Here is a 57,671-nt window from a genome sequence, read left to right as displayed (position 1 = left end):
TGGTCGTCCTTCTGCATCTCGCCGGCCACGTACTGCATTTCTTCGAGGCTGGGCGTGATCAGGCCGGACAGGCCGACGATGTCCGCACCCTCGACCTTGGCGCGCGCCAGGATCTCGTGGCAGGGCACCATCACGCCCATGTTGACCACGTCGAAGTTGTTGCACTGCAAAACCACGGTCACGATGTTTTTGCCGATGTCGTGCACGTCGCCCTTGACGGTGGCGATGATGATCTTGCCCTTGGTCTTGACGTCGCCGCCGGCGGCTTCCAGCAGCAGCTTCTCCGCCTCGATGTAAGGCAGCAGATGCGCGACGGCCTGTTTCATCACGCGTGCACTTTTCACCACCTGCGGCAGGAACATCTTGCCCTGGCCGAACAGGTCGCCGACCACGTTCATGCCGTCCATCAACGGACCTTCGATCACATGCAGCGGACGCCCGCCCTCGGCCTTGATCGCCTGCCAGACCTCCTCGGTATCGGTCACGATGTGTTCGTTCATGCCGTGCACCAGCGCATGCGACAGGCGCTGGCGCACTGGCAGCGCGCGCCATTCGTTTTTCTTGCTGTCGTCCTTGGCGCCGCTTTTCGCGCTTTCGGCCACTTCGATCAGGCGCTCGCTCGGCGACAGTTCGGGCTCGCCCGGCTTGTAGACGGGCATGCGATTGAGAACCACGTCTTCAACGCGTTCACGCAGCGTCGGCTCCAGATCGTCGTAGACACCGACCATGCCAGCGTTGACGATGCCCATGTCCATGCCGGCCTGGATCGCGTGGTACAGAAACACCGTGTGGATCGCCTCACGCACCGGGTCGTTGCCGCGGAAGGAAAAACTCACGTTGGAGACACCGCCGGAGACCTTGGCGCCGGGCAGGTTGGCCTTGATCCAGCGCGTGGCGTTGATGAAGTCCACCGCGTAATTGTTGTGCTCCTCGATGCCGGTGGCGATTGCAAAGATGTTGGGGTCGAAGATGATGTCTTCGGGCGGAAAGTCCAGCTCGTCGACCAGCACGCGGTAGGCGCGCTCGCAGATCTCGATCTTGCGCTCGTAGGTGTCGGCTTGGCCCTGCTCGTCGAAAGCCATGACCACGGCGGCCGCGCCGTAACGCTTGAGCAGCTTGGCCTGGTGCTTGAAGGGCTCCAGCCCTTCCTTCATGGAGATCGAGTTGACGATGCCCTTGCCCTGGATGCAGCGCAGCCCGGCTTCAATCACACTCCACTTGGAGCTGTCGATCATGATGGGCACACGCGCGATGTCAGGTTCGCTGGCGATCAGGTTCAGGAAACGCACCATGGCGGCCTGGCTGTCCAGCATGGCCTCGTCCATGTTGATGTCAATGATCTGCGCGCCGTTTTCGACCTGCTGGCGGGCCACGACCAGCGCCTGCTCGTACTCGCCATTGAGGATCATGCGCGCAAAGGCCTTGGAGCCCGTGACATTGGTGCGCTCGCCGATGTTGACGAACAGGCTGCCCGCGCCTATGGCGACCGGCTCCAGGCCGGACAGTTTCATGGGGGGAACTTGGATTTCGGACATTCACTCACCTTGGCTATCGAAGGTGAGCGCCGTTGCAAAGGCAGGCCGCGGGGGTCCTGCTGTCACCCAAGCCTGACGAAACGGGGTTTCGCTGCAACGCTCCTTGGGATGCAGCTATTTTAAACCAAGGGCCGGTCAGGCTGTCAGCCGGGTCAGCGCTTCCTGGTACTTGGCCGCGGTTTTTTCGACCACGTCCTGCGGCACGCGCGGCGCCGGCGGCGTCTTGTCCCAGGGCTTGCCGTTGACCAGGGCTTGCTCCAGCCAGTCGCGCACGAACTGCTTGTCGTAGCTGGGCGGGTTCGCGCCCGTGGCGAATGCCTGCTCGTAACCTTCGATCGGCCAGTAGCGCGAGGAGTCGGGCGTCAGCACCTCGTCCATCAGGGTCAGCGTGCCATTGTCGTCGAGGCCGAACTCGAACTTGGTGTCGGCAATGATGATGCCCTTGGTCAGCGCAAACGCTGCTGCCTCCTGGTAGATGCGGATGCTGAGGTCGCGGATCTGCGCGGCCAGTTCGGGGCCGACGACCTTGACCACCTGCTCGTAGCTGATGTTTTCGTCATGCTCGCCCACCGCCGCCTTGGCCGCCGGCGTGAAAATCGGTTCGGGCAGCTTGCTGGCGTTTTTCAGGCCGGCCGGCAGCGGCACACCGCACACCGACTGGCTCTCCTGGTATTCCTTCCAGCCGCTGCCGGCCAGGTAGCCGCGCACCACGGCCTCGACCGGAATCGGCTTCAGGCGCTTGACCAGCATGGAGCGGCCGGTGACCTGCGGCACTTCGGCGGGTGTCACCACGCTTTCGGGCGCCTCGCCGGTCAGGTGGTTCGGGCAGATATGGCCCAGCTTGTCGAACCAGAACAGGGCCATTTGCGTGAGCAACACGCCTTTGCCCGGAATCGGCTCGCCCATGATGACGTCGAAGGCGCTGAGCCGGTCGCTGGCGACCATCAGCAGCCGGTCTTTGCCGACAGCGTAGTTGTCGCGAACCTTGCCGCGCGCGAGCAGGGGCAGGGAGGTCAGGGCCGAGGTGTGGAGAGCGGAGGTCATGGATGCTTGCCAAAAGTAAAAAAAGCCCGCCGGTAGCGGCGAGCTTTGAATTATCGCCAGTTCGGCACGGCGAGGATTTTCCGGGTTAACGCACCACCTGGGCCAGCTCGCCCTTGGCGTATTTGGCCGCCACCACGCTCAGGGCTTCGCCCTTGATCTTGCTGGCCTGGCCTTCGCAGCCGAACTCGATGTAACGCTGCTTGCAGATGGCCCTGGCCGCCGCCGTGGCCGGTTTGAGCCACTCGCGCGGATCGAATTTGCTCGGGTTTTCGGCCATGAACTTGCGCACGGCAGCGGTCATGGCCAAGCGGATGTCGGTGTCGATGTTGATCTTGCGCACACCGAATTGGATGGCCTTCTGGATCTCCTCGACCGGCACACCGTAGGTTTCCTTCATGTCGCCGCCGTACTGGCGGATGATGGCCAGCAGGTCCTGCGGCACGCTGGACGAACCGTGCATGACGAGGTGGGTGTTGGGGATGCGGCGGTTGATTTCCTTGATGCGTTCGATCGCCAGGATGTCGCCGGTGGGCTTGCGCGTGAACTTGTAGGCGCCGTGGCTGGTGCCGATCGCAATGGCGAGGGCATCGAGCTGGGTGCGTTTGACAAAGTCGGCGGCCTGCTCCGGGTCGGTCAGCAACTGGTCGTGGGTCATCACCGCGTCGGTGCCATGGCCGTCTTCCTTGTCGCCCTGCATGGTTTCCAGGCTGCCCAGGCAGCCGAGTTCGCCCTCGACCGAGACGCCGGTGGCATGCGCCATCTCCACGACCTTGCGGGTCACGTCGATGTTGTAGTCATAGTCGGCAATGGTCTTGCCGTCGGCCATCAGCGAGCCATCCATCATCACCGAGCTGAACCCCAGGTTGATCGCACCGCGGCAGACATCCGGGCTTTGGCCGTGGTCCTGATGCATCACGACCGGGATGTGCGGGTAGCTCTCGACCGCCGCCTGGATCAGGTGTTTGAGGAAACCTTCGCCGGCATATTTGCGGGCGCCGGCACTGGCCTGCATGATCACCGGCGCATTGACCTCGTCGGCCGCCTGCATGATGGCCTGGACCTGTTCGAGGTTGTTGACGTTGAAAGCTGGAATGCCGTAGGTGTTGACTGCCGCATGGTCCAGCAGCTCGCGCATGGAAACGAGTGCCATAAGAGATATCCCCAGAAGGTTGAACGGATTCGGTAACTGACCGGTAACTATCTTCATTTTACCCGCCATGTCGTCCCGCGAAACCCTTGGGCGGCCTCTCGAAGGCCTTCCTGCGTCAGCCTGGAAGGGGCAAAGGCGTAGGACAAGCCCGACGCGGACCGTCGCGCGCCCTCGCCAGTCGCGCGGGGATTAAGCCTGATTTAAGGCGGACAGGGCTATCGTCGGTCCTTCTTGCACCACCCACCCCCAGATGAACGCCTCCCGCAGCCCAGCCGCTTCCAGCCCGTCGCGTCTTCTTTTCTGGTCCCTTGCCAGCTTTCTTGTCTTGCTGGCCTGGGATGCTTCGGGACTGGACCTGACCCTGGCGCGCTGGTTTGGGTCGGCCAGCGGCTTTGCCCTCGAAAACCACTGGTTCTGGCGCGGCGTGCTGCACGACGACATGCGCCCGCTGCCCTGGTTGTTCGAAGGGGCGCTGCTGGTTGGCATCGCCCGGCCTGCCGGCACGCTGCGGCGGCTGCCCGCCCCGCGCCGCGCCCAGTTGGCCCTGACCACGTTGTTGGCTTTGCTGGTGGTGTCCAACATCAAGCTGCACAGCCACAGCAGCTGCCCCTGGAGCCTGCAGGAATTCGGCGGCGTGGCCAGCTATGTCTCACACTGGGCCTGGGGCGTCAGGGACGGCGGGGACGGTGGCTGCTTTCCGGCCGGTCACGCCTCGGCGGGTTTTGCCTTTGTCGGCGGCTTTTTTGCGTTCCGGCATGCCCTGCCCGCAACGGCTCGCCGCTGGTTGCTGGGTTCCATGCTGGCCGGCCTGCTGCTGGGACTGGCGCAGCAGGTGCGCGGCGCCCACTACATGAGCCACACCTTCTGGACCGCCTGGTTCTGCTGGGCCAGCGCTGCCGGGCTGGACCTCGGATTCACCTGGCTTGCCCGACTGACTTCACAAAAGCCGAGACACGCTCAAGCACAGGCGCCCGGCCTCTGAGAACCGAGGCCAGGGAAGCCACCAGGGTGACGTGGCTGACGCTGTCAAACAGCGCAGACTCCACATACACACCACTGCTCTGGAGCCGCCGGGCCAGGGCCACGGTGCTGCGCCGGGAATTGACCACGCGGTCGGCGGCGGGCGCCAGCAGCAAGGCCGGCGGCGACGCCGGCGATGCATGGAACAGCGGCTGGCTGTCGACCGGCGTGCGCGGCCAGTCAAAGGCCACCTGGGTCTGGCGATCGCCAATCGGCAGGAAATCGTAGGGACCGGCCAGGCCTATCCATCCCGCCAGGCGCGAGGGCTTCAGCCCCTCGGCGGCCAGCCAGCGCGGATCCAGCGCCACCATGGCCGCGTTGTAGGCGCCGGCGCTGTGTCCCATCACAAAAATCCGGGCAAGATCGGCGCCATGTTCGGCCCCATGCGCCACCGCCCAGCCCACGGCACGCGCACTGTCCTGAACAAAAGCAGGGTAGGGGAAGGCGGGGCTCAGGCGGTAGTCCGCGATTACCGCCACGATGCCGCTTGCAGCCAGCGCCTCCCCGACAAAGCGGTAGTCAGCGCGTTCACCCGAGGACCAGCTGCCACCATAAAAAAACACCACCATCGGCGCCTGGCCGGTGCCGCCAACAGGCTGATAGACATCCAGCCGCTGGCGCGGGTGGTCGCCATAGGGCAGGCCCTGGGTGCGCCGGTAGGTGTCGGTGGAAACGGTGGCGTTGAGCAGGTCCACTGCCGAGCAGGCAGTGAGCAGCGCGGACAGCATGGCCAATAGCGAGCGTCTTGGCAAAGGGAAATCCGTGGTGTGCATTGAACCGGGGATACGCACGCCCGGCTGCCGTGGATTCAGCGGGCACCGGCTTGGGCGCCCGCACCCGTGCCGGCCCCGGGGGCCCGCCCGCTCAGAGGCTGAGAGTTTTTTGGTCGTGTCCGAGTAGCGCGTCAAAACGTACCCAATCGAGGCGCAAAGCACAGCCATAGCTCGGGCTATGGCGCGCATTTGCAACGACGAGTGGGTGCGTTTTGGCGTGATAAGCGGGTAGGAACAAAAGACTCTCAGCCTCTCAGGCCACCCGGCAGATCTTGAGCATGTTGGTGCCGCCAGGGGCACCCATGGGTTCGCCGCAGGTGATGGCATACACGTCGCCGCTTTGCACGATGTCGCGGCGCAGCAGGTGCCCTTCGGCCTGTTCCAGCGCGGTGTCGCGGTCGGCGCTGGTGTCCATCAGCAGCGGGCGCACATTGCGGTACAGCGCCATCTTGCGCTGCGTCGCCAGGCGCGGTGTGAGCGCGTAGATCGGGACGCGGATGTCGTGGCGGCTCATCCACAGCGGCGTGGAGCCGCTGTCGGTCAGCGCCACGATGGCCTTGGCGCCCAGGTGGTGGGCCGTGAACAGCGCCCCCATGGCGATCGACTGGTCAATGCGCGTGAAGGTCTTGCCGCTGAAGTCGGCGTCCAGCGCCGCGTATTCGGCTTTTTCCGCTTCCAGGCAGATGTTGGCCATTTCCTCGATGGTCTCGAGCGGGTAATTGCCCGCGGCTGTTTCTGCGCTCAGCATCACGGCGTCGGTCCCGTCGAGCACGGCATTGGCCACGTCGCTGACCTCGGCGCGCGTCGGCACCGGGTTGAAGATCATGCTTTCCATCATCTGCGTGGCGGTGATGACGAGTTTGTCCATGGCGCGCGCCATCTTGATCATGCGTTTTTGCAGCGCCGGCACGGCGGCGTTGCCGACTTCCACCGCAAGGTCGCCGCGCGCGACCATGATGCCGTCGCTGACCCGCAGGATATCTTCGAGGTTGGGAATGGCTTCGGCGCGTTCGATCTTGGCAATCAGGCCGGGCTTGTGTTTGTACGGCGCGGCGGCTACATTGCAGAGCTGGCGCGCCATTTCCATGTCGGTGGCGTTTTTCGGAAAACTCACCGCTACATAGTCCGCCTGGAAACTCATGGCGGTCCGGATGTCTTCCATGTCCTTGGCGGTCAGCGCGGGCGCGGTCAGGCCGCCGCCCTTTTTGTTGATGCCCTTGTTGTTGGAGAGTTCACCGCCAAGCTTGACGGTGGTGTGGACCTCCTCGCCGCGCACCGCGTCGATGGTCAACACAATCAGGCCGTCGTTGAGCAGCAGCAGGTCGCCGGCTTTCACGTCACGCGGCAACTCCTTGTAGTCCAGCCCCACACCCTTGATGTCGCCCGGCTCGGTCCGCGAGGCATCGAGCACGAACTTGGCGCCGGGCACCAGCAGAACCTTGCCCTCGGCAAATTTGCCGACGCGGATTTTCGGTCCCTGCAGGTCCGCCATGATGGCCACCTCGCGGCCGGCCCGCTGGGCCGCCTCGCGCACCAGCCCGGCCCGGTCGATGTGGTCCTGCGCCGTGCCATGGCTGAAATTGAGGCGCACCACGTTGACGCCCGCACGTATCATTTTTTCAAGCAGCGCCGGATCGCTCGAGGCGGGGCCCAAGGTGGCAACAATTTTGGTGGCGCGGCGTGGCATGGATGTCTCCTGTAATTTAGTGACGATTCTCACACGGAACCGGTTACAGGCCGGGTACACCGGGCGCGCCGAGCAGGCCCCGCCCGATGCGCAACAGGCTGGTTACAGCGCGCCCAGCTCGCACAGGACCCGGCGCACCGTTTCCACACCATCCGTCGACAACGGTGCCTGCGGCGCCAGGGGATGGCCGACCTCATACCCCTGCAGGGCAAGGCCGGCCTTGATGCAGGCCGCCAGGTTGAACGTGGCAAACACCTGGTTGATGCTCCAGAGCCTGCGCTGCAAGGCCATGGCCTCGCTCCATTGACCGGCCCGGCACAGGTCGTACAACGCGATGCTCTGCCGGGGAACCAGGCAGGCCGGCCCGGCCATCCAGCCCGCGCCCCCCATCAGCATCACGGTCGCAGGCACATGCGACGACGCGGCAAAAACCTCCATCCGGCCCTCAACGACATTCATGATCGACAGCAGGCGCCCGGTGTTGAAGGAGGCGTCCTTGATATAACGGATGTTGGGGATGTGGCTGAGCCGCCCGATGACCGGCAGCTTGAGATCGGAGCGCTGGAAATTCGGATTGGTGTAGATCACCACCGGCAACAACACGGCATCGGCAATCGCCTTGAAGTACTGGTAGACCCCTTCGTCGTCCACGGGAAAATACGCTTCCAGCACCGCCAGGATGCCGTCGCAGCCCATGCGCTCGTACTCCCGGGCCTGGCCGACGGCGTCGACGATGGTGGTGGCTGCCACACCGGCCACCACCGGCACCTGCCGGCCGGCCGCCTGCACCACCACCTCCACCACCCGGCGCCGTTGCGCCGGGTTGAGGTAGGCAAATTCGCCGGTCGATCCCAGCGGCGTCAGGCCATGCACGCCGGCAGCCATCAGGTCCTGGCAAAGGCGCGTCAGGACCTGCGCCTTGACCTCCCCGTCGGCGTCAATGGGCGACACCAGATAGGGAAAAACACCGTGAAAATCCGTCATCTGCAAACTCCCGGCAGGTATCCGTGGATCGGGGGGAATTCAGGAAAAACAGCCTCCATCGCCCGCCCTGATTGCGAGTATTGCTATATTTTTAATAGCTAACACCGCGCCGGCTCAGCCCGCCGCCCGCTTCTGCAGGATCTCGAAAGCCGGCAGGGTCTTGCCTTCCAGCACTTCGAGAAAGGCGCCGCCGCCGGTGGAGATGTAGCCCACGTCTTTCTCGATCCCGTATTTGGCAATGGCGGCCAGCGTGTCGCCGCCGCCGGCGATGCTGAAGGCGGGGCTGGCGGCAATCGCCCGGGCGATGGTTTGGGTGCCGCCTTCAAAGGCGGCAAACTCGAACACGCCCACCGGGCCGTTCCAGACAATGGTGCCGGCGGCCATCAGCTGATCGGCCAGCTTTTTCGCGGTTTGCGGGCCAATGTCCAGGATCAGGTCGTCGTCCGCCACATCGGCGGCCGCCTTGACGGTGGCGGGCGCGTCGGCACTGAAGGTCTTGGCGGTCACCACATCGGTCGGCACAGGCACCTCGGCGCCGCGCGCCTTCATGGCCGCCATCACCGCCCGGGCCTCGTCGAGCAGTTCGCGCTCCGCCAGGCTCTTGCCGATGGGCAGGCCGTTGGCCAGCATGAAGGTGTTGGCAATGCCGCCGCCCACAATCAGCTGGTCCACCTTGCCGGCCAGCGCCTGGAGAATGGTCAGCTTGGTCGACACCTTGCTGCCGGCCACGATGGCCACCAGCGGTCGCTTCGGGTTGGCGAGGGCCTTGGAGATTGCATCCATTTCGGCCGCCAGCAGCGGGCCGGCGCTGGCCACTTTGGCAAACTGCGCAATGCCGTAGGTCGAGGCCTCGGCGCGATGCGCCGTGCCGAAGGCGTCGTGCACAAAAATATCGCAGAGCGCGGCCATCTTGCGGGCCAGCGCCTCGTCGTTCTTTTTCTCGCCGGGGTTGACGCGGCAGTTCTCCAGCAGCACGAGCTGGCCGGGCGCCACGTCCACGCCGTCAACCCAGCCGGACTTCAGCGGCACCTCGCGCTGCATCAGTTCGCCCAGGCGCTTCGCTACCGGCGCGAGGGAGTCCTCGGGCTTGAACTGCCCTTCGGTCGGCCGGCCCAAGTGGGAGGTCACCATCACCGCGGCGCCGGCGCTAAGGGCCATCTGAATGCAGGGAATCGAGGCGCGGATGCGGGTGTCCTCGGTGATGTGGCCGCTGTCATCCTGCGGCACATTGAGATCGGCGCGAATGAAGACACGCTGGCCCTTGACAAGGCCCTGGGCGCACAGATCGGAGAAACGAATGAAGTTCATGAAAGCTCGCAGTGAAGGGTTGGGTCAACGCGCCCAAGACCCCAAATTGTAGGTGCGCCGTCCCGGTGCCTGGGCAGGGGTTGCCGCTTGGCCGCCCCAAGGGAAAAGGCCCCCGGGATAGCGAGCGACCGTGAGAATCTTTTCCCTTCAAGCCAGGGCTGCGGAACCGGCTTTGCCGGGCCGCAGGCGCAGCGGCCCCCTCGGGGGGCAGGGAGCTACACGCAGTGAGCGACCGTGGGGGCCAGTTTCACCAGCCCAGTCCGATGTGCAGGGGCAGGTAGACCGCCATGCCGGCGATGATGGTGCCCAGAACGCCACGGCGCCAGACAAACCAGGCCACGCCGGCCAGTGCGGCAAACAGGCGGGCGTCCCGCCAGGTGTCGATGAGTTGCCCCTGCGTCATCACGATCTCGGGAATGATGACGGCCGCCAGGGCCGCGATCGGCGCATAGTGCAGGCCGCGCTGCACCCAGGGCGGCAGGGTCCAGGGCTTGCTGGACATGAAGAAAAACGAGCGCGTGATCACCGTGACCAGCGCCAGCCCAACGATGGTGAGCACGGTCCAGGCATCGGTCATGCCGCCCCCTTCGTCGTGGGCAACGGCGCCGCTGGCGCTGCCGGTTTTTCCAGCATCAGGCAGACCGCCACCGCCGCGGCAATCGCGACCAGGATGTTGAGCTTGAGCGGCAGGGCAAAGGCCGCCACCGCCGCTGCGCCGGCCACCCCGGCGGACACCACACGCAGGCGGCTGCTCGCCAGCGAACACATGACCCCGAGCAGGGCCAGGATGCCGGCGAAACCCAGCCCCCAGGACAGCGGAATCGCATTGGCCAGCGCAATGCCCAGCAGGCTGGGCACCACCCAGCTGAGCCAGGTCAGGGCGCAGTTTCCGGCCAGGTAGGCCTCCTGGGCACGCAACGCCTCCTTGTCATCAGAGGGCACCGGATGCGGGTGGCGGTTGGTGAACATCACATAACTGAGATCGGCCGTGAAATAGCCGCTGGCCAGGCGCCGCCAGAGTGGCTGGTGCATGAGGTAAGGCCGCAGATGGGCGCTGAACACGACAAAACGCAAATTGACGCAGGCCGCGGTGGCCAGAATCACCCACAGGGGCGCGCCGGCAAGAATCAGCGGCACGGCGGCAAGCTGCGAGCTGCCGGCAAACACGATCACCCCCATCAGCACCGCCTCAAACAGGCTCATCCCCGACTTGACCATGGCCACACCGGTCATCAGGCCCCAAGCGGCTGTACCGGCGGCGGCGGACGCCATGTCGCGCATGCCCTGGCGAAACTCGGGATGCCGGAACAGCGGGGCCGTCAAGCGCGCTTCTCCGGACTGGCCTGAAAAACCATGCCGGGCTGCAACGCAAAACCACGGACGAACTCGGCGGCATCCAGCGGCTTGCCACCGGGCTTTTGCAGCCGGGTGGCGCGCACCACGCCGTCACCCGTCGCAACGTCCACGCCGTCCGGGCTGACGGCGAGAATCTGGCCCGGCGCGGCCGCTTCCGGCCGCTGGACACCGGGCACCACCACGGCCCGCCAGAACTTGACCGTGTCGCCGCCCAGGGCACTCGCCGCGCCCGGAAAGGGGTTGAAAGCGCGTATCCGCCGCTCGATCACGGTGGCGCTTTGCCGCCAGTCAATGGCGGCCTCGTGTTTTTCGATTTTGTGCGCGTAGGTGATGCCTTCCCCGGGCTGCGGCACGGGCCGGAGCCCGCCGCAGGCCGCGAGGTCCAGCCCCTCGACCACGAGCCGGCCTCCCAGGGCAGCCAGTTTGTCGTGCAGGGTGCCGGTGCTGTCCCCGGGTGCAATCGGAAGCTTTTCAACCAGCAGCATGTCACCGGTGTCCAGCCCGGCATCCATCTGCATCAGCGTGATGCCGGTCTCGCTGTCACCCGCCTCAATGGCACGGTGAATCGGCGCCGCGCCGCGCCAGCGCGGCAGCAGGGAGGCGTGAATATTCAGGCAGCCCCATTTATGCGCCCCCACGCTCCCCACTGCGTGTGGTTCGCTGCCCCCCGAGGGGGCTGAACTTGCTCGGGGCGGCCCTTCGCTGCATTCGTCGCGGCTCATCATGTCCAGCACCCACTGCGGCAGGATCAGGCCATAGGCGGCGACCACCATGACGTCGGCACGGGCCGCCTCCAGCGCATCGCGCACGGCCGCGGCGTCTTCGGGGTATTTGCCATTGAGCCGCAGGCTGCGTGGTTGCAGCACCGGAATCTGTTGTTCAAGCGCAAACTGCTTGACGCTGGAGGCCTGCAGCTTCATGCCGCGCCCGGCGGGCCGGTCCGGCTGGGTCAGGACAAGGGGAATTTCAAAACCCGCAGCATGCAGCTGCGAGAGGGCCACACGGGCGAATTCGGGGGTACCGGCAAATATGACGCGCATCCGCGCATTTTCGCCCATGCGCAAGGCGCGCCAGGGTCAGCGGACCAATTCGCGTTCTTCGTCTTTTTTCTGCTTGATCATCTTGGTCTTGATGCGGTTGCGCTTGAGCGGTGACAGGTACTCGACAAACACCTTGCCCATCAGGTGGTCCATCTCGTGCTGGACACACACCGCCAGCAGGCCCTCGGCGCTATGGGTCTGAGGCTCGCCTTCCAGGTTTAGCGCCCGCACCTTGATGGCCCTGGCGCGCTCCACCCCGTCATACACGCCGGGCACGGACAGGCAGCCTTCGTCATTGACCTGGGTTTCGGGGCTGGACCAGATGATTTCGGGGTTGATCAGCACCAGCGGCTGGTCCCTGCCCTCACTGACGTCGATCACAACGACTCGTTCGTGAACGTTGACCTGGCTGGCGGCCAGACCGATGCCCTCGGCGGCATACATGGTTTCCAGCATGTCGCCCACCAAAGTGCGAATGCGCGCATCCACCGCCGCCACAGGCTTGGCAACGGTGTGCAGACGCGGGTCAGGGAAACGAAGAATGGTCAGTTGGGTCATGGTGGCAGGCAATCAGATGTCGCTATTTTCGCTAATTTTCGCCATTTTTCAGCATCCGCGCTGTCACGAAATGGCATATTCGTTGCCTAATCAAGGGCTTAAGTACAGAATCGCTAGTGATTTATCAAGATAAAAACGTGGCGTCCGGCCTTGATGCCCAAGGCCGCGCCAGCCCCAAGGGCCTCAAGATGCAACATATTTTTGGTCGGTTCAGTAAGATTTCAATAGCCGCCGCTCTGCTGGCATCCAGCGCAGGCCTGCATGCGCAGAATTTCCCGATCACCGCCGGCCAGAAGGCCACGGCCAGCCAGGTGGCCCAAACCAGCGTACCACTGAGCGATCTGGCCCCCAACGCCCCCGACGAATACACCGTCAAGCGCGGTGACACCTTGTGGGCCATTTCGGGCATGTTCCTGAAAACCCCGTGGCGCTGGCCCGAGTTGTGGGGCATGAATCTGGACGACATCCGCAATCCGCACCGGATTTATCCCGGTCAGCAGCTCTACCTGGACAAATCCGGCGGACGCGCCACCTTGCGGGCCCGGCGTCCGGGCGACGGTGACGGCCAGCCCGGCACCGTGCGGGTATCGCCGCGCACGCGTTACGAATCGCTGGCTGATGCCGCCATCCCGACGCTGTCGCCACAGGCCATTGAACCCTTTCTGTCGGAAGCCCTGATCGTCGACGAAGCTGCGTTTTTGACTGCCCCACGCATCGTGGCCGCCCAGGAAGGCCGGGTTTTGCTCAGTCGCGGCGACCGCGCCTATGCCCGTGGCCTCTACAGCAGCAAGGACACGGGCAAGCCGCTGAGCACCGCCAAAGGCGAGCCGCTGGACTACCGGGTCTTCCGCAATGCCACACCGCTGAAAGACCCCACCACCGGCGAAATCCTCGGCTACGAGGCACAGTTTCTCGGCAAGGCCGAGCTGGTGCGCGGCGAATCCACCGCCAGCGTGAAGGGCAAGGACGGCAAGCTCGTCGATGAGGTCATCCCTGCCACCATCGACATCCTCGTCGCGAAGGAAGAAATGCGCGTTGGTGACCGGCTGGTGCCGGAACCGCCGCGCGAACTGCTGAGTTATGTACCGCGCGCGCCACAGCTCCCCACCGAAGGCCAGATTGTCTCGATTTACGGCAGCGCCGTGCGTTATGCGGCAGGCAACCAGGTCGTTGTGATCAACCGCGGCATCCGCGACGGGCTGGAGCGGGGCCATGTGATGGCCATTTTGCGAAGCGGAGAACGGATCACTGACCGCACGGACTCTGCCAGAACAGTGATCAAGCTGCCCAACGAACGCAATGGCTTGTTGATTGTTTTCCGCACTTTTGAAAAACTCTCCTATGCGCTGGTCCTTGAGGTCAGCGAAGGCGTGAAAGTGGGCGACCGCTTCGAAAATCCCAACTGAGCGTCAGCACCAACTTGTGCAGACCGTCTGCATGAATTCCGTTGCCGCCTCCGCCGGAATGCAGCCCTTCCATGGACGTAGCTGAACTTGGCGCGTGGTTGCGCCTGTCGCTGACCCCGGGCATCGGCAACGCCGGAGCACGCCAGCTGCTGGCCACGTTCGGGTCAGCCCAGGCCATCTTTGAACAAGACGCAGGCACCTTGCGGCAGCTCGGCTCCGACCGTCTGGCGGATGCGCTGCTGACCGAGCCCGCCACGCTGGCCGACCAGCTGAAGACCACGCTGGCCTGGTTGCGGGGCGCAGACAATCGGCGCGTGGTGACGCTGGGCGATGCCGGCTACCCGCCCGCGCTGCTTGACATCGAAGACCCGCCCTGCATGCTTTATATGCTTGGATCCCTTGATTCATGGTCGTCGACAGCTATCAATAACGTAGCGTCCTGCCTCGCCATCGTGGGCAGCCGCAACCCCACGCCGCAAGGTGAAAGCAATGCCCGGCAATTTGCCAGGGTGTTCGGCGAAACCGGTCTCTGTGTGGTGTCGGGGCTGGCACTGGGCGTGGACGGCGCCGCCCACGACGGCGCCCTGCTCGGTGGCGGCACCACCATGGCCGTGGTCGGCACCGGGCTGGACCGGGTGTATCCGAAGCAGCACCTCGCGCTCGCCCACCGCATTGCCCAACACGGGCTGATCATCAGCGAGTTCCCGCTGGGCACACCGCCCCTCACCGCCAATTTCCCCAAGCGCAACCGCCTGATCTCCGGCCTGTCACAAGGCACGCTGGTCATCGAAGCGGCGCTCAAGTCAGGCTCGCTGATCACAGCGCGCCTGGCCGCGGAGCAGGGCAAGGAGGTGTTCGCCATCCCCGGCTCCATCCACTCCCCCCAGTCGCGCGGCTGCCACGCCCTCATCAAACAGGGCGCCAAGCTGGTGGAGTCCGCCCAGGACGTGCTGGAAGAGTTGAACCTGCCCCAGCTTTCGGCCGCCTTGCCAGCAGCGCATGCGGATATGGATGGACAGCCCACAGACGACCCGCTGTTTGCGGCGATGGGGTTCGAGCCCGTCAGCCTCGACGCCCTGCAGGCGCGCACCGGGCTGGCAACCGCCGAATTGCAGGCCCAATTGCTGGCGCTTGAAATGGCCGGAGAGGTCGCCCGGCTGCAGGGCGGGCTGTTTCAGCGCATGGCAAGGGTTTGACGCCTGCGGCTACGTTGGGCCAAGGGCCTTCGGCCTCGTACACCGGCCACACCGTTCCCAACTGCGTTATATTGGATGCATGTTTGAAGTACTGGTGTACGTTTACGAAAATTACTGGCAAGGCGACGCCTGCCCCGAGCTGCACCAGCTGAGCCGCAAACTCACGGCAGTCGGTTTTGAGGCGGACGAGATCCAGGCCGCGCTGGTCTGGCTCAACGGCCTGAACATCGCCGCGCAGAACACCCAGGTTGGCATGCCCGCCGGATCACAGGCGGGCGCGCCCCCTGTGCCGGCGACAGCCAGCGCACCGCCCGGCTTCCAGGCCCAGTCCGCCAGCAGCCTGCGTGTCTATTCGGTGGCAGAACAGGACCACCTCGGCGCCCAGGCCCTGGGCTTCGTCAGTTTCCTGGAGTCCTCGGGCGTTCTGCCATCACACATGCGGGAAATCGTGATCGACCGGGCGATGGCCGCGCCGGGAGACCCCCTTGCGCTGGATGACCTCAAGATCATTGTGCTCATGGTGTACTGGAGCTTTGGCGAAGAACCCGATGCACTGGTCCTGGACGAACTCTGCGACGACGCGGACTTCCGGGTGGCGCATTGATTAAAGCCCCCACGTTCGCTCACTGCGTGTAGCTCTCTGCCCCCGAGGGGGCGCTGCGCCTGCGGGCCGGCAAAGCCGGACCCGCGGCCCCGGCTGGTATTTGAAACACCTGTACTCTGCCAATCCCATATCCCGCATCCGGCGGCGATGCGCCCGCGACCACGTGGGTCAAGAGGCAGCCTAAAAGTAAAGGCTAGCCGAGCAGACGCTCCGGATTGGCGTCGAGCTTGGCCAGCGCGTCGCGGGTGGCGCGCACCGTGAGTGCCTCGTCTTCGGTCGGCACGAGCAGGCCGGCCTGCAAATAGGCAGCCAGGCGGCGCGCCTGGATCAGGAAGTTGCGGCCGTCGGTCGACGCAAACAGGTTCAGCTGCTTGCGGTCACTGCGCCAGGCAAACTGCACATGGTTGACCTGGCCGTTGTGGTCCAGCGTGAACCATGCCCCGAGTTGCAACTCCTGTGACCAGGAACGCATGGCTTCGCTCGGCTGGCTGCCGCCGTCGGCAATCACCTCGATCTCCGAGGCGTCGATGCCAATCATCATGACCAGGTTTTCGGTGTCCAGCGGCAGATCACCGACATCCTCGTCCGACAGGTAATCTTCCAGATTGGCCAGCCGCTTGGACATCTCCTCGATGCGCTCCAGGGAAATGGCATCGGTCTTGGACATGAAGGCGTCCGCCAGCGTGTCGCTGATGATCTTCAGGTGCTGGTCCTGCACCGGCGGGCTCATGCCCAGCATGGACATGCCGGATCGAAGCAGATGCAGCAACTTGGGCAGGTCGGCAATGACGCGTGCGCGGTCATTGCGGTTGGGCTTGGCACTGGCCGCCCAGACCAGGTCAGCGGCGGCCTGCTTGAGCGTGATCGTCTCCTTGTGCTGCGGACCATTTTTCATGGCCGCGATGGCCAGCACCTCGGCCCAGATCTTGAAGAGGAATTCACGGATCTCTTCGCGCACCGGCATGTCGTTGAGCATGCTGCGCATCTCGATGGTGTACTGGATGGCCATGGTTTCCTTCTGCTCCATCTGCTGGGCCACGCTCACCACGCGGGCAGTGCTGCCTTGCCCGGACAGGAACTTCGAAAGGAATTTCTGGAACTCGTCGTAGACCAGCTGGAACACCCGTCTGCCGGTTTCCGGGTATTGCTCGATGACCTGCACGATGCGCTTGATTTCAATTTCCAGCGCACCGCCCGAGATCGTCGCGTCAAAACCCAGCACGCAGGAGCCCATGCGATCGATCAGCCGGCGCGCTGGATGCTGCAGGGACCCAAAAAATTCGGGTTCTGAAATCGCCACCCGCAGCACCGGCATCTGCAGCCGGGCAAACCACACCCGCACGGCAGGCGGAATGCGGTCTTCCGCCAGAATGCTCTGGAACATGAGCGCCACGATTTCAATCGTGGCCTTTTCACTGGACGTGCTCGCCGCCTGCTTGAGGTCGCTGGTGCGCTGACGCAAGGCGCCCGCCGCCTGCTCCACATCGACGGAACCATGCATCTGATCGGGTGCGTCAACCAGGGTGCCTTCATAGGCGTTGCCAGCGGCGGCGCGGGTTTGCACCCTGGCCAGAGCCTGTGCCAACTGGGGCGAAGGCTGGTTGGCGTGGGTGTGGTCAAAATCAACCGCGTGGTCGGACAACAAGCGCCGGAGATGCCCCATCACCCCCTGCGCCCGCATGCGCGCCCGCGCCAGTGGCGATGTTCCGGTCTGCATGCGGGTCTCGTCAAGGATCGCCTCTCTGGCTGCGGCAGAGTTCGCGGCTCCCCCCTTGCCGTCCGACGAGCTGCCGCCGGAACCAGCGCCGCCACGCCCTGAACCTGAACCCGAGGTAGGACCGGGGCGGCCGCCACCCGCACCAGCATTTGTGTCACCCCCTCCGATACCGTATCCGCCGGACGAGCCCGCGCCTGGCGCCTGCCCGGCCGGCACAGCCGCACGGGTGCCTGCCGGCTGGGCCTTGGCGCGCAGGGGCGACGGGTTGTTTGCAGAGGGCGTACGTTTGACGAGTGCCCGCAGATCGATGTCCACCATCACGTTTTCCTTGATCAGGAACTCGTTGGCGGCGCGGTAGGCCTCCAGCAGGTGCGCGGTCAACCGCTGCTGGATCAGGTCCTGCGCCGTCAGCCACACCTCGCGCGACAGGGGCGCCAGGGTCCATTGCTCCACCATCTTTTGCGAAAGGACTTCGGGGCGCAGGATGTCTTCCTTGGCGAGCTCGGACACCCCTTCAAGGCTCTGGACGCGCAGACGCAGGTCGTTGAGCTCCCAGCTGGCGCTGTCGAGCAGGCGCAAGGCCAGACGGGAGGCCAAAATCCTGTTCTCCATCACCTCGTTGCCCATCAACTCGAACTTGCCGGTATCCACCGCCAGGCCCACCGGCGCGGCCGTCGGGATCAGCGCATTTTTCCACGCGGCGATGGTGGCGTTGACCCAGATTGCTTCCGAGTTCTGAAAGGACACCCAGGTGTCACGGCGGTCCTGCATGTCGCGGGCACTGCCGCTCTGCTCAGTCAGTGCCGACAGTTTTTGCCTGATGGCACCAGCCAGCTCGGGCAGGATGCGCGCGGCATGGCTCACAAACCGTTCGCGCGCCTGCCGGGCAAGAAGAAGGTCTCTTTTGGTGTTTGCGGCCACGTCCGTGCGGTGTCGGTGTTGGTGTTGGTGTTGGTGTTGGTGCGGTTTGCCTAAACCGTTGCGCCGGCATTCGGATCGTTGGGATCCTCTTCCTTTTTCCCCGTTGGCTTGACGAGGTCTTCGCGCTTGATGCCGAGCCACATGGCAATCGCCGCGGCCACAAACACCGAAGAATAGATGCCGAACAGGATGCCAATCGTGAGAGCCAGCGCGAAATAAAACAGCGTCGGTCCACCAAAGAGCAGCATCGACAACACCATGATCTGGGTGGAACCGTGCGTGATGATGGTGCGGCTGATGGTCGAGGTGATCGCGTTGTCGATGATCTGCACGGTGTTCATCTTGCGGTAACGGCGGAAATTTTCACGGATCCGGTCGAAAATCACCACCGATTCATTGACCGAGTAGCCCAGCACGGCCAGCACGGCCGCCAGCACCGAGAGCGAAAACTCCCACTGGAAAAATGCGAAGAAGCCAAGAATGATCACAATGTCATGCAGGTTGGCAATGATGGCCGCCACCGCATACTTCCATTCGAAACGAAACGCCAGGTAAACCATGATGCCGACCACCACCATGGCCAGCGCCTTCAGGCCGTCCTGGGCCAGCTCCTCGCCCACCTGGGGGCCGACAAACTCGGTGCGCCGCAGGGTGATCTGGGGGTCGTCGGCCTTCAGCGCCGCCATCACTTTCTCGCTCTGCTGGGCGGTGGTCACGCCTTTTTGCGCGGGCAACCGGATCATCACTTCGCGCGCCGTGCCGAAATTCTGCACCTGCACATCGGTAAAGCCCAAGCCCGCCACCGTACCCCTGACCTTTTCGACATCGGCGGGCTGGGAATAGCTGACCTCCATCACCGTGCCGCCAGTGAACTCCACCGACAGGTGCAGGCCACGCGAAAACAGGAAGAACACGGCCAGCACAAAGGTCGTGAATGAAATCACATTGAAGATCAAGGCATGCCGCATGAACGGGATGTCTTTGTGGATTTTGAAAAATTCCATGGCGTTCTCTGTCCGTTGTTCTTTGGTCTAGTTGGCCGACGCTGTGGGCTTGGAAGACACAGCGGTACTGCCGGCGGGTCGCCAGACGGTACCAATGGACACCGATTTGAGTTTTTTCTGCCGTCCGTACCAGAGGTTGACCAGACCGCGCGAGAAAAACACCGCCGAGAACATACTGGTCAAAATGCCGATGACGTGCACCACGGCAAATCCGCGCACGGGTCCGGACCCGAAGGCCAGCAGGGCCAGACCGGCAATCAGCGTGGTGATGTTCGAGTCCAGGATGGTGGCCCAAGCGCGCTCATAGCCGCTGTGGATGGCGGCCTGCGGCGCCACGCCGTTGCGCAACTCCTCGCGCACCCGCTCGTTGATCAGGACATTGGAGTCAATCGCCATGCCGAGCGCCAGCGCCATGGCCGCCATGCCGGGCAGGGTCAAGGTCGCCTGCAGCATGGACAGCACCGCCACCAGCAAGAGCAGGTTCACCGCCAGGGCCAGACCGGAGAACAGCCCGAACAACATGTAGTAACCGGCCATGAAAGCGACGATCACGAGGAAGCCCCAGGCCACGCTGTGAAAGCCCTTGGCGATGTTTTCCGCGCCCAGGCTGGGGCCGATGGTGCGTTCTTCAATGATTTCCATGGGCGCCGCGAGCGAGCCGGCGCGCAGCAGCAGCGCCAGGTCGTTAGCTTCCGTCACGCTCATGGAACCGGAAATCTGGAAGCGGTTGCCGAGTTCACTCTGGATCACCGGCGCCGTCAGCACCTCGCCCTTGCCTTTTTCAAACAGCACAATCGCCATGCGTTTCTTGACGTTTTCGCGGCTCACATCGCGCATGATGCGCCCGCCCTTGGCATCAACGGTCAGGTCCACCTTGGGCTGCTGGCTCTGCGAGTCAAACCCCGGCTGGGCGTCCGTCAGGCTTTCGCCGGTCAGGATCACCTGTTTCTTGACGATCACCGGCCGGCCGTCGCGTTCCAGGAAGCGCTCGGAACCAAAAGGAACGGCACTGGCGCCGCTTTCGGCCGCGCGGCCCTCGGCGCTTTCATCGACCAGCCGCATTTCCAGCGTGGCCGTGCGCCCCAGAATATCCTTGGCCTTGGCCGTGTCCTGCACACCGGGCAACTGCACCACGATGCGGTCCAGTCCCTGCTGCTGGATCACCGGCTCGGCAACACCGAGTTCGTTGATGCGGTTGTGCAGCGTCACCATGTTCTGCTTGAGCGCCTGCTCCTGCACCAGACGTGCCGCCTCGGGCTTGATGCTGGCACTGAGCTTGTACTCGGTTCCATCGGGCGCATCGACCATCTGCAGGTCCGCGAACTGGTCCTGGATCAGGCGTTTGGCGGCTTCCAGCGTGGCCGTATCACGGACCCTGACCTCAATGACCTGGCCGTTGCGGTTGATGCCGCCGTGGCGGATGTTTTTTTCGCGCAACACCAGGCGGATGTCTCCGGCCAGCGACTCGGCTTTTTTGGTCAGTGCCGCCTGCATGTCCACCTGCAGCATGAAATGCACGCCGCCGCGCAAGTCCAGGCCGAGGTACATGGGCCGGGCGTTCAGGGCAGTCAGCCAGGCGGGTGAGCGTGACAGCAGATTGAGAGCCACGATGTAAGACGGTGTGGCCGGGTCGGGCAGCAGCGCTTTTTCAATCGCGTCCTTGGCCTTGAGCTGGGTGTCGGTGTCGCCGAAACGTGCCTTGACCGACGTGACGTCGAAAGTCACCGCCTCCGCAACGATATTGACATCCTTGAGCGCCTTCTCAACGCGAGCGACGGTTGCCCCGTCGATCTTGACGCTGGACCTGGCGGCGGAAACCTGCACCGCAGGCGCCTCGCCAAAAAAATTGGGCAGCGTGTAAAGCGCGGCAATCAACAGGGCGACGACGATGACCGCGTACTTCCAGACCGGATAACGATTCATGAGCGTGCTGTTCCTGGGAAACTGAGGGGCTGAAGAAGCCGGCCCATGCCGGCCGGCCGGGAGAAACGACTAGGACTTGATGCTGCCTTTGGGCAGGACCTGGACGATGGCACTGCGCTGCAGCTGGACCTCGACGCCGGTGGCAAGCTCGAGGCTCAGGTAGGCCTCGCCGAGTTTGGTGACCGTACCGAGCAGGCCACCGGCAGTGACCACTTCGTCGCCTTTGGCCAATGCGTCAATCATCGCGCGATGCTCTTTCTGCTTTTTCATCTGCGGGCGGATCATCACAAAATACAGCACCACAAACATCAGCACCAGCGGCAGCATGCTGGTGAGTGAAGACAGCATGCCGCCTTCGGCAGCGGCGGCTGGGGCGGTTTGGGCAAACGCGGAAGATATAAACACGGCAGACTCCACAACAATAAGTAAGGCTCCCACTAGTCACAGCGGGGGCGCGGAAGGCCGATTGTATGCGGCCGGGTGGATGTCAGGACTTGTAACCCTACCGGTTTTCGCCCTTTGCCGGCCGTTGCCGGCCGGCAAATGCGGCCAGCCGGGCTTTTTCAGGTCGGACGCGCCCCCCGGCCCCGCCCGGCGGGTCCTCAGGCAGCCCGCTGGCGCTCGCTGGAGGCCGGCTGGCGGAACGCCGCCATCGCCGCGCTCCATGGTTGCTGGACAGCCTCGACATGGCGCGCCTTGACGTGGCCATACCCCTTGATGAGCTCCGGGATACGGGCGATGTCAAGGGCCGCGGCATGGTTGGCCGCATCCAGCGTGCGCAGCACTTCCTCGATGCTGGCCTCGTACCGGGCAATCAGTGCACGCTCCATCCGGCGTTCTTCGGTGCGTCCGAACGGGTCCAGCACCGTGCCGCGCAAGCCCTTGAGCCTGGCCAGCAGCTTGAAGCCCGTCAGCATCCAGGGGCCGAATTTCTGCTTCTGCAGTTCGCCCCTGTCGTTTTGCTTCGCAATCATGGGCGGCGCGAGGTGATAGTTGAGTTTGAAGTCGCCCTCAAACATCGCGTCGACCTTCTCGAGAAAACTGCGGTCGGTGTGCAGGCGCGCGACTTCGTACTCGTCCTTGTAGGCCATCAGCTTGAACAGGTACTTCGCAACGGCTTGCGTGAGCAGCGTTTTTCCCAGCGCCGATTCCGCCTGCTGGACGCGATTCACCAGATTTTCGTAGCGCTTTGCATACGCCGCGTTCTGGTAATCCGTCAGAAAGGCCACGCGGCGCGCCACCAACTCCGGCAGGCCCTGGCGCGGGGCCGGCATGCTGATGACCTGCGCGGAGGCAAACAGCTTTTCCACCGAGGGCAGGTCGTGGGCCGCGCGCCGGCCCCACTCGAAAGCCGCCTTGTTGTTGTCCACCGCGACCGCATTGAGTTCAATGGCGCGCATCAGCGACGCGTATTCCAGCGGGATCCAGCCCTTTTGCCAGGCGTAGCCCAGCATCATCGGGTTGGTGTAAATGCTGTCGCCCATCAGCTTGATGGCCGCTGCGTCGGCATTGAAGGCACCGACACCGGCCACCCCCACGGCCTTGGCGATCTCCGCGGCGCAGGCCTCGGCCGGGTTCTGCCAGTTCGCGTTGTGCACAAACGCCGCCGTCGGCGTGCTGTGGGAATTGAGCGCCACGTGGGTGCGGCCTTCGCGCATGCGCAGCACCGTTTCCTTGCCGGCCGCCACAATGGGGTCGCAGCCGATGATCAGGTCGGCGCCGGCCATGCCGACACGTGTGGTGCGGATATCGCCCTGGCTCGCGCCTATCAGCACATGGCTCCAGGTCGCGCCGCCTTTTTGCGCCAGGCCACCGGCGTCCTGCGTGACGATGCCTTTGCCTTCGATGTGCCCGGCCATCCCCAGCAGCTGGCCGATGGTGATGACGCCTGTGCCGCCAACGCCGGCCACCACGATGCCCCAGACAGCGCCGTTGACGCCTTGTGTCGCGGGAATCTGCGGCTGCGGCAAAGGACTCATTTCAAAAGGTGAAGTCGCCTTGCCTTTGGCCTTCTTCTTGAGCTGGCCGCCCTCGACGGTCACGAAACTGGGGCAGAAGCCCTTGAGGCAGGACATGTCCTTGTTGCAGGTGGACTGGTTGATCTGGCGCTTGCGGCCGAACTCGGTTTCCAGCGGTTCGACGCTCAGACAGTTGGACTGCACGCTGCAGTCACCGCAGCCTTCACAGACCAGCTCGTTGATCACCACGCGCACCGCCGGATCGACCAGGGTGCCGCGCTTGCGGCGCCGGCGTTTTTCGGTGGCACAGGTCTGGTCGTAAATGATGACCGTGGTGCCCTTGATCTCGCGGAACTGCCGCTGGATGGTGTCGAGCTCGTCGCGGTGGTGCACCGTCACGCCCTCGGCCAATGCCACGCCGTCGTATTTTTCCGGCTCATCGGTGACCACGACGATTTTGGCCGCGCCTTCGGCCCGCATGGACTGGGCAATCTGCACCACCGAGAGGCCTTCCGGCCGCTCGCCGATCTGCTGACCGCCGGTCATGGCCACCGCGTCGTTGTAGAGAATCTTGTAGGTGATGTTCACGCCCGAGGCAATCGACTGGCGCACCGCCAGCGAGCCGCTGTGAAAGTAGGTGCCGTCACCGAGGTTGGCAAAAATATGCTGGTCGGTCGTGAACGGCTGCTGGCCGACCCAGGGCACGCCCTCGCCGCCCATCTGGGTGAAGCCCGACGTGCTGCGGTCCATCCACAGTGCCATGAAGTGGCAGCCGATGCCGGCCATGGCGCGCGAGCCCTCGGGCACCTTGGTCGAGGTGTTGTGCGGACAGCCCGAGCAAAACCAGGGCTGGCGGTCGGCCTTGACTTCCAGCACCTGCAGCGAGCGTTCCTTGGCTTCCAGAATCGCCAGCTGCGCGTCGATGCGCGCCGTCATGTCGCTGTCCAGGCCCAGCTTCCTGACGCGCTGCGCAATCGCCTTGGCAATCAGCGAAGGCGACAGGTCGGCATTGGCACGCAACAGGGTGTTGGCCGTCGGGTTCGGCATGGACCATTCGCCGCCGCTGAAGTCCCCCTCGACCTCGTTGAACTTGCCGTAGATGTTGGGCCGCACATCGGCGCGCCAGTTGTAGAGCTCTTCCTTGAGCTGGTACTCGATGACCTGGCGCTTTTCCTCGACCACCAGGATTTCCTGCAGGCCGGTGGCAAATTCGCGCGTGCCCTGCGCCTCCAGCGGCCAGACCACACCCACCTTGTGCAGGCGGATACCGAGCTGGCGGCAGGTGCTGTCGTCCAGGCCCAGGTCGATCAGGGCCTGGCGCGTGTCGTTGTAGGCCTTGCCGCTGGCGATGATGCCAAAGCGGTCGTTCGGGCCTTCGATCACGTTGTAGTTGAGCCGGTTGGCACGGATGTAGGCCAGCGCGGCATACCACTTGTAGTCGAACAGGCGCGCTTCCTGATCCAGCGCCGCGTCGGGCCAGCGGATGTGCACGCCGCCCGGCGGCATCTGGAAATCAAGCGGAATCTTGATCTGCACACGCTCGGGGTCGATCGTCGCGGTGGCGCTGGATTCGACAATTTCCTGGATGGTTTTCATGCCGGCCCAGACGCCGGAAAAGCGGCTCATGGCAAACGCGTGCACACCCAGGTCCAGGATTTCCTGCACGTTGGTCGGGAAAAACACCGGCAGGCCGCAGGCCTTGAAGATGTGGTCGCTCTGGTGCGCGGCGGTGGAGCTTTTGGCCACATGGTCATCGCCGGCCACGGCAATCACGCCGCCCCAGGGTGTGGTGCCCGCCATGTTGGCATGTTTGAACACGTCGGAGCAGCGGTCCACGCCCGGGCCCTTGCCGTACCAGATGCCGAACACGCCGTCGTACTTGTTGGTGCCCGGTGGCGAAAAGCCCAGCTGCTGCGTGCCCCACAAGGCCGTGGCGGCGAGCTCTTCATTGACGCCGGGCTGGAACACGATGTTCTGCGCCTTCAGGTAGCTCGATGCCTTCCACAAGGCCTGGTCGTAGCCGCCCAGCGGCGAACCGCGGTAGCCGCTGATGAAACCGGCGGTGTTTTTGCCCTGCAGGGCGTCGCGCTGACGCTGCAGCATGGGCAGCTTGACCAGCGCCTGGACCCCGCTCATGAAGGCCTGACCGTAATCGAGGCTGTATTTGTCGTCGAGCGTGACCGTCTCGAGCGCTTTGCGAATGTGTTCAGGAAGGGGGGCGTTCATCTTGTCTCCAGTCGTGGGGCTGACACCGCCTTTTGGGCAGAGCGAAAAGGCTTACACCCGAATAGGGTGATGCCTCTATCTATGAATAAAGTGTAGGCTCGATGGTCAGATAAGTCTTTGCTTTTTATGCCTTGTTTAACGCGTTTCAAGAAAGATTCTTGCTTAAAATTGCCTGCTATGGAAACACTTGACAAGTTCGACCTCGCGATCCTGAATGAATTGCAGACCGACGGCCGTTTGAGCAACGCCGAACTCAGCACCCGCGTCGGCCTGAGCGCCGCACCCTGCTGGCGGCGCGTCAGGGCACTGGAGGAAGGCGGCTTCATCAAGGGTTACCGCGCGGAGATCGACCGCCACAAGATCGGCTTGGGCGTGCTGGCCTTTGTGCGCCTGGATGCTGACCGCAACACGGGCGATGCAACCAGCGCGATGGAAGAGGCGATCCGCAAATTGCCTGAGATCATCGCCTGCCACTACATCAGCGGCACCGGAACCTTCGAGTTGCAGGTGGTGGCCCGGGACCTGGACAGTTTTTCGCGTTTCGCCCTGAAAAGCCTGCTGAACCTGCCCAATGTGAAGGACATGCACACCAGCTTTTCCCTGGGCGAGATCAAGTCCAGCAGCGTGCTGCCTCTGGGCCACTTGTCAGAGAAAACACCATGACACCCCGCATAACGTCTCTTTGCCGCTCCAAACCCTTGGCTGCCCTGCTTGCAGTGCTTTTTATGGCTCCAGCCCTTATTTCATGGGCGCAACCAGCTCCTGATTTGATAGCAACTCAGTCGCCCTTGCCGATGCGCAACCTGCAGATCGAAGTACGCCAGGTGCGCGACACCCGCGTTTCCCGGAACACGCTGGGCGCCGCCGGCACGGTGCGGCTGCAGCCTGGCCAGTCTGGAGGCCAGGTCCACCTCGAAGCGCAAAGCAGCCAGCGAACCGGGTCGGACGACGTGGCCCAGCGCCTGCTGGTACTGAACGGCCGCAGCACCAACATCATGCTGGGCACCAGCGTGCCTTTGCGGCTGCTGCACAGCTTTGTGCAAAACGGCATCGTGCGTTATGGCAGCGGCACGGTGCTGGTGACCGCGGGCAGCGGCTTTGCTGCCAGGCCACTCTGGCGCGGCGGCGACAGCGCCGAGCTGGAACTGGCTGCCGTGCAAAGCCCGCGCAGCGCGACTTCGCCACCCACGGATTCCCGCGTGATGACGACGCTGGTTGCGCCGCTCAACGAATGGGTGACCGTGGCCCAGTCGGATGAAGACGGCACTGGCAGCAGTTCCGGCTTGTTCAATAACACACAGTCGGCGACCCGCTCGACGCTGACGGTGCAGCTGCGGATTTCGGTTCGTTAGGGACCTTCTTTTCCATCGCGCACGCAGCGCGCCACCAGCGGCAGCAGCGGGTAACGCAGCACCGCCTCACGCCCGCCCAAACCCAGGCCAAACTCGGCGCGCATGCGCGGGTTGCTGTACACGGGCTGCGAGGCACCTTGTCCGCCTGCGTCGCGGAAAAGCACGTCGGAGGCGCGCGAATTCTCGATCAGCGCGCTGTCATCCACAAACCTCACGCTGAAGTCGATGCCATGTTCACAGCGGTAACGCGCGGCCACTGACCCGGTGCCGGTGGCGGCGCAAGCCGAGAGCAAGGCCACCGCAGCGAGCAGCAGGCCGCAGCGGGTCAGGGCGCGGGACGGCAGGCTCATTTGGGCCACAGCACCCACAGGCGCAGGGGCTGGTTCACCCGGCTGGCCAGCTCGCCGGCTTGCGGCCCTGTCCCGGCAAAATAGTCGGCCCGCACGGCACCCACAATGGCGCTGCCCGTGTCCTGCGCGATCACGAGTTTTTGCAGGTCCACCGCCGCGCCGCGCGAGGCGAGCCAGACCGGCGTGCCGTAGGGGATGCTTTCCCGGTCCACGGCGATCGAACGGCCGGGCGTCAGGGGCACCCCCTGGGCGCCGCGCGGGCCGTAGGCCGCGTCCATCTCGCTCAGGGCCTCCTCGCGGAAAAAGATGTAACGCGGGTTGCTCCACAGCAGTTGCGACACGCGCTGCGGATTCTGCGCGGCCCAGGCCTTGGTGGATTCGGTCCAGGGCGCGTTCATCCGGCCCTGGCCCTGCTCCATCAGCCACTGGGTGATGCTGCGAAAAGGCTGGTCGTTGGAACCGGCAAACGCCACCCGCACGGTGCGCTGCGCGCCACCGGCGTCGGTGATGGCCAGCCGGCCCGAGCCCTGGATATGCAGCGACATCGCATCAATCGGATCGGCCAGCCAGGCGATTTCCCGCCCGCGAAGCGCAGCCTGCGCCTCGGGCAGCGTCTCGATTTCCTGCCGGGTGTACCAAGACTTGCGGCTGCCCAGGCCGGCCGGAGGCTGGTACAGCGGCACCGGGTAAGCGGCGCCGGGCTGCCGGCTGGCCCTGAGCACGGGTTCGTAATAACTGGTGAGCAGTCCTTCGGCCGTGCCTTGCAGGGTTTCGACGCGGTAGGGCTGCAGCCGGCCCACCATCCAGGCGCGCTGCTCCGCCCCTGTCGCAATGCTCAGGCGCCGCACTTCGCCACACAGGGGGGCAAACACCGGCCCGGGTCGCTCACAGCTTTTGAGCCAGGCGTTCCAGGCCTCAAACAGCGCGTCATTTTCAAACCCCGGCAGTTCGCTCCAGGCCACCGGCACCCAGCGGCTCTTGCCGCGCACCATGGCGGTCGCCTCTGCGCCTGACCCGGGACGCGCAGGCACGCTGGCCGCGGCGGGCGCCGAAGGCAGGGGTGCAGGCACGGGCGCCGTCGCGCAGGACACCAGGCCCAGCACGGCGGCGATAATGACAAATGTCGGTGTTATCCGGGAAAAAACAGTCATGGCCTTACTTTTACTCGAAGCCCTGGGGGCCTTGCTCATTCTGGTTTTCATTGTCTGGTGGACGATGTTCTCCGGCCGCAGCAAGGGTGAACTCAAGAGTGACGACCAGCGCGATGCGCCACCGGAAAAACCCGGCGATCCGCTATAAATTGCGGAGCAGATTCGCCAGCTCCACCGCCGACTTTACCTGCATTTTGTCAAAAACCCGGGCCCGGTGCACTTCCACCGTGCGCACGCTGATGTCGAGCTGGTCGGCCACCAGCTTGTTCGGCAGACCCTCCACCACCAGCGCCATCACGTCGCGCTCCCGCTCGGTCAGGCCGTCAAGGCGCGCACGCAGGCCGGTGTGCTCGCTGAGCTCGGCCAGCGCCCTGGCGGACTGCATCAGCGCCTGCTCGATGCGGTCCACCAGGGCATTGTCGGAAAAGGGCTTCTCGCAAAAATCGAAAGCACCACGCTTGACGGCATCGACCGCGGTCGGCACGTCGGCGTGACCGGTCAGAAAAATCACCGGCAGGGTGGGCAGCAGGCCATACCCGATCAGTTTTTCGAACATGGCCAGCCCGCTCATGCCGCCCATGCGCACATCGAGCAGGGCACACGAGGGCGAACTGACGGAGAACGGCCCCGAGATCCGCTCGTCGAACGCCTCGGCGCTGGCAAACGTCTCGCTGGTCAGGCGCCGCGAACGCAGCAGCCAGGCCAGCGCCTCGCGCACGCTGGCATCGTCATCCACGATGTAGACCGTGGCATTCTGGATGGGCTCCATGGCAACTCCTTCCCGCAGGCGGGGTTTCAGGCGGACACTTCGGCCGCCACGACGGCGGTGACAGAAGCCGGCAATGTAAAGGTGAAAATCGTACCCTGAGGCTGGGCCGCCTCAAACCCCAGAAACCCGCCGTGCTGCTCGATCACCGTGCGGCACAGGCTCAGCCCCAGGCCCATGCCTTCGGCCTTGGTCGTGAAGAAGGGTGTGAACAGCTGGCGCGCCACGTCCTCCGAAATGCCTTCCCCATGGTCGATCACGGCAAACTCCACCCAGCGGCTGTGCGCATTGGAGGCGGCCGGCCGCACGCGCAGGATCAGCAGCTTGTCAGTGCGCCGGCTCTTGTCCGGCGACTGCATGGCCTGCATGCCGTTGCGCGCCAGGTTGAGCAGCACCTGCTCGACCATGGTCCGGTCGCACAGCACCGGCTCGCAGCTTTCGTCCACCTGGATCAGCACCCGGACTGCCAGCTTGCGTGCCTGCAGGCTGACCAGCGGCAGCACCGCGTCCAGCAGGGCGCGCGGCGCAACGGGCTCGCGCACCTGGTCCCGGCGACGCACAAAGTCATGCACGCTCTTGATGACCTTGCCGGCGCGTTCGGCCTGCTCGGCGATGCGGCGCATCGCCAGCTGCAGGTCCTGGTTGTCAGGCGGTTGCGGTTCGCCGGCCACCGCGCTTTGCAGCAAATTCAGCGAGCCGGTCGCGTAGCTGGAAATGGCCGCCAGCGGCTGGTTCAGCTCGTGGCTCAGCAGCGAAGCCATCTCGCCGACCGTGGCCAGCCTGGCCGTGGCCTGCAGCCGGTCCTGGCTGGCCCGCGACAACTCCTCGACGCGCCGCTGTTCGCTGACGTCGAGGATGGCGCTCATCCAGCCGGTCTGCTTGCCCACGGCGTTGATCAGCGGCGCCTCGATGATCAGCACCGGAAAACGCGAACCATCCCGGCGCATGAAGACGGACTCGAAGCCTTCCCGCGGCAGGGTCGCGCCGACGGCCAGTCGCCGCGCCTGCCGCTGCTCGTACTCCTCGACCTGCTCGGGCGGCCAGTAAGGCGGCGGCGTGCCGTGCTTGAGCAACTCGCCGGCCTCCAGCCCCACCATCTGGCAAAAGGCCGGGTTCACATAGGTCACGCGACCCTGCAGGTCCCTGGCCCGCATGCCGGTGACCAGCGAATCCTCCATGGCCTTGCGAAAGGCCAGCGCGTCGGCCAGGTCGTGCTCGACCTTCAGGCGCCGGCGCATGTCGCGCCCGAGCAGCGCCAGCACGGCAACCAGCGCCAGCGACATGGCCGCCACCAGCGCGGTCAGCAGGTTGGGAAACAGGGCCGGCGTTCCGAGCTGGCGCTCCAGCCGGAGAACCATGGTGTTGCCCGGCAAATCGAGCAGCTGCTGCGCGACATAGACGCGGTTGCCGCGGGCCGGGTTGCCGTACATGGCCAGGCGCGTGCCGTCGGCCTCGGTGAACGCCAGGCCGTGGCCACGCGCCAGCTGCCGGCCCACCAGCTCGGACAACATCTCCTGCAACGAATAGGTCGCCAGCAGGTAGCCCGCCAGTTGCCCGCCGGCCAGCACCGGCAGGCACATGTCCAGCACCTCCAGCCCCAGCCCGTCGGCCTGCGGCAGGAAGTAGCTGCTCGAATAGGCCGGGCCGCTGAAACGGCGCGCCGCCGCGCAGGCAAAACTGACGTCGGTCTGCGCGCTGGCACGCCCGAGCCGCTCAAACACCGAGGGCCGGTAAGGCGTTTCCGCATAGGAAACCGGCGCCAGCGCCGCATCGCGCCACTCCAGCCGCAACATCTCCCGGTGCTCGTGCAGCAGCGCGGACGCGGGCACACGCCAGGCGGCCGGGTCCGGGCTGCTGGCCTGCAGGGCCTGGATGCCCTGGACGTTGCGCGTCAGTGCGGCACGAATGTCGGTGGTCGTCTGCACCGCGTCCTGTTCCAGCCGGCTTTGCACCTGGCTGGACTCGTAACGCCCGGCGAGCCAGACCAGGGTGGACAACAGCCCGAGCAGCAGGGCCACCAGCAGGGCCCACAAACCCCAGCGCCGGCTCCAGCGCCGCCGGTCCGAAGACGGTTCGCCGCGGTTGACCGCTTCGTAGTGCTCGCTCACAACACCCCGTGGTCCAGCGCGGGCAGCTGCAGCCGAACCGCGCGCAACCTGGCCGCGCTCACCTCGGCCAAGACCACGGCGGGGCCCTGGGCCTGCTCGCCCAGCACTTCGCCCCAGGGATCGACCACCAGGCTCTGGCCCCAGGTGCGGCGCCCGTTGTCATGTGCACCCCCCTGGGCCGCAGCCACCACATAGGCCAGGTTTTCAATCGCCCGCGCCCGCAGCAGGACTTCCCAGTGGGCCTGGCCGGTGGTCCGCGTGAACGCGCTGGGCACCAGCAGCAGGTCCGCCTTCATGGCCCGGTACAGCTCGGGAAAACGCAGGTCGTAACAGACGCTCAGGCCGACCCGGTAACGGTGGCCATCGGCCGAGGGCAGCTCGAAGGTCACCGGCGCTGCGCCGCTTTCAATCACACGCGACTCGTCGTACTGCTCCAGCCCATTGTCAAACCGGAACAGGTGAATCTTGTCGTAACGCGCGACGCACTGACCCGTGGGCGCATACACCAGCGAGCTGTTGCGCACATGCTGGCGGTCGCTGGCGCCCAGCGGCACGGTGCCGCCCACAATCCAGAGTCCCAGCTCGCGCGCAGACCGCGCCAGAAAATCCTGGATCGGGCCCTCGCCGGCGGCCTCCTGCACAGCGAGCTTGTCGGTGTCCTTCAGGCCCATCACGCAAAAATACTCGGGCAGCACCGCCAGCTCGGCGCCCTGCGCGGCAGCGCGCTCCAGCAACTGCCTGGCCATGGCCAGGTTGGCGGGGACGCTGGTCCTCGAGACCATTTGAAGGGCGGCGACGTGCATGGCTACTTCCTTGCTCCGGTATCCTCGTCGGGCTTCTCGCCGGGCTTGACCTCGGCCGCGGCCTTGCGATCCACCTTGGTGATTTTCGGGTTGGCCCAGGTGCCGTCAATGTGGAATTCCTGGGTCGCCGCCTCGGTCAGCGGGCGCCGCAGGAAATACTGGGCGAGAAAAGACCCCAGGCCAATCGCCGGATTGATGACGGTGGCAATCAGTGACGCGGTGCCGGCGTTGATCTCCGGCACCACCACCACCGTCAGGTCCTGGGTTTCCCTGGCGATGTCGGCTTTGCCTTCCATCAGCACGGCGGCATTGACGCCCTTCATCTGCAGGTTGTTGGTAAACGCCAGGCCCTGGTTGATGGTGACGTCGCCGCGCACGAAGTCAAAGGAAAAACCGTCCGAAAACACGTCGCGGAAATCCAGCGTCAGGCGCCGCGGCAGGGCCTGCAGGCTGAGCACCCCGAGCAGCTTGGCAATGCCCGGTTCAGCCTTGAGAAACTGGCCCGAGGCCACGTTCACATTGAACTGCCCGCTCAGGCTCGGGTAATCCAGGCTCAGCGGCGAGCCGACCCAGGCGATCTGGCCTTCGAGCTTGCCCTTGCCGCGACGGATCACATCGCTCATGCCAAAACGCTTGAGCAACTCACCCGAATCGGCAATGTCCAGCCTGAAATTCATCACGCTGCGGCGCCGCTCGGGTTGCAGCCGCGACCCGCCCGCAGCCACCGGCTGCTGCGCATTGACCGCCACCCAGTTGCCGGTGGCTGTCAGTGTGGCCTCCGGCACGATGACATTGAGCTTGTTGAGCCGCCACTCCCGCACGCCCCCTTCGCGGGCCACCGTCCCGGCGCCGCGGTTGATGGCTTCAATTTCAACCCGGCCCAGTTTCTTGCCGCGCAGCTCCAGGTCCTCCACCACGATGTCGAGCGCCGGGACGTTGGCAGGCTGCTCGTTGAGGATGGCCTCGACCTCGCTGGCCGTGCTCTGGCCCAGGCTCAGGCGCGACAGACGCGCATACAGCCGACCGTCACCCGCGCCGCCGGGCTGGCGGAACTCGACATACCCGTTGAGTTCGGTCGCGTCGATGTTGGCACGCCAGGTCAGTCCGTCCCGCGAGCCACCGAGCACGACGTTGTTGAGTTTTCGCCCGTCGAACACCAGCTCCCTGGCACGTATCGCCATGGTGGTCGGCAGATAGCCCAGCACGGCGCTGGCGGGAGTCAGTCGCTCGCCCGGCGCCGCCGGCCCCGGGCTGGCGGCCAGCACTTTTTCCCAGGCATCGATGTCAACACTCGCGAGATTGATGTTGGCGGCCACCCCGGCCTCCGGCACCGGCGCACTTTCACCGGGCTCCAGGCCGATGGCAATGCCACCGCGCAACACACGCGGCTCCGGCCCACTGATGTCGCGCAGGTACTGCACCGAGGCCAACCGCCCCACGGTCAGGGACAACTGGTCCTGCAGGGCCTGCCCTGTGGTCGCGCCGCGCACGACCGTGTTGTCAAAACGCACGGGCAGGGCGGCCTCGGCGCTCTTGTTCAAGGGCGCCGGCAGGCTCAATGCCATGCCCTGCAGGTTGCTGGACACACTGATCTCGGTGGCGCCGCGCCGGAACCCGAGGCTGGCGGTGTAGGCGGCGCTGCCGCTGGCGCGGCTGCCCAGGCGCGACGCCAGGTCCAGTTCTTTGGCCTGACGCAACCCTTCAGCGCTCAGGGTGCCCTGGGCCCGAATGAGCACGGTCGCATCCGGAAACTCCGCGGGCCGGGCCACGCCGGCCTGCGCTGTGCGCGTGCCCCCCTCCAGGCGGACGTCGCCGCCCAGCAGGCGCGCCTGCCCGCCACTGATGGCAAAACCGCTTTCGGTGAAGCTCACCAGCGCCTTCGCGCGCGTGAGCTGCGGCGTGTCCGGTGTGAACTGCACATCATTGCCCGCCAGGCTGACGCTGCCTTTCACCTTGGACTTGTCGAGGTTGGCCAGCGGCAGGCTGAGTTCAAGCTTGTAGCCGGCCACCCCGGTCGCCACGGTTTTGGCCAAGGCCCTGTCGGTGATGTCGGCCAGCGGCGAGGTATTGACGACCGCCACGGCCTCGGCCAGCGGCCCTTTGATCTCACCCACCACCTGCACCGTGGCCGCGTGCATGAGGTCAGGAATCCGGGCGTCGGCCTTGACCACCTGCAGGCCGGGAAAACCGGCGATCCGTCCCGTCGCGCCATTGACCTGCATGGAGGCACGGTCGAACACCAGTTCGCCATCGAGCTCGCTCAGGGCCGGCCAGGCGCTGGCGTCACGCGGCTGTATCGACCGGGGCACATAGGCCAGGGTGGCCTTGGCCACCCTGGCCGACACCCGGAACTCGCCGAGCTTGGGGTTGGCAAACGGCATGTCATTCAAATTACCCTTGAGCCGGAATTTCACGTCGCTGAGCGCGCCCTGGGTCACCGCATCACGCACATAGTGGCGCACCGTGTCCGGCAGGATCAGGGGCAGGTAGCGATGCACCCGGCCGCCGTCGCCGCGGCTCAGGCTGCCCTGCAAATCCAGCACACCGGGAAAGCGGGCGTCATGGGCAGCGCCGCCGGCAGTCGCCGCCGGTGCGTCTGCGGTGTGCCAGCTGGCCTGCGCGCTGCCCTGGGCATCAGCGTTGGCAAACACCAGGTTGCGCAGCTGCAATTCAATTTTTGGGCCGGCCAGCTTCCATTGGGCGTCGGTCGACAACTGGTCGAACGGCAGGCGCGGGTCTTCGAAAATGCCAGGCAAATGCAGCTCGCCCTTGGTGATCCTGACTTTGGCCTGTCCACCCTGCTGGGTCAGGTCGAACTCCACCGCCGCGCCCCGCACCCCGGGCCGGGCGCTTGTCCCCTGGGCCGCTGCCTGGGGTGCAATTTCAAGCTGCGTCACCCGGCCCTTGGCGGCATAGGCAAGAGGCGCATCGAGCGCGCCCTGCCAACGCGCTTCAACCACGTCCACCAGGCCCTTGGGCATCAGCGAGGTCAGCATGGCATGTGCCGCATCGCCCAGCGGCAGCCGGCTGGCAATCAGCGCCAGCGCGGCCAGATCGAGCTTGTCCGCCCGGAACTCGCCACGCGCGGCTGCCTTGCCTTCGGCACCGGTGTAGACCAGCGACACATTGCCGCCCGGCCACTGCAAACCATCGCGGGTGCGAAACTGCAGCCCCTCGGTGGCGAACTCGAAGCCGTTGGCAAACTGCCGGCCGCCAAAACGGCCGCTCACGGCCTGCAGCGCCAGCGGCTGCAGGGCCTTGCCCAACTGCGCATCCACCTCCAGCAGGGCCACATCGGCCGTGCCGCCGGTGATCTGCCCGTCGCTGACATCCGCCCAGGCCCGCAATGCGCCGTTGCCGGCCCGCAGGTCGATGCCCAGGCTGGCCAGGTCGGCGTAACGCTTGACCTCGGACACATCGACCCGCCCGAACTCGGCATACATCTGCCCGGCCCAGCGGCGCCACTGTCCGGCGCCGCCCGACCACAACGGCTCGCGAAACACACCGCGCAGGCTGAAACGCTCACCCCAGGCGGGCGGCGGGGTCGCATCCAGGCGCATCAGGTGGCGCCGGCCCGGGTTGCGCAAGGTCCAGTCCACCTCGGTCAGGGCCAGCAGCGGGACCTGCCGCAGGTCGTCGGTCCAGCGCACCGTACCGCCGCGAACGACAAACTCGGTTTGTGAAAAAACCCAGTCGGCAATGGCGCTGCTGTCGTCGTTGGGGTCGCGCGACACATCCAGGCCGGCCACATAAATCTTGCCGTCGGGCGTACGCCGGATATCGAGCTCGGGCCGGTCGATGTAAAGCTGCTCAAAACCCAGCCCCCACAGGGAGGACGGCGAAACGGCCGCCAGCACACGCGGCAGGCGCAGGGCTTCGCGCCCCTGGGCGTCCAGCAGCGCGACATCGCGCAACTCAAAGGACGGAATCAGCCCACCCGGCCGGGCCGTGATCTGGCCGATGCGCACTGGTACACCCAGGGCCTGGCTGGCTGCTGTTTCCAGGCGCGGGCGGAATTCACCGATTCGCGGCACAATCCAGCCGTGCAGCACGGCCCAGGCCGCGCCGAAAAGCACCCAGAAAGCCAGCACCAGTCCCAAGGCCAGGCGGGCAACCAGCGCGGCAATTTTGAGACGTCGAGAGGCAAGCGCCGGCTGGGAGGGTGTCGTTTGATCCATGGACATGAGAATTATGACCTTCAGCGCTTCCGTCCGTTCAATGCAACCCAGGGAAGTCCTGTAATGTCCATGGCATCGATCGACCTTTCGGCCCCGCCCCTGGCGGCATCGGGCTACTCGCGGTTTGTCCAGCGCATACGGCGGCGTTACGCTGACGAGCTGGCCTTGTTGCCCCCCGGCGCACCCGAGCGGGCCGGCATGCAGATCACCTACGACGCCTTGCAGACGCGCGGACTGGACACCGGCGCGGCCCTGCGGGTGCTGCGCCAGCTCGTCATGGAGCGCCTGGTGGTTCTCGACTGTGACGGTGGCCAGGCGCCGCTGCAGGTCATCACCAAAGCCATGACGGAGCTGGCCGAGCTGGCGCTGGACATCGCCATCTGCGAGTCGCGCAAGCCGCTGGATGCGCTGCATGGCGCCCCGCAGGCGCTCGACATGCCGGGCGTCCCGGCCGGGCAGCGCGCCCAGCTGTGGGTGATCGGCATGGGCAAGCTGGGGGCCAGGGAGCTCAATGTCTCCAGCGACATCGACCTGATCTACGTCTATGACCACGACGGCGAGACCACCGGCCGCGAGGATGGCCGCGGCGTCATTTCCAACCATGAATATTTTGCGCAACAGGTCAAGGCCATCTACAACCTGATTGGCGAGGCCACCGAACACGGTTTTGTGTTCCGGGTGGACCTGGCCCTGCGGCCCAACGGCAACTCGGGCCCGGCCGCCGTCTCACTGGGGGCGCTCGAAGAATACTTCCAGGTCCAGGGGCGCGAATGGGAGCGTTTTGCCTGGCTCAAGAGCCGGGTGGTGGCGCCGCTCGAATGTATCCAGAATGGCTCGGCCCAGGCCATGCGCGGGTCGGTCCTGCCTTTCGTCTTCCGGCGCTACCTCGACTACAACGTGTTCGACGCGCTGCGCATTTTGCACCGGCAGATCCGCGAACATGCCGCCAAACGGGCCGCCGGCCACCCCGAGCGCGCCAACGACGTGAAGATGTCGCGCGGCGGCATCCGCGAGATTGAATTTACCGTCCAGCTGCTGCAGGTCGTGCGCGGCGGGCAGTTCCCCGAGCTGCGCACCCGCCCGACGGTCGATGCGCTGCAGCGCGTGGCGAGCGCCGGGCTGATGGCGCAGGCCACGGCCGAAGCACTGATGCGAGCCTACGATTTTCTGCGCCGCGTCGAGCACCGCATCCAGTACCTCGACGACCAGCAGACCCATGTGTTGCCGACGCGCGATGACGACCTGGCCTGGATCGCCCAGACCCTGGGTTACAGCAGCTGCTGCCCGTTTCTGAGCGAGCTCGACACGCACCGGGAGCTGGTCGCCCAGGAGTTCGACACGCTGCTGGGCCAGAAAAGCGAGTGCAAGGGCTGCGGCAAGTCGGCCCCGGCCGCACCGCAAAACCTCGACGAGCTGCTGGAAAAACTCGCGGACCAGTGGCCCGACAAATTTCGCGCCCGGCTGGAATTGTGGCGCGAACACCCGCGCGTGCTGGGGCTGCGCGACGACGCCAGAACGCGCCTGACGCGGCTGGTGCAGCGCACCGCCCAGTGGCTGCTCGAAGGCAAGGTCGGCGAGGAAGCGGCGGTGCGCATCATCGACTGGATCGAGCCGCTGCTGCGTCGGGAGAGTTATCTGGCGCTGCTGGTGGAACGTCCCGCCGTGCATGAGCGCCTGCTACGCCTGCTGGGCGCGGCCAAGTGGCCGGCGCGTTACCTGCTGCAGCACCCGGGGGTGATCGATGAGCTGGCCAGCGACGCCATGCTGCATGAACGTTTTGACGCCGCCGCCTTCATGCAGGAACTGCAGCAGCGGCTGGCCGCCCTGCGCCGCACCGGCGAGGACGACGAGGAAAGCTGCCTGAACCTGTTGCGCCGTGCGCACCATGCCGAGCTGTTTCGCACGCTGGCGCGGGACGTCGAAGGTCAACTCACGGTTGAACAGGTCGCCGACGACCTCAGCGCGCTGGCCGAAGCCGTGCTCAAGGTCACGACCGACTGGTGCTGGCAGCGGCTGAAAAACCGCCACCGCGAGACACCGCAGTTCGCCATCATTGCCTACGGCAAGCTGGGCGGCAAGGAGCTCGGCTACGGCAGCGACCTGGACATCGTGTTCGTCTACGACGACGAGGACGAGCGCGCCTCGGAGGTGTATGCCGCTTTTGTGCGCAAGCTGATCAACTGGCTGACCATCAAGACCGGCGAGGGCGACCTGTTCGAAATCGACACCGCCTTGCGGCCCAACGGCAACTCGGGGCTGCTGGTCACGCGTTTCGAGGCCTACGCCAATTACCAGCAGCAGCGCGGCAGCAACACAGCCTGGACCTGGGAACATCAGGCCATCACCCGCGCGCGTTTTGTCCAGGGCAGCGACTCCCTGCGCCAGCGTTTTGACGCCGTGCGGCTGGCCGTGATCAGCGCCGCGCGCGACATCCCGGCCCTGAGCCGCGAGATTGTCGCGATGCGCGAGAAAGTGCGTGCCGCCCATCCGGTTAAACGCCCCCACGCTACGCTGCCCCCCGAGGGGGCTCCCGCGCCTAGGGGCGGCCCGTCGGCGCTCAAGGGTGAAAAAACCGGGGAGAAATTCGACGTCAAGCACAGCCCCGGCGGCATGGTGGACGCCGAGTTCGTCGTGCAGTTTCTGGTGTTGTCTCAGTCGCGCAGCCACCCGGAGCTGGCCGACAACGTCGGCAACATCGCCTTGCTGCAGCGCGCCGAAGCCGCCGGCCTGCTGCCTGCCGGCCAGGGCCAGGCGGCGGCCCGCGCCTACCGCGCGCTGCGCCGGGTGCAGCACCAGGCGCGCCTCAATGAAGAGCCGACCCAGGTGGTGCCGTCGGCGCTGCAGGCCGAACGCGAGGCCATTCTGGCGGTGTGGCGCACGGTGTTCGAAGCCGGCGAGCCCCACGCCGGCGCCTGAACTCTTCTGGAAACGGACGCTTCGGGGCCATGGACTCGGTGCGGGGCCCCGGGCGTCCGCCCCCGCCCGCCGCGCATGAAATTGAAACAATTGTTTTAATTAGATCAATCGTTTGATTTATGTGGTCCAATCGGGCCCATGAAACCCTCCCTGCCTGCCCGCCCCCCCGCCAGCGGACCCGAAGCCCGCAAGCAACGCGCCGACGGTGCCGAAGCGCGGGCCCACCTGCTGCTCAGCGCCCTGAAACTGTTCGCCGAAAAGGGCTTTGCCAAAACATCGACGCGCGAAATTGCGCAGGCGGCCGGTGCCAACCTTGCCGCCATCAGCTACTACTTTGGCGACAAGGCCGGGCTGTACCGCGCGGTCTTCACCGAACCGCTGGGCAAGCCCTGCGACGACGTTACGCGCTTCCTGCCGGCGCACCTGACCCTGCGGCAGGCCCTGGAAGGTTTTATTTCGGGCTTTCTGGAGCCCCTGAAGCTGGGCGACCTGGTGCAACAGCTGACCCGCCTGCACTTTCGCGAAATGCTGGAACCGACTGGGCTGTGGGCCGAGCAGCTCGACAACAACATCCTGCCGGCGCACGCCGCACTGGTGGAAGTGCTGAGCCGCCATCTGGGCGTCACAACACCCGACGACGATGTGCACAGGCTGGCGTTTTCCATCACCGGGCTGGCCATGCAGACCTTCATCAGCCGCGACCTGATCGTGACGGTCCGGCCGCAACTGATTGCCACGCCCCCAGCCATCGACCTGTGGGCCGCGCGCCTGGTGGATTTTGCCGAGGCCATGGTCGCGGTGGAACGCGCCCGGCGCCAGCCCGCCCTTCCCGTGAAAAAGAACAAGCCATGAGAAAAATCCGTTACACCGCCTGCGCCCTAGTGCCGCTGCTGCTGGGCGCCTGCGCCCTGCAAAGCCCGCCGGCAGCGGTGTCTGCCAACAGCCCCTCGCAATGGTTTGCCCCCTTGCCGGCACAAGCCGGCAACGCCGGCCTGCCGCACAACGGCGCCCTGACCGACCTGACCCAGTGGTGGTGGCAGCAGGGCGACCCCTTGCTGGTCGAACTGATCGCCGCCGCCCAGGCGGTGAGCCCGACCGTGGCCACGGCGCGGTCCCGCATCGAGCAGGCCCGCGCCACGCGGGTGGCCGCCGGTGCGGCCCTGCTGCCTTCGCTCGATGCCACGGCCAGCGCCAGCCGGGGCCGGTCGCAGCCGCCGTCCGGGCCCGGCCCGGCACCGGTCACCACCACCACGCAGACCGGCCTGCAGGCGAGCTGGGAAATCGACGTGTTCGGCGGCCGGCTGGCCGGCCGCGATGCCGCCGGCGAACGCCTGGCCGGCGCCCGGGCGCAGTGGCATGACGCACGCGTCTCGGTGGCGGCGGAGGTGGCCAACCAGTACTACAGCCTGCGCACCTGCCGCCAGCTCGAGGCCGTGACACGGGCCGATGCGACCTCGCGTGGCGAGACGGCGCGCCTGTCGGGACTGAGCACCGGCGCCGGTTTCACCGCACCGGCCACCGACGCGCTGGCACGCGCCAGTGCGGCCGAAGCCAGCAGCCGGGCCACGCAACAGCGCGCCCAGTGTGAGCTCGACCTGAAGGCGCTGGTGGCCCTGACCGGCCTGGCCGAACCGGACATAAGGCAAAAAGTGGCTACAGCGCCCAATCTGTCTGCGTCAGCAGCTATGATTTCAATAGCTAGCGTGCCGGCCAGCGCCCTCGCGCAGCGTCCGGATGTGTTCAACGCAGAGCGCGATGTCGCGGCTGCCAGCGCCGAGGTCGGCAGCGCCCAGGCCGAGCGTTACCCGCGCCTGAGCCTGAGCGGCGCCATCGGCAGCTCGCGTTTTCGCGCCAGCGGCGTGACCACCACACTGGACACCTGGTCCATCGGCCCGCTGGCCTTGACCTTGCCGCTGTTCGATGGCGGCCGCCGCGCGGCCGACGTCGATGCGGCGCAGGCGCGTTACGAGGAAGCGGCCGCGCTGTACCGCGCGCGGGTGCGGCAGGCCGTGCGCGAGGTCGAGGAAGCCCTGGTCACGCTGCAAAGCACCGCCGAACGCGAAGGCGATGCCCAGACCGCGGTGACCGGTTACCGCACGTCCTTTACCGGCACCGACGCGCGTTACCGCCATGGCCTGGCCAGCCTCGTTGAACTGGAAGACGCGCGGCGCGCGCAACTCGGTGCCGACACCGCCCTGGCCACGCTGCAGCGCGAACGCTGGTCGGCCTGGGTGGCGCTGTACCGCGCCATGGGCGGCGGCTGGACGCCGGCCATGGCCGGCTCCGAAGCCGCCAGGCCCTGAGCTTTTCTTCTCTCCTCTTGACTGTCCCTGTTTGATTCCAAGAACACCATGAAAAAATTCAAACTCAAACCCGTTGCCGTGATCGCCATCGTTGTGGCCGTGGTGGCAGCAGGCGCCTTCTTTTTCCTTTCTTCCGGAAAGTCCGGGGACGCTGCGGCAGACGCCAAGGCCGCGCCCAAGCCGGCCCTGACCGTGACCGCCGCGCAGCCGCAGCCGGCTCGCCTGCCCCTCACGCTGGCCGCCAACGGCAACATCGTGGCCTGGCAGGAAGCCATCATCGGCTCCGAATCGAACGGCCTGCGCCTGACCGAGGTGCGGGTCAATGTCGGCGACGTGGTCCAGGCCGGCCAGGTGCTGGCGACCTTTTCAACCGAAAGCGTGCAGGCCGATGTGGCACAGGCGCGCGCCAGCCTGCTGGAAGCGCAGGCCAGCGCGGCCGACGCCGCGGCCAATGCCGAACGCGCGCGCACGCTGCAGGACTCGGGGGCGCTGAGCACCCAGCAGATCAACCAGTACCTGACGACCGAAAAAACCGCCCGGGCGCGTGCCGAGGCGGCGCAGGCCGTGCTGGGCGCGCAGCAGCTGCGCGGCCGGCAAACCCGGGTGCTGGCACCCGACAGCGGCGTGATTTCTGCGCGCACCGCCACCGTGGGTGCTGTCGTCAGCGCCGGCACCGAGCTGTTTCGTCTCATCCGTAAAGGCCGGCTCGAGTGGCGCGCCGAAGTGACCTCGGCCGAACTCGGCCGCATCACGGCCGGCACCACGGCAGTCGTGCGCCCCGCCAGCGGTGGCGAGATCCAGGGCCGCGTGCGCATGATTGCGCCCACGGTCGATCCGCAGACGCGCTCGGCGCTGGTGTATGTCGATCTGCCCGTCCTGCCCGCCAAAAATTCGCCCGCCAAGGCAGGCATGTTCGCGCGTGGCGAGTTCAACCTCGGCAGTTCGGACGCGCTGACGGTGCCGCAACGCGCCATCGTCGTGCGCGACGGCTTCAACTTCGTGTTCCGCCTGGCACCCGACAACCGCGTCAGCCAGGTCAAGGTGGTGACCGGCCGGCTCGCCGGCGACCGGGTCGAGGTCCTCTCCGGCCTGGCGCCCGAAACACGCATCGTGGTCGATGGCGCCGGCTTCCTCAACGATGGCGACCTCGTCCGTGTGTCTGAAATGATCGAGTCAAAACAGGCACCATCCCCCGCCAACCCTGCCTCAGCCGCTACGAAATAAGGAGCGACCATGAACGTTTCCTCCTGGTCGATCAAGAATCCGATTCCCGCGATCATGCTGTTTGTGCTGCTGAGTTTTGCCGGCATGTTGTCGTTCAAGGCGATCAAGGTGCAAAACTTTCCCGACATCGACCTGCCGACCGTCAGCATCTCGGCCTCGCTGCCGGGCGCCGCGCCGGCGCAACTCGAAACCGAGGTCGCGCGCAAGCTCGAGAACTCGATTGCCACGGTGCAGGGCCTCAAACACATCTACACCAAGGTGCAGGATGGCGGCGTCACCATCACGGCCGAGTTCCGCCTCGAAAAACCGGTGCAGGAAGCCGTCGACGACGTGCGTTCGGCGGTCGCGCGCGTGCGCTCCGACCTGCCCGGCGATGTGCGTGACCCGATTGTCAGCAAGGTGGAGCTGGCCGGCCAGCCGGTGCTGGCCTTCACCATCAGCTCGCCGCACATGGATGCCGAGGCGTTGTCCTGGTTTGTCGACAACACGGTCTCGCGCAAGCTGCTGGCCGTGCGCGGCGTGGGAGCGGTCAACCGCGTGGGCGGCGTGACACGCGAGGTGCGCGTGGCGCTTGATCCCTCGAAGCTGCAGGCGCTGGGCGCCAGTGCCGCCGACATCTCGCGCCAGCTCAAGCAGGTGCAGACCGAAAGCGCGGGCGGCCGCACCGACCTGGGCGGCAGCGAGCAGCCCGTGCGCACGCTGGCCACCGTCAAGTCGGCGCAGGAGCTGGGCCGGCTGGAGCTGGCGCTCAGCGACGGCCGGCGCATCCGGCTCGACCAGGTGGCCACGGTCAGCGACACCGTCGCCGACCCGCGTTCGGCCGCGCTGCTCGACGGTAAGCCCGTCGTCGGCTTTGAAGTAGCGCGCAGCCGCGGCGAAAGCGAAGTCACGGTGGGTGCCGCGGTGCAGGTGGCACTGGCCGAACTGAAGGTGCAGCATCCCGACCTGGTGCTGACCGAAGCCTTCAATTTCGTCAAACCGGTCGAGGAAGAATACGACGGCTCCATGGCCCTGCTCTACGAGGGCGCACTGCTGGCCGTGCTGGTGGTCTGGCTGTTTCTGCGCGACTGGCGCGCCACCTTCGTGTCGGCCGTGGCGCTGCCGCTGTCGGTGATTCCGGCCTTCATCGGCATGTACCTGCTGGGGTTTTCGATCAACGTCGTGACGCTGCTGGCACTGTCGCTGGTGATCGGCATCCTGGTCGATGATGCGATTGTCGAGGTGGAAAACATCGTGCGGCATCTGCGCATGGGCAAGACACCCTACCAGGCGGCCATGGAAGCGGCCGACGAGATTGGCCTGGCGGTGGTGGCCACCACCTTCACACTGATCGCCGTGTTCCTGCCGACCGCTTTCATGAGCGGCGTGGCCGGCAAGTTTTTCAAGCAGTTCGGCTGGACCGCCTCGCTGGCGGTGTTTGCCTCGCTGGTGGTGGCGCGTGTCCTCACGCCCATGATGGCGGCCTACCTCCTCAAGCCCATCGTCGGCGACCACAAGGACCCGGGCTGGATGCGCGCGTACATGCGCATGGCCACCTGGTGCCTGAAGCACCGCGTGACCACCATGGTCGCAGCCACGGTTTTTTTCATCGGTTCCATCCTGCTGATTCCGCTGCTGCCCACCGGCTTCATTCCACCCGACGACAACTCGCAAACACAGGTGTATATCGAGCTGCCCCCCGGTTCCAGCCTGGCGCAGACCAAGGCGTCGGCCGAGCAGGCCCGGCAACTGGTCAGCAAGGTCGAGCATGTGCGCAGCGTCTACACCACCATAGGCGGCGGCAGCGCCGGCAGCGACCCCTTCGCCATGTCCGGTGCGGCCGAAACGCGCAAGGCCACCTTGACGGTCCTACTGACCGAGCGGACTGAAAGGCCGCGCAAGCAGGGCATTGAGAACAAGATGCGCGCAGCCCTGGAAGCCCTGCCCGGTGTACGCACCAAGGTTGGCCTGGGTGGTTCCGGTGAGAAATACGTGCTGGTGCTGACCGGTGAAGACCCGGTGGCCTTGCAGGCGGCGGCGCTGGCGGTGGAAAAAGACCTGCGCACCGTGCCTGGCCTCGGCAGCGTGGCGTCCACCGCCAGCCTGATCCGGCCCGAGATCGCCGTGCGGCCCGACTTCGCACGCGCGGCCGACTTTGGCGTGACGAGCGCGGCCATCGGCGAAACGCTGCGTATTGCGACCCTGGGCGACTACGACGTGTCCTTGCCCAAACTGAACCTGCCCGAACGCCAGGTACCGATTGTGGTGAAGTTGGCCGACGCGGCGCGGCAGGACCTCAGCGTGCTCGAGCGCCTCTCGGTGCCGGGCGCCAAAGGCCCGGTGATGCTGGGCCAGGTCGCAACGCTGGAGATCGCCGGCGGGCCGGCCATCATCGACCGTTACGACCGCTCGCGCAATGTCAACTTCGAGATCGAGCTGTCCGGCCTGCCGCTGGGCGACGTGACCAAGGCGGTGCAGGAGCTGCCCGCGGTGAAAAACCTGCCGGCCGGTGTCAAGGTGGTGGAAATCGGCGACGCCGAAGTCATGGGCGAGCTGTTTGCCAGTTTCGGCCTGGCCATGCTGACCGGCGTGCTGTGCATCTACATCGTGCTGGTGCTGCTGTTCAAGGACTTCCTGCACCCGGTGACGATTCTGGCCGCCTTGCCGCTGTCCCTGGGTGGCGCCTTTGTTGGCTTGCTGATTGCGCAGAAGAGTTTCTCCATGCCCTCGCTGATCGGCCTGATCATGCTGATGGGCATCGCGACCAAAAACTCCATCCTGCTGGTCGAGTACGCCATCGTGGCGCGCCGCGGCAACGACGGCAGCAACGGCCACCCGGTGGTGGCGCCGATGTCGCGCCGCGACGCGCTGCTGGACGCCTGCCACAAGCGGGCCCGGCCCATCATCATGACCACGCTGGCCATGGGCGCCGGCATGATGCCGATCGCCTTTGGCTTCGGTGCGGCCGACCCGAGCTTTCGCTCGCCCATGTCGATTGCCGTGATCGGCGGACTGATCACCTCCACGGTGCTGAGCCTGCTGGTGGTGCCGGCGGTGTTCACCTACATCGACGACATCGAGCGCGGCTTCAAGCGCCTGGCAAACCGGTTGCGCGGCCGCAAAGAATCGCCCGAGACGGGGCAGGCGACGCTGGCGGCCGATGTGAAGCCGGCGCAATTGCCGGCGCCCTGAGCAGGAGGCAGCCCCCGGCCCACGCTGACATGTGAACGAAAATAGCCTCCAGCCCTTATTTCACGGGCGCCACCAGCTATTGAATCAATAGCACTTCGGGGGCAGAAACAGGCTCAGGGGACCTGGCGGATCTTGCGTACCAGCGCGCTGGTCGAGTAGCCGTCGACAAACGGAACCGCCAGCGCCTGGCCGCCGTAACTCCGGACCACCGCGGTCTCGGCGAGCTTGTCCATGTCGTAGTCGCCGCCCTTGACCAGGATGTCGGGCCTGAGCTCGGTAATGAGCGCCAACGGGGTGTCCTCGTCAAACCAGGTGACCAGGCTCACCGATTCGAGCGCCGCCATCAGCACGGCGCGGTCTTCCTCGTTGTTGAGCGGGCGGTCCGGACCCTTGCCGAGGCGCCGGGCCGACGCATCGGTGTTGAGCGCCACCACCAGGCTGGCGCCCAATGCACGTGCGCGGGCCAGGTAGGTCGCATGGCCGCGGTGCAGCACGTCAAACACACCGTTGGTGAACACCACCGGCCGCGGCAATGCAGCGGCACGCTGCGCCGCCTGGTCGCGGGAAACGATTTTTTGCGTGAACGAGGGAGAAGAAGGGGGAGGTGATGCGCCTTGCATCACGCCACTTTAACGGAAAGGCCGTCGCATCCTCTCCACCAGCGGGCCGCCGCCCGCCATCAGGCGCCGGTGACCACCGGTGGTGGCGCGACCGATGTCGCGATTTCCTTGCTCAGTTCCTTGCGGTAGCGGTTGAGCTCCTGCACGGTCTTGAAACTCTGGTTCATCAGCAGGCTCATGTTGTGCAGGATGCGCTCGACCACCTTGCCTTCCCAGGCGGCGTCGAAATCGATCTGCTTGTCCAGCCAGTGCTCCAGCCACTCGGGGTTGGGCAGGCGCGACTGGATGGTGTCGCGCGGAAACAGGGCCTTGTTGACGTGCAGGTTGGTCGGGTGCAGGGCCTGCGCGGTGCGCCGGGCGCTGGCCATCAACACGCCGACCTTGGTGAAGGCGGCCTTGGCGTCGTTGCCGAAGTTGTTGATGGCGCGTTTCATGTAGCGCAGGTAGGCCCCGCCGTGGCGCGCCTCGTCCTGGCTGAGCTGGGTGTAGATCTGCTTGATCACGGGTTCGGTGTGCCACTCGCTGGCACGCCGGTACCAGTGGTTGAGCCGGATTTCGCCGCAGAAATGCAGCATCAGCGTCTCCAGCGGCGGGGCCGGCTCGAACTCGAAGCGCACCTCGTGCAGCTCTTTTTCGGTGGGGGCCAGCTCGGGGCGGAAGCGCCGCAGGTACTCCATCAGCACCAGCGAATGTTTCTGCTCTTCAAAAAACCAGATCGACATGAAGGCGGAAAAGTCGCTGTCGTCCTTGTTGTCGCGCAGAAACATCTCGGTGGCCGGCAGCGCAGCCCACTCGGTGATGGCATTCATCTTGATGGTCTGCGCCTGCTCGTCGGTCAGCTTGGACGCGTCGAAACTCGCCCAGGGAATGTCCTTGTCCATGTCCCATCGGACGGATTCGAGCTGTTTGAAAAGTTCTGGATAAAGCATAGACACTCCTTACGCGGCACACACCGCAGTAGATTCACTCTGATTTTAGGGGCTGAATGTGACAAGCTTTTTCAAGCAGGCTTTTCAGCCCTCTTCCATGCAGGGCTCAGGGCATGGCGTGATTTGCACGCCTCTTCAACTCTTCTACACCGTTGCGCCGGCCCTGGGTAGCGGCCAAAGCCGCCAGAAAGCAGCCACGCCGGATCAGGGCTGCGTCCGGCGCCAGCGCTGGAGTTCCGGCTCGATGGCGGCAAAACTGTCCAGCACCCGCACGCCCGGCAGGCCGCGGCGCTGCAGGACGGGACAGGCGCCCCCGGTCCAGATCTCGACCGCCGGCGGCAACAAACCGCGCAGGTCGCCCAGCCCCTGCGTCACGTCCTTGGGGTTGAGGCTGGCGCTGAAGCTGAGCACCACGATCTGCGCGCCGTGCGCCGACACCGCGCGGGCGATGTCGGGCACCGGCGTCTGCACGCCCAGCGACAGGCAGTTGCAGCCCTGCAGGGCCAGAAAGGTTTCGGCCATCAGCAGGCCCAGCCCGTGCGACTCCTGCGGAAACGTGGTCAGCAACACCCGGGGCGACGCGACGCCGGCCACGCCCAGGCTGCTGATGCCGTGGCGCAGCACGGCCGTCACCGACTCGGTGTAGAAATGCTCCTCGAAAACTTCCAGCCGGCCATCCATCCAGGCGTCGCCGATCAAGGTGTTGAGTGGCGCCACCAGCGTGCTGACGAATGCCGCCAGGCCCAGCTCCTGCACGGCAGCAGCCAGGGTGCGGCGCAGGCCCAGCGCGTCGTGGCGCTTGACCAGCTCAAAACAGGCCTGGATCTGCGGCGCGAGAACGTCGGCCGCCGCTGTGGCGGTCTTGGCGGTCTTGCCGCGCTGCACCTGGGACCGCTGCTTGTTGCCGCCGGTCTGGCGGCCCAGGGCCTGCAGCTCGGCATGCGGCAAACCCACCACCTGCCCGGGCCGGTGCCCGGTGTCCAGCAGGCGCTTGATCAGCCGCAGCTGCTCGAGCTGCTCGCGTGAATACAGGCGCTCACCGTGGACGTCGCGGCGAGGCACGGGAAACAGGTAACGACGCTCCCAGACCCGCAAGGTGTCCTTGGACAGGCCGGTGTCACGCTCGACCGCGGCAATCGTGAAGCCGGGGGCACAGGCGTCGGCCTGGCGGGAAATGACCGGACCGGGCAGGGAGGGATCGGGGGACGGCATGCTTGAATCTGGTCGGGCCCCCACTGCGTATTTTTGGCAGTCAGGCGCAGTTTTCCGGTAGTTTGATCCTGTGGCGCACAGACCGCGCCACAAGGCCTTCCATTATTCAACAGCGAGCAAGATCATGAAGCACCCGTTTCTCAAACCCTGGCTGCTGCTGGCGCTGCTGGCCGGCATGGCGGCCCTCACGCCCGTCCGCGCGGCCACCCCCGGCGCTGTTGCGGCCCCCGGGGCGCCGGTCTGCGCGCCCTTGCTGCAACACAGCTTCTTGCGTCTGCAGGACGAAAAGCCCCAGTCCCTCTGCCAGTACAGCGGCAAGGTGCTGGTGGTGGTCAATACCGCCAGCTTCTGCGGTTTCACCCGCCAATACGCGGGCCTTGAGGCGCTGTATGCGCGCTACCGCGACCAAGGCCTGGTGGTGCTGGGCTTTCCGTCCAACGACTTCTCCCAGGAAAGCGGCAGCAACAAGGAGATCGCCGATTTCTGCGAAAACACCTTTGGTGTGAAGTTTCCGATGTTCGTCAAATCCGGCGTGACCGGCAAAACAGCCAACCCGCTGTTTCGGCAATTGGCCAACCAGACCGGCCAGCGTCCGCGCTGGAACTTTCACAAGTATGTCGTGGCCCGCGATGGCCAGCGCGTCACCAGCTTCAACACCGCCACCGACCCCAAAGACCCTGAATTTCTGAAGGACATCGAAGAGAAACTTCTAGGCAAATAAATACCAATCAGTAATAATCTAACCAAATAGTCTATTTTAGAACTTATCGGACAAAACCTGCTTTTTCACGCACGCCATTACGCCCCCATTTATCGATGACTTCCGCGACGTTAACGAATTTTTACACCCACCAGCTTGCCCAACAAGGGAACTGTGGGCGGGGCCGCGGACTCACACCTTTGTCGGCACTGGCACGCAAGCGTAACGCCGACAGTCACTGTTTTTTGTTGCGAAGACTTCCGGCCGCTCGCGGTCCGGTTGCAATCCCGGGGCGGTTCTCCTCCTCCTCCCTCCCTCCCTTGTTCGCATCGGGGCGCTTCGCAACATTTTTATCTTCCGGGCTGTGAGATGAGTTCTCCAGCCCGCCCCAAGGTCGCCATCGTCGGCTCCGGCATTTCCGGACTGGCGGTCGCCCACGCCCTGCAGGGCCAGGCCGAACTCACCTTGTTCGAGGCCGGCAGCTATTTTGGCGGCCACACCCACACGGTCGACATCACCCTGCCAACGCCGCAGGGCCCGGTCACCCACGGCGTGGACACCGGCTTTCTGGTCTTCAACGAACGCACCTACCCCCACCTGATCCAGCTGTTTGCGGATCTGGGCGTGGCCACCGCGCGGTCGGACATGTCGTTTTCGGTCAAGATCCCCGGCAGCGGCAAGCGCGGCGCCCTGGAATGGAGCGGCTCCAGCCTGAACACGGTGTTTGCCCAGCGCGGCAACCTCCTGAACTGGAAGTTCTGGCGCATGTTGCGCGACATCATGCGTTTCAACCGCACGGCCACCGCGCTGGCCGAAAGCGGCGCAGAAGCCGCCATGATGCAGCCGCTCGGCGAGTTCCTGCGCGAGGGTCGATTCTCGGCCGAGTTTCGCGACTGGTATTTCCTGCCCATGCTGGGCTGCATCTGGTCCTGCCCGACCGACCAGATGCTGCAGTTCCCGGTGGCCACCATGATCCGCTTCTGCCACAACCACGGCCTGATCCAGGTGGCCGACCGGCCGCAGTGGTGGACGGTAACCGGCGGCGCCCGGCATTACGTTGAAAAAATCGTTGCCGGCATCGCCGACAAACGCCTGAACACGCCGGTGCGCGGCATCGTCCGCGATGCGTTCTCGGCCCATGGCGGCGTGCGCGTGCTCACCAACGGCGCCGACGAACGCTTTGACAAGGTCGTGCTGGCGACCCACTCCGACCAGTCGCTGGCCCTGCTGCAAAGCCCGAGCAGTGCCGAGCGCACGGTGCTGGGCGCCATCAGCTACCAGCCCAACCGCGCCGTGCTGCACACCGACACCTCGGTGCTGCCCGCCAACAAGCTGGCCTGGGCCGCGTGGAACTACGAACGTGCGCAGGACCCGCAGCGCGAGTCGACCCGGGTCTGCCTGCATTACCTGCTGAACATGCTGCAGCCGCTGCCGTTTGCCCAGCCGGTGGTGGTGTCGCTGAATCCGGCGGCCCCGATCGCACCGGCGCACATCATGGGTGAATTCGACTATGCCCATCCGGTTTTTGACGCTGCAGCCATCCGCGCGCAGAAAGAACTGCCCGAACTGCAGGGCCGGCAGCACAGCTATTTCTGCGGCGCCTGGACCGGTTATGGTTTTCACGAAGACGGCCTGAAGTCGGGGCTGGGCGTGGCCAGGCAGCTGTTGCAGGATCTGGCCGGAGCTGCGCCATGAACGCGCCGCCAAGCATGGACGGCGTGCGGAGCGTCGGGGCTGCGTCTGCCCAGGCCAGGGCCGCGGAACCGGCCTTGGCCTGTCCTGAGCTTGTCGAAGGGCCGGGCCGCAGGCGCAGCGCCCCCTTGTCTTGGTTAAGGGGCAGCGCACCGCCGAAGGCTCGCGAAGCGACAAGCGTGGGGGCTCCATTAATAGGTTTTGGCGAGGTGCGGCACACCCGCCTCAAACCCGCTGTCAACGCCTTTAATTACCCCACTTACTTCCTGATGCTGCCGCTGCGCAGCCTGCGCCAGCACGGCAACGGCGCGCTGGCGCGCAACCGCCGCGCGGCCCTGAGCTTTTTTGACCGCGACCATGGCGAGGGCGGCGACGACTGCCTGGCCTGGGTCGATGCGCTGCTGGCGCGCGAAGGCATCACCGACGCCGCCGGCGAAGTCTGGCTGCACACCTACCCGCGTGTGTTCGGCCACACCTTCAAGCCGGTCAGCTTCTGGTATTGCCACAATGCCGCCGGCGCGTTGCGCGCCATCGTCGTCGAAGTCAACAACACCTTTGGCGAGCGCCACTGCTACCTGCTCGACCACCCACGGTATGGCCAGGAACTGCAGGCCGTCAAGGTGTTTCATGTGTCGCCGTTCTGCACGCTGGATGGTTTTTACCGCTTTCGATTCATGCGTGTCAGCAACGAAGGTGTCGAGAAAACGCTGGCCCGCATCGATTACGACGACGCATCGGGGCCGCTGCTGCAAACCAGCGTCGCCGGCACGCTGCAGGTCCTGAGCGCGGCAACGCTGCGCCAGGCCCTGTGGCGTTATCCGGCGATGACGCTGGGTGTGGTCGCCCGCATTCACTGGCAAGCCTTCAAGCTCTGGCGCAAACGTGTGCCCTTTGTCAGCAAACCCCAAACTCCTGAAGTATTCGTGACGCGATGAACACTGCCAGCAACTCCTCGACTTCTTCTGCCAACGGCGCTTCATTCGCGCTGCCCAGCGGCGCACCGGCCGCCGCACGCACGGCCTTCAAGCTGCTGTCACGCCTCAAGCATGGCACGTTGACCCTGCAGCTGCCCGACGGCAGCATGCAGCGCTTCGGCTCGGGCGAGGGGCCCACGGCCAGCCTGCGGCTGGTGAACTGGAAGGTCTGCAGCGCCGCGCTGCGTTCGGGCGATATCGGTTTTGCCGAAAGTTTCATCGCCGGCGACTGGACCACACCGCACCTGACCGAGCTGCTGCGCGTGCTGATCGTCAACCGCAAGGAAGTCGAGGACGTGATCTACGGCACCTGGCTGGGCCGCCTGGCCTACCGCGTCAAGCACCTGCTCAACCGCAACACCAAGGCCAACAGCCAGAAAAACATCCACGCGCACTACGACCTCGGCAATGCCTTTTACGAGTTGTGGCTGGACGGCACGATGAATTATTCGGCGGCGATTTTCGAGACACCGCAGACTTCGATGAAGGACGCGCAGCATGCCAAGGTCAGGCGCGCGCTGCGCATGGCCGGTGTGCAGCCTGGCGACCGCGTGCTGGAAATTGGCTGCGGCTGGGGCGCCCTGGCCGAAATGGCCGCCACCGAATTTGACGCCTCCGTCGTCGGCGTGACGCTGAGCACCGAGCAGCTCGCCTGGGCGCAACAACGCATGACCCGCGTGGGCGCGGCCAACAAGGCCGATCTGCGTCTGCAGGACTACCGCGACATCGGAAAAACCAGCGGCGATGCGCCATTTGATGCGATCTGCTCGATCGAGATGGTCGAAGCCGTCGGACGGGAATACTGGCCCACCTACTTCCAGACGGTGGCGCGCCTGCTCAAGCCCGGCGGACAGGCCTGCGTGCAGAGCATCGTGATTGCCGACGCGCTGTTTGAACGCTACGTCTCGTCCACCGACTTCATCCAGCAATACATCTTTCCGGGCGGTTGCCTGCCCTGCCCGACCGAGTTCCGCGCCCAGGCGCGCGCCGCCGGGCTCGAGGTGATCGACGAGTTTTCGTTTGGCCAGGACTATGCGCACACGCTCAGGCTGTGGCGCGAACAGTTCATGGCGCAAGAGTCACGGGTGCTCCAGCTCGGGTTTGACAAGAGGTTTATCCGCATATGGGAGTTCTATCTGGCCTACTGCGAAGCAGCCTTCGCCCAGGCCAACACCGACGTGGTGCAGTACACGCTGCGCAAGATCTGACGAGCGCGCTGCTACTGGCGCTGGCGCTGGGCATCGGCGCCGGAGCCGCCGCGCCGGCTGCCGCGCAGACAGGCACCGAAACCGCCGCGGGCAGCGCCAGGCCACCGGAATTGCTGGAGGCCCTGCCCCAAGGAAGGTTGCTGGGCGGCGGCCGCCTGCGTGTTTTCGGTTTTCAGGTCTACGACGCCCGGCTGTGGGCGGGGCCCGGCTTCCGCGTGGACAGCTTTGCCAGCCAGGCGCTGGCGCTGGAGCTCAGCTACCTGCGCGCTTTCGAGGGCCAGGCGATCGCCGAACGCTCGATCACGGAAATGCGGCGCGCCGCGCCGGTCAGCGACGACCTGGCGGAGCAGTGGCTGGCCGCGCTGCGCAGGGTGCTGCCCGATGTCAAAAAAGGCGACCGCATCATGGGTGTGCACCGGCCCGGGGTGGGTGCGGCCTTCTGGTTGAATGGCAAGCCGCTGGGCGAGATCCGCGACGCGGCGTTCGCCCAACGCTTCTTCGGCATCTGGCTGGCGCCCGGCACCTCGGAGCCCGGCCTGCGCAATGCGCTGGTGGCCGGAGCAGGCCCGTGACCCCTGCCGCCGCCCCGGGCGCTTTTGGCACCCGCAACGGCCTGGCCTACGGCCTGCTGGGCCTGCCGCTGGCTTTTGTGGCCCTGCCGCTGTACGTGATCCTGCCCAACCACTACGCCCGTGAATTCGGCGTGCCGCTGGCCACACTGGGCGCGGTGCTGCTCGGTGCGCGCCTGTTTGATGCCCTGATCGATCCCCTGCTGGGCCGCCTGAGCGACCGCCTGTTTGCACACTCGGCCAGGGCGGTGCTGGGACTGGGCGCCATCGCCGCGCTGGTGTTGGCGCTCGGGTTCGCGCTGCTGTTTTTTCCGCTGGTGAGCGCGCCGTCGGCGCTGGTGGTCTGGGCCAGCCTGATGCTGATGCTGACTTATGCCGGCTACAGCGCGCTCAGCGTCTCGCACCAGTCCTGGGGCGCGATGCTGGGCGGCGACGAACGCCAGCGCAGCCGCATCGTCGCCTGGCGCGAGGGCCTGGGCCTGGTCGGCGTGGTGCTCGCGTCGATCACGCCGGTCGTCTTCGGGCTGCCGGCCAGCACCGTGCTGTTTTTTGTGGCCCTGACGATGGGCTGGCTGGCCTGGGCGCGCGCCGACCGGCCGGTGCCGCGGCAGGCATCCGCGGGCCCCCATGTGGCGACGTCGATCTGGCTACCGTTTCGCCAGCCGGGCTTTCGCCGCCTGCTCGCGGTCTTTCTGCTCAATGGCACGGCCAGCGCGGTGCCGGCGACCCTGGTGCTGTTTTTCATCCAGGACCGGCTGCAGGCGCCGGCCAGCCAGGAGCCGCTGTTTCTGGGCAGTTATTTCGTGAGCGCGGCCCTGTCCATCCCGCTGTGGCTGGCGCTGGTCAAACGTATCGGGCTGGCGCCCACCTGGCTGCTGGGCATGCTCCTGGCGATTGCCACCTTCGGCTGGGCCACACAGACAGTGGCCGGGGACACCGCCGGGTTTGTGATCGTCTGCGCCCTGTCCGGCATCGCGCTGGGCACCGACCTGGCGCTGCCCGGCGCGCTGCTGGCCGGCGTGATCCAGGCCAACGGCCAGTCGGGCCGGGCCGAAGGGGCTTACTTCGGCTGGTGGAATTTCGCCATCAAGCTCAACCTGGCGCTGGCCGCCGGACTGGCGCTGCCGCTGCTCGGCCTGTTCGGCTACGCCCCGGGCGCGCGCGACGCGCAGGCGCTGGGCGCACTGCTGGTGGCGTATTGCGTGCTGCCCTGCCTGCTCAAGCTGGCGGCTGCGGCCTGCCTGTATTTTCTTGTCATCAAACACCCGCAAGGGGTCCAACCATGAAGCACGTTCTCCACAGGGGCGCAGCCGCTCTGGCCCTGTCCCTTCCCCTGCTGGTCGGTCTGGCGGGCTGTGCCGGCCCGCAGATCAGCGACTACGCCGCCGAAAAACCGGTGCTCGACATGCGCCAGTATTTCAACGGCACGGTCGATGCGTACGGCGTCTTCACCGACCGCTCGGGCAAGGTGGTCAAACGTTTCACCGTGGTCATGACCTGCAGCTGGCAAGGCCCGCCGGGCGCGGAGACCGGCGTGCTCGACGAAGCCTTCACCTACTCCGACGGCAGCACGGACCGCCGGGTCTGGACGCTCAAGCGCTCACCGGACGGCCGCTACACCGGCACCGCCGCCGACGTGCTGGGGGAAGCCGCCGGCGAGGAAAAGGGCAATGCCTTCCGCTGGGGCTACACGCTGAAGCTGCCGGTGGACGGCCGCGTGATTGAAGTGCAATTCGACGACTGGATGTACCTGATGAACGACAAGGTGTTGCTGAACAAGGCGGTGATGAGCAAGTTCGGCGTCCGGCTCGGCGAGGTCACGCTGTCGTTCGTGAAGCGCTGACCACGCCGTCCCGCTTCAAGCCAAATTGGCCTGTAGCCCTTTACCTATCTGCGCCAATAGCTATCATTTTTATAACAAAACAGCACCATGCCGTACAACCCTCCCCTTCGTGACTGGCACGGCAAAACCGTGTGGCTGGTCGGCGCCTCCAGCGGCATTGGCCAGGCCACGGCGCATGCGCTGCATGAGGCCGGCGCCCGGGTCGTGGTGTCCGCCCGCAATGGCGCGGCGCTGGAAGCCTTTGTGGCCGCCCATCCCGGCGCGCAGGCCCTGACGCTCGACGCGTCGGATGCGGCTGCCGTGCAAGCCGCGGCGCAATCCCTGCTGGCCCAGGGGCCGCTGGACCTGATGATGTATTGCGCGGGTTACTACAGGGAACAACGCGCCACTGGCTTCGACTTGGCGGACATGCTCAGGCACCAGCAGGTCAACTACGTGGGGGCCCTGTATGTGCTCGATGCGGTCTTGCCGGCGATGCTGCAACGCGGCCGTGGTCACCTCAGCCTGGTTGGCAGCGTGGCCGGCTACCGCGGCCTGCCGCAAAGCCTGGCCTACGGCCCGACCAAGGCGGCGCTGATCAACCTGACCGAAACCCTGTACCTGGACCTGCAGGCCAGCGGCGTGGGGGTGAGCCTGGTCAACCCAGGCTTTGTCGAAACACCGCTGACTGCCGGCAACCGGTTCAGCATGCCGGCCCTGATCAGCCCGGCCCAGGCGGCGACGGATATCCTGGCTGGCTGGGCGCGGGGCGAGTTCGAGATCCACTTTCCGAAACGGTTTACGCTCTGGATGAAAACCTTGCGCGTCCTGCCCTACGCGCTGTATTTTCCGGCGATCCGGAAATTCACCGGTCTGTGAGCACCCCATGAACCAAACCCCAAATGCCAAGGTCGCGCCACTGGTGCATTTTTTTGAAACCCTGAGCCCGGCCGGCATCGCGCGCATGGGCGAGTTCTATGCGGCCGACACCTGGTTCAAGGACCCGTTCAACGAGGTGCAGGGCCTGGCGCAGGTGCAGCACATCTTCAGCCACATGTACGTGGCACTGGAGCGCCCGCGTTTTGAGGTAACGGCCCAGGTGGTCGACGGCCGGCAATGTTTCCTGACCTGGAACTTCGAGTTTTATTTCAGGCGGCGCGGGCCACAGCCGTTGCAGACCATTCGCGGCGCCTCGCACATCAGCTTCAACGAGGCCGGCCTGGTGACGCGCCACCGCGACTACTGGGACGCGGCCGAGGAGCTGTATGAAAAGCTGCCGCTGCTGGGCAGCCTGATGCGCTGGCTGAAAAGGCGCGCTGGAACGTAGCCCCCACGGTCGTTCCGTGATTTTCCGTTCGTCCTGAGCCTGTCGAAGGATGTCCCCCGAGGGGGCCGCTGCGCCTGCGGACTGGCCCTTCGACAAGCTCAGGACAGGCCAAGGCCGGATCCGCGGCCCCTGCTGGGTTGAAGATCTTCCGCGGTCGCTACTTTTTTAATAGCTGCCTACAACCATCAGTAAAGGGTTGCAGGCCTTTTTATTCCTGAACCGGCTCAGGAAGGCAGGGTGTCGACAAAACTTGGCCGCTGCGCCAGCTTGTCATACAGCCGGGTCAGGTTGGGGTAGGGGGAGCGCCAGTCGATGTGTGCAAACCGGAAGTCCAGGTAACCGAGCGCACAGCCGACCGCGATGTCGGACAGGCCCAGGTGGATGCCGCTGCAAAAAGGCTTGTCACCCAGGCCGGTGCTCATGGCCCGCACGGTCGTGTCGATCTTGTCCATCTGGCGGTCAATCCAGGCCTGGCAACGCTGCTTGTCGTCACGGCCGGCCCAGGTGGCCTCCAGCCGCGCGAGGATGGCCGCGTCGAGCAGGCCGTCGGCCAGTGCTTCCCAGGTTTTCACCTCGGCGCGTTCGCGGCCCTGCACCGGAATCAGCTTGCCGACCGGCGACAGTGTGTCCAGGTATTCCACGATCACACGCGAGTCGAAAACAGCTTCTTCCGACCCGTTGGCGCCTTCCATGACCAGACAGGGCACCTTGCCCAGCGGATTGGATTCGGACATGGTCGTGCCCGCAGCCCAGACGTCTTCAATGACGAACTGGTAGTCGAGCTTTTTTTCGGCCATCACGATGCGCACTTTGCGCACATAAGGGCTGCCGTAGGATCCAATGAGTTTCATAGTCAATCTTTTGTCGTGGGCCCTGGGGCTTGGGG

At 65.5% G+C, this 57,671-nt stretch carries 47 protein-coding genes and 1 riboswitch (1 of these 48 running past the window's edge); of the genes, 21 read left to right on the top strand and 26 right to left on the bottom strand.

All coding sequences use genetic code 11. From position 1 onward, the window contains the following. From metH to fba, 3 genes are all read right to left on the bottom strand, one after another. Positions 1-1,511: the 5' portion of a methionine synthase gene (gene metH, locus B7G52_RS14610; RefSeq protein ID WP_371329024.1), read on the bottom strand. The gene continues 1,273 nt to the left of window position 1, outside the view; only the first 1,511 of its 2,784 coding nucleotides appear in the window; it begins with the start codon at positions 1,509-1,511; its stop codon lies off the left edge, out of view. Positions 1,512-1,552: 41 nt separating this feature from the next. Then, a riboswitch (S-adenosyl-L-homocysteine riboswitch) is annotated at positions 1,553-1,646 on the bottom strand. Positions 1,647-1,670: 24 nt separating this feature from the next. Then, on the bottom strand, positions 1,671-2,579 hold the full coding sequence (locus tag B7G52_RS14605) for a phosphoribosylaminoimidazolesuccinocarboxamide synthase (protein ID WP_096698285.1): 909 nt from the start codon (positions 2,577-2,579) through the stop codon (positions 1,671-1,673). A gap of 85 nt (positions 2,580-2,664) precedes the next feature. After that, entirely contained in the window at positions 2,665-3,729 is a 1,065-nt protein-coding gene (gene fba / locus B7G52_RS14600; protein ID WP_096698284.1) for a class II fructose-bisphosphate aldolase, read from the bottom strand. A 250-nt stretch (positions 3,730-3,979) separates the two neighbouring features. Between fba and B7G52_RS14595 the strand changes: the two genes are divergently transcribed. Next, on the top strand, positions 3,980-4,711 hold the full coding sequence (locus B7G52_RS14595; protein WP_096698283.1) for a phosphatase PAP2 family protein: 732 nt from the start codon (positions 3,980-3,982) through the stop codon (positions 4,709-4,711). On the opposite strand, the gene B7G52_RS14590 is transcribed toward B7G52_RS14595, so the two are convergent. The 8 genes from B7G52_RS14590 to def form a co-directional block, all read right to left on the bottom strand. Further along, entirely contained in the window at positions 4,644-5,477 is an 834-nt protein-coding gene (locus tag B7G52_RS14590) for an alpha/beta hydrolase (protein WP_240523469.1), read from the bottom strand. The two genes, B7G52_RS14595 and B7G52_RS14590, sit on opposite strands and share 68 nt — an antisense overlap. Before the next feature lie 298 nt (positions 5,478-5,775). Continuing rightward, positions 5,776-7,209, bottom strand: coding sequence for a pyruvate kinase (gene pyk, locus B7G52_RS14585; RefSeq protein WP_096698281.1), 1,434 nt, complete (start codon positions 7,207-7,209; stop codon positions 5,776-5,778). Positions 7,210-7,311: 102 nt separating this feature from the next. Then, positions 7,312-8,193, bottom strand: coding sequence for a dihydrodipicolinate synthase family protein (locus B7G52_RS14580; RefSeq protein ID WP_096698280.1), 882 nt, complete (start codon positions 8,191-8,193; stop codon positions 7,312-7,314). 114 nt (positions 8,194-8,307) lie between these two features. Then, positions 8,308-9,501, bottom strand: coding sequence for a phosphoglycerate kinase (locus B7G52_RS14575; RefSeq protein WP_096698279.1), 1,194 nt, complete (start codon positions 9,499-9,501; stop codon positions 8,308-8,310). 247 nt (positions 9,502-9,748) lie between these two features. Then, the gene (locus B7G52_RS14570; RefSeq protein WP_096698278.1) at positions 9,749-10,078 is read right to left on the bottom strand and encodes an AzlD domain-containing protein; all 330 of its coding nucleotides are present in this window, start codon (positions 10,076-10,078) and stop codon (positions 9,749-9,751) included. After that, the gene (locus B7G52_RS14565) at positions 10,075-10,782 is read right to left on the bottom strand and encodes an AzlC family ABC transporter permease (RefSeq protein WP_096698293.1); all 708 of its coding nucleotides are present in this window, start codon (positions 10,780-10,782) and stop codon (positions 10,075-10,077) included. Before B7G52_RS14565 ends, B7G52_RS14570 begins: the two co-directional genes overlap by 4 nt. Positions 10,783-10,820: 38 nt before the next feature. Continuing rightward, positions 10,821-11,897, bottom strand: coding sequence for a methionyl-tRNA formyltransferase (locus B7G52_RS14560; RefSeq protein WP_096698292.1), 1,077 nt, complete (start codon positions 11,895-11,897; stop codon positions 10,821-10,823). Positions 11,898-11,933: 36 nt separating this feature from the next. Further along, positions 11,934-12,455: a peptide deformylase gene (def, locus tag B7G52_RS14555; protein WP_096698291.1), complete on the bottom strand. Its 522-nt coding sequence runs from the start codon at positions 12,453-12,455 to the stop codon at positions 11,934-11,936. Between the two features lie 188 nt (positions 12,456-12,643). Here def and B7G52_RS14550 point away from each other — a divergent pair, with 188 nt between their 5' ends. From B7G52_RS14550 to B7G52_RS14540, 3 genes are all read left to right on the top strand, one after another. After that, positions 12,644-13,861, top strand: coding sequence for a LysM peptidoglycan-binding domain-containing protein (locus tag B7G52_RS14550; protein WP_096698290.1), 1,218 nt, complete (start codon positions 12,644-12,646; stop codon positions 13,859-13,861). 71 nt (positions 13,862-13,932) lie between these two features. Further along, positions 13,933-15,057: a DNA-processing protein DprA gene (dprA, locus tag B7G52_RS14545; protein ID WP_096698277.1), complete on the top strand. Its 1,125-nt coding sequence runs from the start codon at positions 13,933-13,935 to the stop codon at positions 15,055-15,057. A 79-nt stretch (positions 15,058-15,136) separates the two neighbouring features. Further along, a complete protein-coding gene (locus B7G52_RS14540; protein ID WP_096698276.1) occupies positions 15,137-15,661 on the top strand; it encodes a DUF494 domain-containing protein in 525 nt (174 codons plus the stop codon). Between the two features lie 193 nt (positions 15,662-15,854). Here the strand turns inward: B7G52_RS14540 and B7G52_RS14535 are convergent, their stop codons facing one another. From B7G52_RS14535 to B7G52_RS14515, 5 genes are all read right to left on the bottom strand, one after another. After that, entirely contained in the window at positions 15,855-18,299 is a 2,445-nt protein-coding gene (locus tag B7G52_RS14535) for a DUF1631 family protein (RefSeq protein WP_096698275.1), read from the bottom strand. Positions 18,300-18,349: 50 nt separating this feature from the next. Next, positions 18,350-19,303 carry a protein translocase subunit SecF gene (gene secF / locus B7G52_RS14530; RefSeq protein WP_096698274.1) on the bottom strand — a complete coding sequence of 318 codons (954 nt, stop codon included), beginning with the start codon at positions 19,301-19,303 and terminating at the stop codon, positions 18,350-18,352. 27 nt (positions 19,304-19,330) lie between these two features. Beyond that, the gene (gene secD, locus B7G52_RS14525; RefSeq protein WP_096698273.1) at positions 19,331-21,226 is read right to left on the bottom strand and encodes a protein translocase subunit SecD; all 1,896 of its coding nucleotides are present in this window, start codon (positions 21,224-21,226) and stop codon (positions 19,331-19,333) included. Between the two features lie 69 nt (positions 21,227-21,295). After that, entirely contained in the window at positions 21,296-21,631 is a 336-nt protein-coding gene (gene yajC, locus B7G52_RS14520; RefSeq protein ID WP_096666202.1) for a preprotein translocase subunit YajC, read from the bottom strand. Between the two features lie 197 nt (positions 21,632-21,828). Then, a complete protein-coding gene (locus B7G52_RS14515; RefSeq protein ID WP_096698272.1) occupies positions 21,829-25,410 on the bottom strand; it encodes an indolepyruvate ferredoxin oxidoreductase family protein in 3,582 nt (1,193 codons plus the stop codon). Positions 25,411-25,587: 177 nt separating this feature from the next. On the opposite strand from B7G52_RS14515, the gene B7G52_RS14510 reads away from it, so the two are divergent. Both B7G52_RS14510 and B7G52_RS14505 read left to right on the top strand, forming a co-directional pair. Beyond that, positions 25,588-26,073, top strand: coding sequence for an Lrp/AsnC family transcriptional regulator (locus B7G52_RS14510; protein WP_096698271.1), 486 nt, complete (start codon positions 25,588-25,590; stop codon positions 26,071-26,073). A 62-nt stretch (positions 26,074-26,135) separates the two neighbouring features. Continuing rightward, a complete protein-coding gene (locus tag B7G52_RS14505) occupies positions 26,136-26,762 on the top strand; it encodes a hypothetical protein (RefSeq protein WP_240523468.1) in 627 nt (208 codons plus the stop codon). On the opposite strand, the gene B7G52_RS14500 is transcribed toward B7G52_RS14505, so the two are convergent. Then, positions 26,759-27,112 (bottom strand): hypothetical protein, encoded by a 354-nt coding sequence (locus B7G52_RS14500; protein WP_096698269.1) that lies wholly within the window; start codon positions 27,110-27,112, stop codon positions 26,759-26,761. The genes B7G52_RS14505 and B7G52_RS14500 overlap by 4 nt on opposite strands. Then, positions 27,109-28,263 (bottom strand): murein transglycosylase A, encoded by a 1,155-nt coding sequence (locus B7G52_RS14495; RefSeq protein WP_371329023.1) that lies wholly within the window; start codon positions 28,261-28,263, stop codon positions 27,109-27,111. Before B7G52_RS14495 ends, B7G52_RS14500 begins: the two co-directional genes overlap by 4 nt. Between B7G52_RS14495 and B7G52_RS23645 the strand changes: the two genes are divergently transcribed. After that, the gene (locus tag B7G52_RS23645; protein ID WP_170954775.1) at positions 28,262-28,411 is read left to right on the top strand and encodes a hypothetical protein; all 150 of its coding nucleotides are present in this window, start codon (positions 28,262-28,264) and stop codon (positions 28,409-28,411) included. The genes B7G52_RS14495 and B7G52_RS23645 overlap by 2 nt on opposite strands. Here B7G52_RS23645 and B7G52_RS14490 read toward each other — a convergent pair. Genes B7G52_RS14490 through B7G52_RS14475 form a run of 4 tightly spaced genes read right to left on the bottom strand, consistent with a single transcriptional unit; the run spans position 28,406 to position 36,118 of the window. Then, positions 28,406-29,032: a response regulator transcription factor gene (locus B7G52_RS14490; RefSeq protein ID WP_096698267.1), complete on the bottom strand. Its 627-nt coding sequence runs from the start codon at positions 29,030-29,032 to the stop codon at positions 28,406-28,408. The genes B7G52_RS23645 and B7G52_RS14490 overlap by 6 nt on opposite strands. 26 nt (positions 29,033-29,058) lie before the next feature. After that, positions 29,059-31,137 (bottom strand): nitrogen regulation protein NR(II), encoded by a 2,079-nt coding sequence (locus B7G52_RS14485; RefSeq protein WP_240523467.1) that lies wholly within the window; start codon positions 31,135-31,137, stop codon positions 29,059-29,061. Beyond that, positions 31,134-31,940 (bottom strand): carbon-nitrogen hydrolase family protein, encoded by an 807-nt coding sequence (locus B7G52_RS24145; RefSeq protein ID WP_096698265.1) that lies wholly within the window; start codon positions 31,938-31,940, stop codon positions 31,134-31,136. The genes B7G52_RS14485 and B7G52_RS24145 overlap by 4 nt, the downstream gene beginning before the upstream one ends. 2 nt (positions 31,941-31,942) lie before the next feature. Further along, a complete protein-coding gene (locus tag B7G52_RS14475) occupies positions 31,943-36,118 on the bottom strand; it encodes a YhdP family protein (protein ID WP_096698289.1) in 4,176 nt (1,391 codons plus the stop codon). Positions 36,119-36,181: 63 nt separating this feature from the next. On the opposite strand from B7G52_RS14475, the gene glnE reads away from it, so the two are divergent. The 5 genes from glnE to B7G52_RS14450 all read left to right on the top strand — a co-directional run bounded on the left by glnE (position 36,182) and on the right by B7G52_RS14450 (position 45,732). Continuing rightward, positions 36,182-39,034: a bifunctional [glutamate--ammonia ligase]-adenylyl-L-tyrosine phosphorylase/[glutamate--ammonia-ligase] adenylyltransferase gene (glnE, locus tag B7G52_RS14470; RefSeq protein WP_096698264.1), complete on the top strand. Its 2,853-nt coding sequence runs from the start codon at positions 36,182-36,184 to the stop codon at positions 39,032-39,034. A gap of 138 nt (positions 39,035-39,172) precedes the next feature. Further along, positions 39,173-39,886, top strand: coding sequence for a CerR family C-terminal domain-containing protein (locus tag B7G52_RS14465; protein ID WP_096698263.1), 714 nt, complete (start codon positions 39,173-39,175; stop codon positions 39,884-39,886). Then, positions 39,883-41,337 carry an efflux transporter outer membrane subunit gene (locus B7G52_RS14460; RefSeq protein WP_096698262.1) on the top strand — a complete coding sequence of 485 codons (1,455 nt, stop codon included), beginning with the start codon at positions 39,883-39,885 and terminating at the stop codon, positions 41,335-41,337. The genes B7G52_RS14465 and B7G52_RS14460 overlap by 4 nt, the downstream gene beginning before the upstream one ends. 48 nt (positions 41,338-41,385) lie before the next feature. Further along, on the top strand, positions 41,386-42,561 hold the full coding sequence (locus tag B7G52_RS14455; protein ID WP_096698261.1) for an efflux RND transporter periplasmic adaptor subunit: 1,176 nt from the start codon (positions 41,386-41,388) through the stop codon (positions 42,559-42,561). Between the two features lie 9 nt (positions 42,562-42,570). Continuing rightward, a complete protein-coding gene (locus B7G52_RS14450; protein WP_096698260.1) occupies positions 42,571-45,732 on the top strand; it encodes an efflux RND transporter permease subunit in 3,162 nt (1,053 codons plus the stop codon). A gap of 113 nt (positions 45,733-45,845) precedes the next feature. Here B7G52_RS14450 and rfaE2 read toward each other — a convergent pair whose 3' ends face one another. The 3 genes from rfaE2 to B7G52_RS14435 form a co-directional block, all read right to left on the bottom strand. Then, complete coding sequence (gene rfaE2 / locus B7G52_RS14445) at positions 45,846-46,352, bottom strand: D-glycero-beta-D-manno-heptose 1-phosphate adenylyltransferase (RefSeq protein WP_096698259.1); 507 nt, start codon at positions 46,350-46,352, stop codon at positions 45,846-45,848. Between the two features lie 59 nt (positions 46,353-46,411). Next, positions 46,412-47,281 carry a ferritin gene (locus B7G52_RS14440; protein ID WP_096698258.1) on the bottom strand — a complete coding sequence of 290 codons (870 nt, stop codon included), beginning with the start codon at positions 47,279-47,281 and terminating at the stop codon, positions 46,412-46,414. A gap of 204 nt (positions 47,282-47,485) precedes the next feature. Beyond that, a complete protein-coding gene (locus B7G52_RS14435) occupies positions 47,486-48,493 on the bottom strand; it encodes a MerR family transcriptional regulator (RefSeq protein WP_096698257.1) in 1,008 nt (335 codons plus the stop codon). A 124-nt stretch (positions 48,494-48,617) separates the two neighbouring features. Between B7G52_RS14435 and B7G52_RS14430 the strand changes: the two genes are divergently transcribed. The 9 genes from B7G52_RS14430 to B7G52_RS14390 all read left to right on the top strand — a co-directional run bounded on the left by B7G52_RS14430 (position 48,618) and on the right by B7G52_RS14390 (position 56,785). Further along, positions 48,618-49,214 (top strand): glutathione peroxidase, encoded by a 597-nt coding sequence (locus B7G52_RS14430; RefSeq protein WP_096698256.1) that lies wholly within the window; start codon positions 48,618-48,620, stop codon positions 49,212-49,214. Between the two features lie 348 nt (positions 49,215-49,562). Continuing rightward, positions 49,563-50,888: an NAD(P)/FAD-dependent oxidoreductase gene (locus tag B7G52_RS14425; RefSeq protein WP_096698255.1), complete on the top strand. Its 1,326-nt coding sequence runs from the start codon at positions 49,563-49,565 to the stop codon at positions 50,886-50,888. Between the two features lie 176 nt (positions 50,889-51,064). Next, on the top strand, positions 51,065-51,820 hold the full coding sequence (locus B7G52_RS14420; RefSeq protein WP_240523465.1) for a DUF1365 domain-containing protein: 756 nt from the start codon (positions 51,065-51,067) through the stop codon (positions 51,818-51,820). After that, positions 51,817-53,067: a cyclopropane-fatty-acyl-phospholipid synthase family protein gene (locus B7G52_RS14415; protein ID WP_096698253.1), complete on the top strand. Its 1,251-nt coding sequence runs from the start codon at positions 51,817-51,819 to the stop codon at positions 53,065-53,067. The genes B7G52_RS14420 and B7G52_RS14415 overlap by 4 nt, the downstream gene beginning before the upstream one ends. Before the next feature lie 110 nt (positions 53,068-53,177). Then, positions 53,178-53,639 carry a chalcone isomerase family protein gene (locus B7G52_RS14410; protein WP_240523464.1) on the top strand — a complete coding sequence of 154 codons (462 nt, stop codon included), beginning with the start codon at positions 53,178-53,180 and terminating at the stop codon, positions 53,637-53,639. Beyond that, the gene (locus tag B7G52_RS14405; RefSeq protein ID WP_096698251.1) at positions 53,636-54,922 is read left to right on the top strand and encodes an MFS transporter; all 1,287 of its coding nucleotides are present in this window, start codon (positions 53,636-53,638) and stop codon (positions 54,920-54,922) included. Before B7G52_RS14410 ends, B7G52_RS14405 begins: the two co-directional genes overlap by 4 nt. Further along, the gene (locus B7G52_RS14400; RefSeq protein ID WP_096698250.1) at positions 54,919-55,479 is read left to right on the top strand and encodes a DUF3833 domain-containing protein; all 561 of its coding nucleotides are present in this window, start codon (positions 54,919-54,921) and stop codon (positions 55,477-55,479) included. The genes B7G52_RS14405 and B7G52_RS14400 overlap by 4 nt, the downstream gene beginning before the upstream one ends. An 87-nt stretch (positions 55,480-55,566) precedes the next feature. Then, entirely contained in the window at positions 55,567-56,337 is a 771-nt protein-coding gene (locus B7G52_RS14395) for an SDR family oxidoreductase (RefSeq protein ID WP_096698249.1), read from the top strand. Positions 56,338-56,344: 7 nt separating this feature from the next. Beyond that, positions 56,345-56,785: a nuclear transport factor 2 family protein gene (locus tag B7G52_RS14390; RefSeq protein ID WP_096698248.1), complete on the top strand. Its 441-nt coding sequence runs from the start codon at positions 56,345-56,347 to the stop codon at positions 56,783-56,785. A gap of 224 nt (positions 56,786-57,009) precedes the next feature. Here B7G52_RS14390 and B7G52_RS14385 read toward each other — a convergent pair whose 3' ends face one another. After that, positions 57,010-57,636 (bottom strand): glutathione S-transferase family protein, encoded by a 627-nt coding sequence (locus B7G52_RS14385; protein WP_096698247.1) that lies wholly within the window; start codon positions 57,634-57,636, stop codon positions 57,010-57,012. Between the last annotated feature and the right edge of the window lie 35 nt (positions 57,637-57,671).

It is taken from the genome of Polaromonas sp. AER18D-145 (assembly GCF_002379095.1).
GTDB lineage: Bacteria > Pseudomonadota > Gammaproteobacteria > Burkholderiales > Burkholderiaceae_C > Polaromonas.
Note: the sequence above shows the minus strand (reverse complement) of the source record. Positions and strands in the feature narration are given on the sequence as shown.

Bases quoted from the DNA above. Each gene is read 5' to 3' on its own strand.
- glnE (WP_096698264.1), top strand. From the start codon at position 36,182: ATGTCCATGGCATCGATCGACCTTTCGGCCCCGCCCCTGGCGGCATCG.
- B7G52_RS23645 (WP_170954775.1), top strand. From the start codon at position 28,262: ATGGCCTTACTTTTACTCGAAGCCCTGGGGGCCTTGCTCATTCTGGTT.
- B7G52_RS14575 (WP_096698279.1), bottom strand. From the start codon at position 9,501: ATGAACTTCATTCGTTTCTCCGATCTGTGCGCCCAGGGCCTTGTCAAG.
- B7G52_RS14430 (WP_096698256.1), top strand. From the start codon at position 48,618: ATGAAGCACCCGTTTCTCAAACCCTGGCTGCTGCTGGCGCTGCTGGCC.
- B7G52_RS14440 (WP_096698258.1), bottom strand. From the start codon at position 47,281: ATGCTTTATCCAGAACTTTTCAAACAGCTCGAATCCGTCCGATGGGAC.
- B7G52_RS24145 (WP_096698265.1), bottom strand. From the start codon at position 31,940: ATGCACGTCGCCGCCCTTCAAATGGTCTCGAGGACCAGCGTCCCCGCC.
- B7G52_RS14570 (WP_096698278.1), bottom strand. From the start codon at position 10,078: ATGACCGATGCCTGGACCGTGCTCACCATCGTTGGGCTGGCGCTGGTC.
- B7G52_RS14560 (WP_096698292.1), bottom strand. From the start codon at position 11,897: ATGCGCGTCATATTTGCCGGTACCCCCGAATTCGCCCGTGTGGCCCTC.
- B7G52_RS14415 (WP_096698253.1), top strand. From the start codon at position 51,817: ATGAACACTGCCAGCAACTCCTCGACTTCTTCTGCCAACGGCGCTTCA.
- B7G52_RS14540 (WP_096698276.1), top strand. From the start codon at position 15,137: ATGTTTGAAGTACTGGTGTACGTTTACGAAAATTACTGGCAAGGCGAC.
- B7G52_RS14475 (WP_096698289.1), bottom strand. From the start codon at position 36,118: ATGGATCAAACGACACCCTCCCAGCCGGCGCTTGCCTCTCGACGTCTC.
- B7G52_RS14460 (WP_096698262.1), top strand. From the start codon at position 39,883: ATGAGAAAAATCCGTTACACCGCCTGCGCCCTAGTGCCGCTGCTGCTG.
- def (WP_096698291.1), bottom strand. From the start codon at position 12,455: ATGACCCAACTGACCATTCTTCGTTTCCCTGACCCGCGTCTGCACACC.
- B7G52_RS14580 (WP_096698280.1), bottom strand. From the start codon at position 8,193: ATGACGGATTTTCACGGTGTTTTTCCCTATCTGGTGTCGCCCATTGAC.
- B7G52_RS14505 (WP_240523468.1), top strand. From the start codon at position 26,136: ATGGCTCCAGCCCTTATTTCATGGGCGCAACCAGCTCCTGATTTGATA.
- B7G52_RS14395 (WP_096698249.1), top strand. From the start codon at position 55,567: ATGCCGTACAACCCTCCCCTTCGTGACTGGCACGGCAAAACCGTGTGG.
- fba (WP_096698284.1), bottom strand. From the start codon at position 3,729: ATGGCACTCGTTTCCATGCGCGAGCTGCTGGACCATGCGGCAGTCAAC.
- B7G52_RS14515 (WP_096698272.1), bottom strand. From the start codon at position 25,410: ATGAACGCCCCCCTTCCTGAACACATTCGCAAAGCGCTCGAGACGGTC.
- B7G52_RS14605 (WP_096698285.1), bottom strand. From the start codon at position 2,579: ATGACCTCCGCTCTCCACACCTCGGCCCTGACCTCCCTGCCCCTGCTC.
- dprA (WP_096698277.1), top strand. From the start codon at position 13,933: ATGGACGTAGCTGAACTTGGCGCGTGGTTGCGCCTGTCGCTGACCCCG.
- B7G52_RS14390 (WP_096698248.1), top strand. From the start codon at position 56,345: ATGAACCAAACCCCAAATGCCAAGGTCGCGCCACTGGTGCATTTTTTT.
- pyk (WP_096698281.1), bottom strand. From the start codon at position 7,209: ATGCCACGCCGCGCCACCAAAATTGTTGCCACCTTGGGCCCCGCCTCG.
- B7G52_RS14510 (WP_096698271.1), top strand. From the start codon at position 25,588: ATGGAAACACTTGACAAGTTCGACCTCGCGATCCTGAATGAATTGCAG.
- B7G52_RS14500 (WP_096698269.1), bottom strand. From the start codon at position 27,112: ATGAGCCTGCCGTCCCGCGCCCTGACCCGCTGCGGCCTGCTGCTCGCT.
- B7G52_RS14400 (WP_096698250.1), top strand. From the start codon at position 54,919: ATGAAGCACGTTCTCCACAGGGGCGCAGCCGCTCTGGCCCTGTCCCTT.
- B7G52_RS14565 (WP_096698293.1), bottom strand. From the start codon at position 10,782: ATGCGCGACATGGCGTCCGCCGCCGCCGGTACAGCCGCTTGGGGCCTG.
- B7G52_RS14550 (WP_096698290.1), top strand. From the start codon at position 12,644: ATGCAACATATTTTTGGTCGGTTCAGTAAGATTTCAATAGCCGCCGCT.
- B7G52_RS14435 (WP_096698257.1), bottom strand. From the start codon at position 48,493: ATGCCGTCCCCCGATCCCTCCCTGCCCGGTCCGGTCATTTCCCGCCAG.
- B7G52_RS14490 (WP_096698267.1), bottom strand. From the start codon at position 29,032: ATGGAGCCCATCCAGAATGCCACGGTCTACATCGTGGATGACGATGCC.
- B7G52_RS14465 (WP_096698263.1), top strand. From the start codon at position 39,173: ATGAAACCCTCCCTGCCTGCCCGCCCCCCCGCCAGCGGACCCGAAGCC.
- secF (WP_096698274.1), bottom strand. From the start codon at position 19,303: ATGGAATTTTTCAAAATCCACAAAGACATCCCGTTCATGCGGCATGCC.
- B7G52_RS14385 (WP_096698247.1), bottom strand. From the start codon at position 57,636: ATGAAACTCATTGGATCCTACGGCAGCCCTTATGTGCGCAAAGTGCGC.
- B7G52_RS14425 (WP_096698255.1), top strand. From the start codon at position 49,563: ATGAGTTCTCCAGCCCGCCCCAAGGTCGCCATCGTCGGCTCCGGCATT.
- B7G52_RS14455 (WP_096698261.1), top strand. From the start codon at position 41,386: ATGAAAAAATTCAAACTCAAACCCGTTGCCGTGATCGCCATCGTTGTG.
- secD (WP_096698273.1), bottom strand. From the start codon at position 21,226: ATGAATCGTTATCCGGTCTGGAAGTACGCGGTCATCGTCGTCGCCCTG.
- B7G52_RS14595 (WP_096698283.1), top strand. From the start codon at position 3,980: ATGAACGCCTCCCGCAGCCCAGCCGCTTCCAGCCCGTCGCGTCTTCTT.
- B7G52_RS14495 (WP_371329023.1), bottom strand. From the start codon at position 28,263: ATGACTGTTTTTTCCCGGATAACACCGACATTTGTCATTATCGCCGCC.
- B7G52_RS14450 (WP_096698260.1), top strand. From the start codon at position 42,571: ATGAACGTTTCCTCCTGGTCGATCAAGAATCCGATTCCCGCGATCATG.
- B7G52_RS14590 (WP_240523469.1), bottom strand. From the start codon at position 5,477: ATGCTGTCCGCGCTGCTCACTGCCTGCTCGGCAGTGGACCTGCTCAAC.
- rfaE2 (WP_096698259.1), bottom strand. From the start codon at position 46,352: ATGCAAGGCGCATCACCTCCCCCTTCTTCTCCCTCGTTCACGCAAAAA.